This is a genomic window from Leucobacter sp. PH1c (assembly GCF_000633415.1).
Lineage (GTDB): Bacteria > Actinomycetota > Actinomycetes > Actinomycetales > Microbacteriaceae > Leucobacter.
Genome location: NZ_AYMV01000012.1, coordinates 1 through 55,287 on the forward strand (window position 1 = coordinate 1; position 55,287 = coordinate 55,287).

Here is a 55,287-nt window from a genome sequence, read left to right on the forward strand (position 1 = left end):
GCGCGCTCGGCGCCGCCCTCGTGATCCTCGTGCTCACCGCGGTTGCGGGACTTCTCGTGGTCCCGCGCTTGCTCGGCGGCGACTCGCTCACCGTCCTCTCCGGCTCGATGGAGCCCACGTTCTCTCCCGGCGACGTGGTCGTCGTGCGTGGGATCGACGAGGCGGATGTGTGCGAGGACGTGGGCGTCGGCACCATCATCAGCTTCTTCCCCGAACCGAACGATCCGACGCTCATCACGCACCGCGTGGTCGGCAAGACGGTCGGCACCTTCGAGGACGGCACCCGCTGCCGCCTCATCACCCAGGGCGACGCGAACTCCTCGGTCGACGAGCCCGTCTCCCCCGCGCAGGTGCGGGGCGTCTTCCTCTACGGCGTGCCCGGGCTCGGCTGGGTGCGCCAGTGGGCCGGTGAGCACCCCGGGATCCTCATCGGCGGCGTCGCGGCCGTGCTCATCGGCGCGGGCATCTGGAGCAGCCTCCGGGCGCCGCGTCGCACGGTCGTCACGATTCCGCGCACGGACACAGGCCCGGGAAGCACCGCGGCCACGGGGAGTATCGCGGCCCCGGGAGCGGAGCCGGATCCCGGCGTCGCCCCGCCGTCCGCGTCGCAGCCCGCCGCCATGTCGCCGTCCGCGCTGCCCGCGGCCACGGATCCCGCGTCCGCGCTCGAACGGGCACAGGATCGCGAACTGCGCGAGCGCGAACTCGCGCTGCGCGAGCGGGAACTCGAACTCCGGGAGCGCGAGTTCGCGCTTGCGCAGGAGCGCCGCGAGAGCGCCCCGGACGCCACAACAACTCAGCGAAGTGAGGCCTGACCATGGGATCCACCACGCACGTCGCCCCCGGGGCTCGGGTGCTCTCCGTCGACACGGACGGCGGCCTCTCGACCCCCGGCCGGATCATCGCGGGCTTCCTCACCGTGCTCCTGCTGCTCGGCCTCGGCGTGGGCCTCGCCCTCGCCGACGCGCTCCCCACGCTCGGTGCGCGGAGCTCCGACGGAAGTGCCCCCGCCTCGGCCGAGGCCGCCCGCACGGGCGCCGGGAGCACCGCCGCGTCGGACACTCACCCCGCGAGCGTCATCGTCGCCGAGTGGGATGGCCCCGCCGTGCACCTCGACTGGCGCGGCGCCGAGTACGCGCGCGCCGAGACCACCTTCATCGGCGACCGCACGGCCGTGCCCGGGGACCGGGTGGAGCGCACCCTGAACATCGTGAACGCCGGCCCGGGCGCGGGCGTGGCCGCGGTGACGCTCGACCTCGCCGAGGTCATCCCCGAGGGCGCCGCGAACCCGCGTCTCGCCGACGACGTGACGCTCTTCTGGGACATCGGCGGCGTGACGGGCAGCGACACCTTCGCGGCCCTCAACACGAGCGACCGCGTGAGCGTGGCCGAGCTCGCCGTGCCAGCGGGGGAAACCGTGGCCGTGTCGGTCGGGTTCGCGATGGACGCGGCGGTCGAGGGATCGCGCGCGGAGGGCGCCGACTCGACGGTGCTGAGCTTCGACGTGGGCGTCAACCTGACGGGCGAGACGAGCCCGCCCGAGCCGCCGACGCTCGCCATCACGGGCGCCACGGGCGTCATCGCCCTCGTCTGCATCGCGGGTGGGCTGATCCTGCTCGGCGTGCTGATCCTGCTCGTGCGCCGCCGGCGGCGCCGCGAGGAAGTCGCCGTGCTCGAGGGGGACGCGGGCGGCGCATGATCCGCGGGTGACGCTCAGTTCCGGGCCGTAGGCTCGGCTCATGACCGACCCGTACGCCGACGACGCGGAGCGCGCGCAGCGCCTCAGCCGCGGTTTCGGCAGGTTCATGCATCGGTGGCGGGAGCGGATCCGTCGCAGGCCGTGGCTGAACATCGTCTATCGCGTGCTCATCACCCTGCTCGGGATCGGCGTCGTCGTGATCGGGCTCATCCTCGTGCCGCTGCCCGGGCCGGGCTGGCTCATCGTGTTCCTCGGTCTCACGCTGCTCGGCACCGAGTACTCGTGGGCGCGGCGGGTGCTCGGCTGGCTGCGGCGCGTGCTCGCGCGCTTCTGGGAGCGCTGGAACGCGTGGCGCGCGCAGCGCCGAGCGCGCCGCGAGGCTCGTCAATCCGGCGGCGCGACGGGCGCCGCGGGCGCCGCGGGCGCCGCGGACCCCTCGACGTCCTGATCGACGTCCCTGAGCCCCGGAAACGACGCAGGGCCCGAGCCGAAGCCCGAGCCCTGCATCACGCGTGCGCGACTACTTGATGAACGGAACGTTCAGGATGAAGCCGGGCTGCTGGCCGCGACGGAAGTTCTCCGGCGCCTTCGCTGCCGCGATGATGTGGAAGATGAACAGCACGAACGAGCCGATCGCGAGGATCACCGCGAGGAGGCCGCCGATCACGGGCAGCGCACCGAGGATCCAGGTTGCGATGCCCACGCCGACGCGGAGCAGCGAGAAGTTGAGGTTCTCGCGGTGGAAGACGAACGACTGTGGGTTGCCCTTCTCCTTCTCGACGAAGAAGAAGATGAGCGCAGGGATCCAGCTGAAGAACACCGAGAGCCAGTAGTTGAGCGTGATGTTGCTCACCGGGTCGACGCCGGGCTGCTGGTAGCCCTGCGGGGCCTGCGGCGTGCCGCCGGGCGGGGGCGCCTGGTACTGACCGCCCGCAGGGGGAGCCGGGTACTGCGGGGCCGCGTACTGGGGCGCCTGGTACTGCGGCGCCGCCGGCTGCTGGGGAGCCGCGGGCTGCTGCGGAGCCTGGTACTGCGGGGCTGCGGGAGCCGCGGGCGCTGCCGGGGCCGCGGGGGTCTCGGGCTGCGGTGCGGCCGCGGGCGTCGCCGGTGCGGCGGGCTCCTGCGGGGCCGCAGGCTGCTGCGGGACCTCGGGCGCCGCGGCCGCGGGCGTCTGCTCGGCGGGGGTGCCGGCGTCCGGCTGGCCGTTCTGTCCCTCGGGGGGCAGCGTGCTCATGTCGATCTCCTCTGGTGCATACGAACTGGGTACGAGAGTACCGCAGGCCGGGAACGCAGGGTAGCTTCTCGGCCGAGATTCCGCGGAATGGGACGCCTCGGGGCGGGCTAGGCGACCCTCGGATCGAGTTAGAAGACGTCCGGGCTGGGGGCCGCCGTGTGCAGGATCGAGACGTCGGCGTGACGGTCGAAGCGGTAGCCGGTGCCGCGCACGGTGCGCACGATGTCCTGGTACTGCGCGAGCTTCACGCGCAGGCGGCGGATGTGCACGTCGATGGTGCGCTCGCTCGGGGTGTCCTCGTCCGACGCGTCCTGCCACAGCGAGGAGATGAGCTCCTCGCGGCTGACCGTGCGCCCCTCGCGGAGCACGAGGTACTGGAGCAGCTCGAACTCGCGGAAGGTGAGCGCGGCGGGCACATTGTCGAGCAGGACGCGCTTGCGCGAGAGGTCGAGCGTCACGCCGCTCGCGGCGCGATCCTGCTCGGCGGCCTCGTGCTGCTTCTGGCGGGCGTGCGCCGCCGGATCGCCGAGGGCGAGGCGCACGACGTCCACGTCGCGACCGCCGGTGTGCTCGGGGGCGAGAGCGACGGCCGCGTAGGTCTCCGCCGCGGGGGCGAGCTGCGCGACGAGGCGCTTGATCTGGGTGACGATCTCGCCAAGGCGGGGATCGCCGTCCGCGATCTTGTCGTCGGCGAGGCCGACGTAGAGCGCGAAGCCGCGCACCTCGGTGCCCTCGGGCACGTTGCGATCGGGGGTGGCCTGTGCGGGGATGACCGCGGTCAGGTCGGGGCGGGCGCTGCGGAGGGTCTGGGTGGTGCTCATGATGATGAAAGTCCTTGTGTGCTGTCGTCCCGGTGCGCGGAACGGGTCGTCGCGCCGATGCGGCGACGGTGAGTGCGGGCGAGCGGGCCGAGTGGCTCAGTGCTCAGAGGTGCGGGTGCCCCGGGACGGGGATCCGCCGGTGAAGACGCGTTTCAGATGCGGTTCACATGCACATTCGACAGCGCATGACACCCCGACCGGCCATCATCATGCCGGTCTGCCCAATGTTCACCTCGAAGGCGGACTGGGGACGAATGGTGTCATACATAACCGACAGTTAAGCAAAGCATTGCGCCGGGTGTCAACCCGTGACGAAAAATGACGCCCCGTGACGTTCCGGCGGGGCCGGTCGTCACGGGGCGTCAGCGCGTGGTGGAGCTACGGTTACGCGGTGCCGTAGAGGCGGTCGCCCGCGTCGCCGAGCCCGGGCACGATGTAGGCGTGCTCGTCGAGGCCCTCGTCGAGCGCGCCCAGGACGAGCGTCACCTTCCGGTCGCCCGCGGCCTCGCGGATCGCCTCGACGCCTTCGGGGGTGCCGAGCACGCAGATCGCGGTGACGTCGTCCGCGCCGCGGTCGAACAGGAACTTGATCGCGCCGGCGAGCGAGCCGCCCGTCGCGAGCATCGGATCCAGCACGAAGCACTGCCGGCCGGCGAGCGACTCGGGGAGGCGCTCCGCGTACGTGGTGGGCAGCAGCGTCTCCTCGTCGCGCACCATGCCGAGGAAGCCGACCTCGGCGGTGGGAACGAGCTTCACCATGCCCTCGAGCATGCCGAGGCCCGCGCGCAGGATCGGCACGATGAGCGGCAGCGGCTCGCTCAGGCGCACGCCCGTCGTGGGCGACACGGGGGTCTGGATCTCGTGGGGCTCGACGCGCACCTCGCGCGTCGCCTCGTAGGCGAGGAGCGTCATGAGCTCCTCGATGAGGAGGCGGAAGGTGGGCTGCGGCGTTTTCGCGTCGCGGAGCACCGTCAGCTTGTGGGTGATCAGGGGATGGTCCGCAACGAAAACTCGCATGCGCCTATTCTATTGCCGTGGCCACCATCCCTCCATCACCCGCGGAGCTCCGCGCGATGGATCGTGCCCTCGAAGAGGCCCGGGCGGCCGCCGCGGCGGGGGAGATCCCCGTCGGCGCGCTCGTGCTCGGGCCGGACGGCGCCGTGCTCGGCACGGGCCGCAACACGCGCGAGGCGGATCCGGATCCGACGGGCCACGCCGAGATCGTGGCGATCCGCGCCGCCGCGCGCGCCCTCGGCGACCGCGTGCTCGACGGCTGCACGCTCGTCGTGACGCTCGAGCCGTGCGCCATGTGCGCGGGCGTCATCCTCGCCGCGCGCCTGCCGCGCGTCGTGTTCGGCGCGTGGGACGAGAAGGCCGGCGCGGCGGGGAGCCAGTACGACCTCCTGCGCGACGGCCGGCTCCCGCACCCCGTGCCCGAGGTGGTCGCCGGGGTCCGGGAGGACGCGGCAGCCGAACTGCTCCGCGACTTCTTCGCCGCGCGCCGCTGAGCTCGTCGCGCGGGGTTACGCGCGCCGCTGAGCTCGCCGCACGCGCCGCTGGGCTCGCCGCGCGCCGCGCTAGGCGCGCGGGGCGACCGTCACCGGCTCCGGGGCGAACGCAACCTCCACCGGATCGCCCGCACGGAAGTCCGCATCGGCGCTGTGCTGCGAGGCGGCCGTCGTCCCGTCGGCGAACTGCACCACTGTGCGGCGGATCGCCCCGAGGAAGCCGCTCGAAACGACGGTCGCCGCGCGCGCCGGCACCTCCGCGGAACCGAGCGCGCCGGGCGCGGGCGTGAGCCGCACGTGCTCGGGCCGCACGTAGGCCGTCACGCGGGCGCCAGCGACGCCCGTCGAGCCCGCGGGCTCCGCGACGAGCGGCAGCGCGGCGCCGCGCACGTGCACGCGATCGCCCACGAGTTCGCCGTCGAGGCGGTTCGACAGCCCGACGAAGTCGGCGACGAAGGCCGAGGCCGGCCGGCGGTACAGTTCCTCGGGGCTGCCGAGCTGCGCGATCCGGCCCGCCTCCATCACGGCCACGCGGTCGGAGATGGCGAGCGCCTCCTCCTGGTCGTGGGTGACGAACACGGTCGTCATGCCGAGCTCGGTCTGGATCGCCCGGATCTCGTCGCGCAGGCGCACGCGCACCTTCGCGTCGAGCGCCGAGAGCGGCTCGTCGAGCAGCAGGGCCCGCGGGCGCGTCACGAGGGCGCGGGCGAGGGCCACCCGCTGCTGCTGGCCGCCCGACAGCTCGTGTGGGAACCGCTCCGCGAGTGCGGCGAGCCCCACCACCTCGAGCATCTCGCCCACGCGCGTGCGGCGCTCCGGCCGCGCCACGCGGCGCATGTCGAGGCCGAACTGCACATTCTGCGCGACCGTGAGGTGGGGGAAGAGCGAGTACTGCTGGAACACCATGCCGATGTCGCGGCGGTTCACCGGCACATCCGTGACCTCCTCCGCGCCGATCGAGACGCGGCCCGACGTGACCGTCTCGAGCCCCGCGATGCAGCGCAGCGCCGTCGTCTTGCCGCAGCCCGAGGGGCCGAGGAGGCACACGAGCTCGCCCGCCTCGAGCGCGAGGTCCACGCCGTGCAGCACGGTCGTGCTGCCGTAGGTCTTCGTGACGCCGTCGAGCCGCACGGCCTCGCCGGTGGTGCGGGTGCGGGGCTTAGTGGGCATGCGAGCTCTCCTCGGCGGATCGGGGGATGGACTGGGCTGGTGGGGTGGGCGCCGATCCGGCTGCCCGGCCACCGCGGGGCCGGGCGCCGCGGCCACGACGGGCGCGTGGCGGGCCGCCCGTGGTGCTCACCGCGAGGAGTACGAGGAAGACGAGCACGAGTGAGAGCAGCGAGACGGCGACCGCGACGAACGGATCCGACTTTGACACCTGCAGCAGCGCCGTCTGCAGCGTGATGCGGTTGAGGAGCGAGGACACCGTGAACTCGCCGAGCACGATCGCGGTCGTGAGCAGCGACGCCGCGAGGAGACCCCGCCTGGTCCCCGGCGCGATCACCCGCAGCAGCACCGTGCCCCACCCGGCGCCCAGGGAACGGGCGGCCTCGGCGCGCACCCGCGCGTCCATACTCGTGAGGTCGGCCGCGATCGCCCGGTACGCGAATGGCAGCACGAGCACGCCGTAGGCGAGGCTCAGCGTCCACACACCGGATCCGAATGCCTGCCCGAGCACCCGGTAGATCGGCGCGAAGCCGACGACGAGCACGATCGCGGGGATCGCGATGGGCAGGATCGTGAGCAGGTCGAGCGCCCGCTGCAGCCGCGGGAAGCGCAGGTGCACGAGCACGATCGTGGGGAAGAACAGCAGCAGCACGAGCGCGAGGGTGAGCCCGGCGAGCAGCAGGGAGTTGCCGAGACCCTCGAAGAGCACCCGGTAGACCCGCGCCTTCGCGGGATCGAACAGCGAGACCCAGTGCTCGGGCCCGTAGCCGCCCGTGGTGCGGCGGAGCGTGAACTCGAGCATCGCGACGAGCGGCACCAGGAAGAGCGCGCCGATCAGCGCGATCACGGTGCGGGCGAGCGCGCGGCCGGGGCGGCCCGGGATCCGCGCCGTCATCGCTGCCACCGCGCGGCGCGGGCCATCAGGCGGCCGTAGCCGAGCATCACGACGACCATGACGAGGATCATGCCAAGCGCGAGCACACCGGCCGTGGCCTGCTGGCTGGCGCCCGTCTCCCCGATCAGCGCGGCGCGAATCTGCAGCGGCACGATCTGCGAGCCCTGGCTGATGAGCGCCGCCGCGGTCGCGTACGACGAGAACGCGTTCGCGAACAGGAGGAGCAGCGAGCCGAGGAACGCGGGCGCGAGCACCGGGATCCCGACACGGCGCCAGTAGGCCGTGCTGCCGCCGCCGAGCGTCGCGACGGCCTCAGACCAGTCGAGGCGCAGCGCGAGCACGGCCGGAAGGAAGGTGATCACCATGAGCGGCACCTGGAAGTACAGGTAGGGGAGGAACAGGCCGGGCAGTTCGTAGAGCCACACGCCGGAGGCGAAGATGTCGATCCCGAACTGCTCGCGCAGGGTGACGGTGACGAGCCCCTGGATCCCGACCGTCGCGATGAACGCGAACGCGAGCATGACGCCGCCGAACTGGGCGAGCACGGAGCTCGCCGCGTCGACCACGCGGCGGAGCGGGCCGCGCTCGGGGAGCGCGGCGAGCGCCCAGCACAGGATCGCGCCGACGAGACCGCCGACGACCGCGGTGATCGCGCTCACCCACAGGCTCGCGCCGAACGCGGAGAGGGTCGCGGCCTCGCCGAGCACGGAGAGGCCCGCGAGCGAGAAGCCGTCGGGGCCGAAGAAGCCGCTGCCGATGGCGAGCAGCGCGGGCACCGCGAGGAACAGGAGGACGTAGGCGACGAACGGCGTGAGGCCGAGCGTCGGGAGTGTGCGTCGCATGAGGATCACGGAGGCCCGGGGCGCCGCGTCGCAGCGCCCCGGGCCGAGTCCGATTAGCTGACCGTCTTCGCCCAGCGCTCGGTGAGGAGCGCGTTCGCGGCGTCCGTCTGCTTCTGCGTCGGGGAGACCCAGTTCGCGGAATCCGTGTCGAAGGTCGCGGCGTCGATCTGCTTCTGGTCGGCGGTGCCGGCCTCGCTGAGCGCGTCGACGCGGACCGGAACGGCGTTCCCGCCGAGGAACAGCGCCTGGCCCTCATCCGAGAAGATCCACTCCTGCCAGAGGCGCGCGGCGGCCGGGTTCGGGGCGTCCTTGTTGATCGCCTCGTTGTAGAACGACACGTAGGTGGGGCCGTCGAGCACGGTGGTCTTCCAGCTCGGCTTGTCGGCCGCGGCCGCCACGTTGTTGAACGACCAGTCGAAGACGACGGGGGTCTCGCCCGAGGCGATCGTCGCGGGCGTGGGATCGAGCGTGAGGAAGTTGCCCGCCTGGCGCAGCTCGCCCATGAAGTCGATGCCGGGGCCGAAGTCGTCGACGCCGCCGCCGTTGAGCGCGGAGATCGAGCCGACGGCCGCGAACGCGGCGCCCGCCTGCGTGGGATCGCCGTTCAGCGCGACCGCGCCCGAGTACTCGGAGCCGAGCAGATCGGACAGCGCCTTCGGCTCGGAGAACTTGTCCGAGTCGTAGCCGACCGACATGACGCCCGAGTAGTTGTTCACCCAGAGGCCCTCGGGGTCCTTGTTGTCCTCGGGGATCGAGTCCCACGTCTCGACCTTGTAGGGCGCGAAGTGCTGCGTGCTCGTCTGCGCGACGGCCGCGCCGAGGTCGAACACGTCGGGCGCGGTGTCCTGACCCTTGAGGTTCTGCGCGGCCTGGATCTCCTCGGCGCTCGACGCGTCGGGCGAGGCCGAATTCACGGTAATGCCGTACTTGTCCTCGAAGCCGGCGATGATCTCGCCGTAGTTCGCCCAGGTCTCGGGCAGCGCGATGACGTTGAGCTGGCCCTCCTCCTGTGCCGCGGCGATGAGCCCGTCGAGGCCGCCGAAGTCTGCGGCGCTGGTTGCGGTTGCGGCGTCGACGGTCGTGCCGCCCGTGTCGCCGCCGGCCTCGGGGGCGCCGGCAGAGGAGCAGGCGGCGAGGCTGCCGACGAGGAGGGTCGCGGTGACGAGCGTCGCCGAGCGCAGGAGTGCGCGAGAGGTCACGAGGGTTCCTTCCGGAGGTGGGAGCGGATCGCCAGGTGAGGCGTGCGGGCGCCGCAGGGGTGCCCGTCGATCCGATCCCACGCTAAGGAAGCACGGTTTCCCGGGTGCAGCGCGCGGGTAGCCGGTGAGTGAACGGTGGGAGGCTCGGCGGTGGCGAGCTTCTCCCCGCCGTCCTCGGTTCCGGCCGGTTGCCCTCCCCTTTCTTCTCGGAGAAATCCAATATCTCGGAGTTATTGCGGGGAGAGCGTCCGAGATTCCGGATTTCTCCGAGGAAACGTGCGTGGTTCTCGGGGACACGGTGCTTCGTGGACCCGCGCAGCTCCCGCAGTTTCCGCAGCTTCCGCAGTTTCCGCAGCTCCCGCAGTTTCCGCAGCTCCCGCAGTTTCCGCAGTTTCCGCAGCTCCCGCAGTTTCCGCAGGAGAAATCTGCTTTCTCGGAGGGAGTCCCCTCGAATGCTCCGAGATATCGGATTTCTCCTGCGGAAACTGAGGAAACAGGGGGGCGAGGAAACTTGGCGAGCCGCGGGGTGCAGCAGCGCGCAGCAGGCGGTCGCAGAAGCACGCGGGTGCCGCGGGGTGCAGCAGCCCGCAGCCCGCAGCCCGCAGCGCCGCAGCGGCGCGCTAGTCGCTCGAGAGCATCACGATCGAGCTGGTCGTGGGCTGGGCCACCGACGGGTCCAGGTACACATCCGGCTCGAGGTAGATGATCCGCGCAGCGGGGACGGCCTCGCGCACCCGCCGCTCGGCGAGGTTGATGATCATCGACACCTCGTTCATGGTGCGGCTCGCGTCGAGGCTGATCTTCGCGCCCACCATGAACTCGTCCGGGCCGAGGTAGAGCGTCTTCATGTGGATGATGCGGTCGATGTCCTTCGACTTGAGGAGCGCCGCCTCGATCTTCTCGATGTCGTCGTCGTTCGCGCCCTCGCCCACGAGGAGGCTCTTCACCTCGACGCCGATGATCACGGCGACCGCGATGAGCAGCACGCCGATGGCGATCGTCGCGATGCCGTCGAAGAGCCCGTTGCCCGTGATCACGGTGAGGCCGACGCCGAAGAACGCGAGCACGAGGCCCGTGAGCGCGGCGATGTCCTCGAGGAGCACGACGGGGAGCTCGGGAGCCTTCGAGCGGCGGATGAACTGGATCCAGCTCGAGTCGCCCTTGAGCGGGCGGCTTTCGCCGATCGCGGTGCGCAGGGAGAAGCTCTCGAGCACGATCGCGATGGCGAGCACGAGGAGCGGCAGCCACCACATCTCGAGCGGGTGGGGCTCGCGGATCTTCGAGATGCCCTCGTAGACCGAGAAGACGCCGCCGATGGAGAACAGCACGATCGCCACGACGAACGCGTACACGTAGCGCACCCGGCCGTAGCCGAAGGGGTGCTCCTTGTCGGCGCGCTGCTTCGCGCGCTTGCCGCCGAGCAGCAGGAGGAGCTGGTTGCCGGAGTCGGCGAGCGAGTGTACGCCCTCCGCGAGCATGGAGGACGAACCGGAGAACGCCCACGCGATGAACTTCGTGATGGCGATGCCCATGTTGGCGAGGAATGCCGCGATGATCGCCTTACTGCCGCCCGACGCGCTCATGTCAGATGCCCTCCAGCCGAGTGTTCGAACTCTTCTTCTGCGTCATTCTACGGGGCGGGCCTCGTCGCGCCGCTATATGCCCTCCCGGCGCGTGCGCGCACTCCTTAGACTGTTGGCGTGAGCGAAGCGACGACGACCCAGACGACCCAGCAGCAGCCCCTTCCCGCGACCGCCATGATCGGCGTGGGCTCGATGGGCGGCGCGATCCTCGCGGGCCTGCGGAACCCCGCGGTGGAGATCGCGCGGCCGATCGCGGTGACCACGAACTCCGCGGCCAGCGCCGCGCAGTTCGACGGCGCCGACGACGTCTCGGCGCGCGCGGTCGAGCAGGATCCCGGTGCGAACGCCGCCGCCGTGGCCGGCGCGGGCCTCGTGATCCTCGCCGTGAAGCCGTGGCTCGTGGTCGACGCTGCCCGCGGTATCGCCGACGCGCTCGAGCCGGGCGCTGTGGTCGTGAGCGTCGCGGCGGGCGTGCCGAGCGCGGCGATCGAGGCCGTGCTCCCCGCGGGCACCGCCGTGGTGCGGGCGATGCCGAACACGCCCTCGCACATCGGCCGCGGGGTGACGGGGATCGCGGGCGGCGCGAACGCGAGCGACGCCGATGTCGCGCTCGTCGGCGCGCTGTTCGAGACGGTCGGCTCCGTGCTCGTGGTGCGCGAGGACCAGATCAACGACGTCGCCGCGGTATCCGGATCCGGCCCCGCGTACCTCTTCCTGTACGTCGAGGAGATGATCGCCGCGGCCGAGCGGCGGGGCTTCGACGCCGCGCAGGCCCGCGCGCTCGTGCAGGGGACCGTGGTGGGCGCGGCCGCGCTGCTCGAGTCGAGCGGCGAGGACCCGGCGCAGCTGCGCCGCAATGTGACGAGCCCGAAGGGGACGACCGAGCAGGCCGTGCTCGTGCTGCAGAGCGCTGGCTGGCCGGAGCTGTTCGACCGCGCGCTCGCGGCGAACGTGCGCCGCTCGGAGGAACTCGAAGCGCAGTAGCCGGCGCCGGCGCCGGCGCCGGACCGGAGCGGGGCCGGACCGGACGAGACTCCGGAGCGGGGCCGGATCCGGCCACCGAGCAGCGCCGGATCCCGCCCGCTCCCGAGCGACTAGCCGATCGTGGCGAAGCGCTCCACGTCGGACGCCGTGCCGCTCACGATGATGAGGTCGTGCGGCGAGATCAGCGTGTCCTGCGTGGCGTGCGTGAAGGGCTGCCCCGGCGTCTTCACACCGACGACGGTCACGCGGTAGCGGGTGCGCACCCCGCTCTCCATGAGCGTGCGCCCGCGGATCGAGCGGGGCGGGTACATCTTCGCGATCACGTAGTTGTTGTCGAACTGGATGAAGTCGAGCATCGCGCCGCTCAGCAGGTGCGCGACGCGCTCGCCGGCCTCGCGCTCGGGGTAGATGACGTGGTTCACGCCGATCCGCTCGAGGATCTTGCCGTGCGAGGCGGAGATCGCCTTCGCCCAGATCTGCGGGATCTCGAGGTCGACGAGGTTCGCGGCGATGAGCACGCTCGCCTCGATCGAGGAGCCGGTCGCGACGACGGCGATCTGGAACTCGTCTGCGCCGATCTGGCGGAGGGCCTCCATCGAGCGGGCGTCGGCCTGCACCGCGTGCGTTACGCGGTCGGCCCACTTCTGCACGAGGGTGGGGTCCGTGTCGACGACGAGCACCTCGCGGTCCTGCCGATCGAGCTGCCCGGCGGTCGCGGCGCCGAAGCGGCCGAGGCCGATCACGAGCACGGGGGCGTCACTGCGAATATCAACCAACGATCGGCCTTTCTTCGGGGAACCTGAACAGGCGGGAGCGGCTCGTCGCGGCGACGGCCGCGGCGAGGGTCACGGTGCCGACGCGACCGGCCCACATGGTGGCGATGAGCACGTACTTGCCGCCGTCGGGGAGTTCGGCGGAGAGGTTCGACGAGAGGCCGCAGGTGCCGAACGCCGAGATCACCTCGAACAGCACGATGTCGAGCGATTCGCCGGTCATGTGCATGATGGCGACGGTGGCGGCGAGCACGATCGTCGCGCCCCAGATGAGGATCGAGACCGAGATGCGCAGCACCTCGTTCGGGATCGAGCGGCCGAAGGCCTGCACGTCCTTGTAGCCGCGCGCCTCGGCCCAGGCGGCGAGGAAGAGCACGGCGATCGTGGTCACCTTGATACCGCCCGCGGTCGACGCGGATCCGCCGCCCACGAACATGAGCATGTCCATGACGAGGAGCGTCGAGCCGTTCATGTCGAGCGGGTCGATGATCCCGAGCCCGCCCGAGCGGGTCATGATCGACATGTAGACGGAGCTGAACATCGTCTGCCAGAAGTTCTGCTCGCCGAGCGTGGCCTGGTTGTTCCACTCGAGGGCTGCGATCGCGAGCCAGCCGAAGATGACGAAGACGATCGTGGTCGTGAGGGTGAGCTTGGCGTGCAGGCCGAGGCGCTTGTGCGCGCGCCAGCCGCCGCCCACCACGTAGCGGTAGAGCGCGAAGATCACGGGGAAGCCGATCGCGCCGAGGAACACGCCGATCGCCAGCATGCTGAGCAGGTACACGTCGGTGGCGAACGGCTCGAGCCCGCCCTGGAGCGGCACGAAGCCCGTGTTCGTGAACGCGGAGGCCGCGAGGTAGAAGCCGTTCCAGAGCGCGTGCGCGAAGTCGTAGCCGGCGGCCATGAGGCGGGGCGCGATGAGGATCGTGAGCGCGCCCTCGATCACCACGACGCTGAGCGCGACCGAGCCGAGCAGGCCGCCGATCTCGCCGAGGCCGACGGCCTGGCTCTCCGAGACGTCGCGGCCCATGCGCATGGGGTTCGTGTCGCCCGCCGCGAGGAGGCGCTGGCGCAGGCCGAGCCGGCGGGTCACCGTGAGGCCCAGGATACTCGCGAGCGTGAGCACGCCGATGCCGCCGATCTGCAGGCCGGCGAGCACCACGAGTTCGCCGAAGAGCGACCAGTGGGTCGACATGTCGACCGTGGAGAGGCCCGTGACGCAGATCGCGGAGACGGCGGTGAAGAGCGCGTCGGCCAGCGGGGTGACCTTGCCGCTCGCGCTCGCGAAGGGCAGCGAGAGGAGCGCCGTCCAGAGCAGGATCAGCGCGGTGAAGACCATCAGCGCGAAGCGCGCGGGCGACGAGTGGATCATCGCTCCGAGCCACGACCGGCGCGAGAGTGTGGCGGCGCGGCGATGGTTCACGGCGGGTGCCCCCACGGTTTCCCTACTTTCCGGTGACGGCGCGAGGCGCGTGGGTCTCACCGCCTCGAACTGGATGAAGACATCGTACACACGCGGCGCTCCCGGGGCGAAGCGCGCCTCGCGGCGGAGGGCGAAGCGCGCGCCGCAGTGCGCATGCGGGACAGATGGCGCCCGTGCGACTACCCTGGGAGGTATGCCAGATATCTTCGGGGTCATTGCCGACGCGACCCGGCGCGACATCCTGCAGGTGCTGCTCGAGCGGTTCCAGCGCGATTCAGAGATCAGCGTGTCGGAAATCGTGGCCCAGCTGGAGATCAGCCAGCCCACCGTCTCGAAGCACCTGAAGGTGCTGCGCGAGGCCGAACTCGTCACGGTCCGCGAAGAGGGGCAGCACCGCTTCTACTCGCTGAACCCCGAGCCACTCGAGATGATCGAGGACTTCGTGATCCCGTTCCTCTCCGCGGGCTTCGACACGGAGGTGACGGTCGAGTACCTCTCCGAGAACGGCGAGCGCGTGCCCGGCCCGGCCGCGGATGACGCCTTCGTGGAGGCCGGCGAAGAAGTGCTGCCCGAGGAAGCCGCCGCCGCCGCCGAGCGGATGGGACGCGCCGCGGCGCGCGCCGAGAACCGTGTGAAAGAGCTTGTCGCGCGGTTCCGGCTGCGCGACTGACGGCCTTTTCTCATTCTCAGTTCGCGCTCCGGCCTTTCGCCGAGTAGAATAACTGTTTTGTGGGCCACGAATCCGGCGGCCCGAGAGACGTTGTGAGGTGACCGTGGGTTCAGTTATTAAGAAGCGCCGTAAGCGCATGTCCAAGAAGAAGCACCGCAAGCTGCTTCGGAAGACGCGTCACCAGCGTCGTAACAAGAAGTAGTCGGCGCGCCCCGAGCGCGATCGATGCTGGCGTCGGGCCTCTGGTCCGGCGCCTTTTGTTTCCCCTGCGCCCCGGACGGTGCGCGGGATCGCCCGACCGTGGTCGGCGAGGAAGGATGGCCATGCGCACGGTGCAGCTCACGCTGATCGGGAAGCCCGGGTGCCACCTCTGCGACGACGCACGCGAGGTGATCGCCGGGGTGCGCTCCGAACTCTCGGCGCGCGGCATCGAAACGCGCCTCGACGAGCTCGACATCCTGCAGGATCCCGCGCTCGCCCGCACGCACTCCGAGCACATCCCGGTCGTTCAGGTGAACGGCAAGCGGCACGCCATCTGGCGCGTCGACCCCGCGCGGCTCACCGCCGCCGTGGAGAAGGCTGCGCGCGGCCCGCTCGGCGGCCTGCTGCGCTGACGCGCCTGCGCGTCCCCCTCCCCAGCCGGGCCCGGCCCGAGAAAGCAGTAGCTCACATGACGCTTCGTCACATCGTCTCCTGGAAGCTGAGCGGCGAGACCCGCGCCGACCGCGACGCGCAGGCGGCCGAGATCGCCGCGGCGCTCACGCCCCTCACGGAGCTCGTGCCCACGGTCCGCGCGCTCGCGGTGCACCGCAACGAGCTCTTCGACGGGGACAACTACGATGTCACCCTCGTCGCCGACTTCGACGACGCCGACGGCCTTGCCGTCTACGCGACGCACCCCGATCACGTTGCCGCCGCGGGCGTCGTGAAGCAGCACGCCGTCGCCCGGGTCGCCACCGACTTCACGGTCTGAGGCGAGAGTCCTCCGGGCCGCGGAACTGCGCCCGGTAGGCGCTCGGGGTGAGCCCGAGCACGGCCTTGAACTCGGTCGAGAAGTGCGCGTGATCGGTGTATCCGAGCTCGTGCGCGAGCGCCGCGAGCCCCGGCGGCGACTGCGGGGCGCCCGCGGCCCCGTCGGCGCCCCGCAGCCGGGCCGCGGCCTCCTGCAGCCGCCTGCGCCGGATCATGCTGCCGATCGAGAGGCCGAAGTGCTTCGTGGCCACGCGCTGCAGAGTGCGCGTGGAGGCGTGCAGGGGCACCGCGAGCTGATCCACGCGCGTGATCCCGGGGTCGAAGAGCAGCTCGGCGAGCCGGTTCGCGAGCCGCCCCTCGGCGTCGGGCTCGGGCACGTGCTCGGTCAGCCACGCGGCGAGCGCCGCCGCGGCGCGGGTCCGGTGCGCGCCGCCCGGGGCAGCCGAGTCGTCGCGCGTGCTCATCGCCGCGGCGACCCGCGCGTGCAGCGCCTCCGCGGCGACGGGCACGCTCAGATCCTGCAGGGCCGCGGGCTCGGCGCACAGCGCGGGCACTGCGGCGGGGCGGAGCAGCGCGCCGACGGCCCAGCCGTGACCTCGCAGGTCTCGCTCGGAGCGCCGCGTGGGCGGCCCCACGAGCGAGACGCCCTCGGGCTCGACGACGAGGTTGCACGCGGGGAAGGGCAGCACCTCCTGGCGGGAGACGGCGCCGGGCGCAAGCGACCACTCGGGGATCCAAAACCATCGCACGAGCTGCGCGAGCCGCGCGGGCGGATCGAGGCGGTGGAACTCGGGCAGGCGGCTCGGGTAGAGCACGCCGCGGTCGGCGTCCGCGGACGCGGAGCCTCGGGTCGCTGCATCTCCCGCCATGCCGCCCTCCGCCCCGGTTCGCGTGTGGCGCGCATCTCCAAGCGCGCGCCGCGGCCTCGATCCTACGCTGGGCCCATGACTTCAGCGAAGACCCGCCCCGCGCACGGGGCGCACACCACGAATGGCCGACCGAACGGCGCCGCGAGCCTCACCCCGTTCCTCGTGATCCCGAACGCGCGCGAGGCGATCGCCTTTTACGCCGACGTCTTCGGGGCGCGGGTGATCGACGTGACCGAGATGGGCGGGCGCGTGGTCCACGCCGAGCTCGGCTTCCCGGTGGGCCGTCTCCAACTCGGCGAGCCCCTGCCCGAGTACCACCTCGTCGCGCCGCCCGAGGGGGACGACGACTGCGTTTCGATGGGTCTCTACGTGCCCGACGTCGACACCGTCGTCGCGCGCGCACTCGCTGCGGGCGCGCGCCTGCGCGAGCCGGTGAGCGACTTCGTCTCGGGCGATCGCTTCGCGAGCATCCGCGATCCGTTCGGCGTGCGATGGTCGGTGATGACCCGGATCGAGGACCTCTCGGAGGAGGAGAGCGCCGCGCGCGTGCGGGCCTGGAGCGTGGCCGCGGAGGCGGCCGGCGCGCCGGACGCGAATCCCGCGGGGGCGGCCGGCGCCGGGGCCGTCGGCGCCGAGGCCGCCGGCTCCTAGGCCGCGGCGGCGCGCGCTCCGGCCTCCGCCCGAGCTCCCGCGTCCGCGGCGCCGGCCGCGTCTGCCGGGCGCGCGTTCCCCGCGTACGCGAGGTAGCTCCGCTGGATCGCGATCTGCTCGGCGATGTACTTCGCGTCGTGCCACACGCCCCAGATGAAGCTGGAGCCGCGGCGAGACTGCCAGGGGAGGCCGAGGAAGTAGACGCCGGGCTCGGCGGAGACCCCGCGCTCCTGCCTGGGGCGCCCGGCTTCGTCGGTCGCGCCCGCGGGGAGCCACCGGAAGTCGACGCGGAAGCCCGTCGCCCAGACGATCGAGGTGATTCCCGACGCCGCGAGGTTCAGTGAGCGGATGGGGTGCACGACCGAGTCGGGCAGCGGTCCGAGGATCCGCGCCTCCGGCTCTTCCGGGAGGTCGATGCCGGTGCGCGCGATGTACGCGTCGGCCTGATCGAGCACCGAGAGGTAGTTCTCGTCGCCCCGGCGCACGTCGCGCTCGAGGTCCGGGCCGAAGGCGAGCTCCCCGTCGGCGTAGCTCTCGGCGCGGCCGAGCAGCGTGATCCCGTCGGCGGCGAGATCCCGGAAGTCGATCGTGCGGCCGCCGTGCGCGCCGCTCACCGCGATGGTCGTGTGCTCGGCGCCCGCCGCGGGCGTCGACTTCTCCCACAGCCCGAGCGTGCCGAGCCACCACACGAAGCTGCGGCCGCGGTAGCGCTGCGGCGGGCGGTCGTGCGCGCCGACGGCGAGGAACACGTCGCGGCCTGAGGCCCGCAGCTCGTCGGCGATCTGCACGCCGGAGGAGCCGGCGCCCACGACGAGCACGGCCCCCGCGGGGAGACGCGCGGGGTTGCGGTAGGCGCTCGAGTGGAGCTGCACGACGCCGGCCGAGGCGGGCACCACGTCGGGGAGGGCGGGAACCTGGAAGGCGCCCGTCGCCGCGATCACGTACGTCGCGTGGATCGGGCCCGCGCTCGTCTCGGCGAGGAAGCCCCCGCGCTCCGCGTCGCGGCGCACCCCGAGCACCTCGACGCCCGTGCGGATGGGGAGCGCGAACCGCTCGACGTACTGCTCGAAGTAGCGGGCGACCCGCTCCTTCGGGGCGAACGCGTCCGGATCGAGCTCCTCGAATTCGAGGCCGGGGAAGCGGTCGTGCCAGGCGGGGCCGTTGGCGACGAGCGAGTCCCAGCGCTCGCTGCGCCAGCGCTCCGCGATGCGGTTCCGCTCGAGCACGATGTGCGGGATTCCCGCGGCGCTCAGGTGCTCACTGGCGGCGATGCCCGCCTGCCCGGCACCGACGACGAGGACCTCGGTGGCCTCCACCTCCTGGCTCGACATCTTCGTTCTCCACTCTGCTGGGTGCGATTTGGGATCCGGCCGGTCGCAGCGGTGCGCCGGGCTCGGATTCCCCCAGCAAACCCCAGGGCGGGAGACGAAAGCCAATAGTCATTCGCGGTCATTTGCATCGAGTGAAGTGATGCAGATGCAGTCATCGATCGCCCAAACGCATCGGGCGGGCGGGTGGCGCGGCTCAGCGCACCGTCTCGGCGAGCACCTCCCGCGCGGTCTCCTCGACGGCTCGTGCGCGGCTCGAGCGCTGCACCTGGTTGAGCGACGAGACGGCGACGCTCAGCCCCGGGAGCGGATCCGAGATCTCGAGCACGACGGTGCGCGCGCCGGAGTAAGTCTCGCTCGTGCGGGGGCGCTGGTTCAGGATCGAGTAGCCGAGCCCGGTCGCCACCATCGAGCGCACCGTCTCGTAGCTCGCCGTGCGGTACTTCAGCACGGGGGTGATCCCGGCCTGGCGCAGCAGCCCGAGGAAGTAGTCCCGGCTGCTCGGCAGATCGAGGAGGACGAAGGGATCGGTCGCGAGCTCGGCGAGCGCAATCCGCTTCCGGCCCGCGAGCGGGTGCGCCGTGTGGACGAGCACGTGGGGCGGGAACTCCCCGATGACGGTGCGATCGATGCCCTCGAGATCCGAGAACTGGTAGGCGATCGCAAGCTCGGCGCGGCCGCCCCGAAGCGCCGCGAGCATCTCGTCGTCGTCGCCCTCGATGACCTGCACGTCGAGCCCCGGGTGCCGCTCCTGCAAGCGCCCGAGCAGATGGGGGAGGAGGAATGGCGCGAAGGTGTTGAAGCAGGCGATCGTGATGCTGCCGCGCACCTCGTGCTGATCCGCGCGGATCGAGTCGATCGTGTCGGTGAGGAGGCCGAAGAGCTGGTGCGAGTCGCGCAGCAGGGTCTCGCCCGCGGGGGTGAGGATGAGGCCCTTCGAGTGCTGCCGGATGAAGAGCGCCGTGCCGAGCGAGCGCTCGAGGTGCGAGATCGCGGTCGACACGGCCGATTGGGCGACGTGCAGCTCCTGGCTCGCGGCCGTCATGTTGAGCGTCTTCGCGCACTCGACGAAGTAGCTCAGCTGGGTGAGTGTGATGGAGAAGCGCTGCGTCATCGGGGCCCCTTCGAGTCGATCTGCTTGGGCGATCGAGGCTCTATCTTTTGGCTATTTTACAGATGGAGTGTGGGGTCTCAACAATAGTGCTGCGGCGTGAATGGCGCGCGCACGGCTCGACGAGGAGGCACTGTGACCGAGACGCACCTGCGACTGCGGAAGTTCAACACCAGGGAGACGTACCCGGAGCAGAACCTCGACAACGACCTCTGCCAGGCCGTCGTCGCGAACGGCGTCGTCTACCTGCGCGGCCAGATCGGACAGGACCTCGAGACCCGCGAGTCGGTCGGGATCGGCGACGTCGTCGCCCAGACCGAGCGCGCCATGCAGAACATCGAGCTGCTGCTCGGCGAGGCCGGCAGCAGCCTCGCCGACATCGTGAAGGTGACCGTCTACATCATCGATCCCCGCTACCGCGAGGACGTGTACCGCACCATGGGGAAGTACCTGACGGGCGTGTACCCGGTCTCGACCGGCATCGTCGTGCAGGCCCTCGCGCGGCCCGAGTGGCTCGTGGAGATCGATGCCACCGCCGTGATCAGCGGATCGAGCGACGCATGACCTTCTCGCTCATCCTCAGAGATCCGGAGACGGGTGAGTTCGGCTCCGCGATCTCGTCGTCGTCGCCCGCGGTCGCCGCGCGCTGCGTGAACCTCGCGGACGGCCTGGGCGGCGCCCACTCGCAGAACGTCACCGATCCCCGGCTCGGGCCGGCGCTCCTCGAGCGGCTCCGCGATGGCGACTCCGCGCAGCAGGCGATCGACGCCGTCGTGGCGGCGGCGGATCCCGCGACCATCGACTTCCGCCAGCTCCTCGTGCTCGACGCATCGGGCACCCCGGCCGTCTTCTCGGGCACCCGGGCGCTCGGCATCTTCGGTTCGGCCGGCCGCGAGAACGCGGTCGCCGGCGGCAACATGCTCGCGAGCCTCGACGTGCTCGACGCGCTCGTCGAGACGGCGCTCACCGCGCCCGGCCGGATCGAGGAGCGCCTGCTCGCCGCACTGCGCGCCGCGGTCGCCGCGGGCGGCGAGGCCGGGCCCGTCCACTCCGCGGGCATCGCGGTCGTGGGGAACGCCGGTTGGCGCGTCACCGACCTCCGCGTCGACTGGGCCGAGGACGACCCGATTGGGCAGCTCGGCCGCGCGCTCGACGAGTGGCTGCCGCAGCGCGACGACTACGTGCGCCGGGGGCTCGACCCCACGGCGGCGCCCTCCTACGGCGTTCCCGGAGACGAGTAGGCGATGCGCGAGGAGACCCCCGAGCTGAAGCGGCGGATCGCCGCGCGCCGCGCCGCACTCGACGCCGAACTGGTCGCACTGTCGAACGGGCTGCACGCCGATCCCGAGCTGGGCTGGCAGGAGCACCGCTCCTCCGCGGCCGTCGCGGGCCTCCTCGCGGCGCACGGCTTCGCGATCGAGCAGCCCTACCTCGGGCTCGACACCGCGTTCCGGGCGACCATCGGATCCGGGCCGTTCACCGTGGGGTTCCTCGCCGAGTACGACGCGCTGCCCGGCCTCGGCCACGCCTGCGGCCACAACCTCATCTCGGCCATGTCGGCGGGCGGGGCGCTCGCGCTCGCCGCCGTCGCGGAGGACGCGGGGCTCACCGTCGAGGTGATCGGCACCCCCGCCGAGGAGGGCGGGGGCGGCAAGATCGTGCTGCTCGAACGGGGCGCGTTCCGCGAGCTCGACTTCGCGCTCATGGCGCACCCCGCGCCCGTCGACGTCGCCGAGGCGCGGCCCTTCGCCGTTGCGCACTGGCACGTCCGCTACGACGGCCGCGCCGCGCACGCTGCCGCCTACCCGGAACGGGGCATCAACGCGAACGACGCGTTCATCGTCGCGCAGACCGCCATCGCCCTGCTGCGGCAGCAGCTGCCCGCTGGCGTGCGGGTGCACGGCGTGCAGACCCGCGGGGGAGAGGCACCGAACGCGATCCCCGAGCGCACCGAGGGACGCTGGTACGTGCGCGCCGAGACGACGGAGCAACTGCTCGCGACCGAGGCCCGGGTGCTGCGCTGCTTCGAGGCGGGGGCGCTCGCGACCGGGACCGAGCTGACCATCACCCCCGAGAGCGAGCGCTACGCCGAGATGCGCACCGACGTCGAAGCCCAGGAGCTCTACCGGGCGAACGCGCTCCGGCTCGGCCGTGATTTCGACGTCGACCCCGACGCGGCGACCATGAACCGCGCCTCGACCGACATGGGCAATGTGTCGCAGATCGTGCACGCGATCCACCCGTACATCGGTGTCGGCGGCACGGCCAGCAACCACCAGCCCGCGTTCGCTGAGGCCTGCGTGGGCCCGCTCGCCGAGCAGGCGCTGCGGGACGGCGCCACCGCGCTCGCCTGGACCGCCCTCGACGTCGCGCTCGCGCGCGGGCGGGGCTGAGTTCCCGCACCGACCCCGCCCCCACCGACCCCGCCCGCACCGACCCCGCCCTCCGTCTTCCGCACGATCCGCACCGACTCCGCAGAAAGGACCCGTCAATGCCGACCTCCTCCTCCGCACCCGTCCGTGAAGCCGCCGAGCTCGTCGACCGCAAGAGCCTGCGCACGAGCGTCGCGGCCGGCGCCATCGGCGTGCTCGTGCACTGGTTCGACTGGGCCGTCTACGCCTACCTCGCGGGCACGCTCGCCACGGTCTTCTTCCCCGCGGAGAACGCTACCGCCGGGCTGCTCGCCGCGTTCGCGGTGTTCGCGGTCTCGTTCCTCGTGCGCCCCCTCGGCGCGGTCATCTTCGGCCGCCTGGGCGACCGGCTCGGCCGCAAGCAGACGCTGTCGGTGGTGATCCTCACGATGGCCATCGCCACCCTCGTGCTCGGGCTCCTGCCCGGGTACGCGAGCATCGGCATCGCTGCGCCGATCCTGCTCATCGCGACGCGCATCGTGCAGGGGCTCGCCGCGGGCGGCGAGTTCGGCAGCGCCGCCGCGTTCCTTGGGGAGTTCTCGCCCGCGAAGCGGCGGGGCTTCGGGGTCAGCTGGCTCGAGTTCGGCAGTCTGCTCGGCTTCCTGCTCGCCTCGCTCGCCGTGTTCCTCCTCCACCAAGCCTTCGACGCCCAGCAGATCGTCGACTGGGCCTGGCGCATCCCCTTCCTCATCACCGTGCCGCTCGGCTTCATCGGCCTCTTCATCCGACGCCGGATCGAGGACACCCCCGAGTTCCAGCAGCTGCAGGAGCTCGAGACCGTGTCGCACGCGCCCGTCACGGAGGTGTTCCAGCGCAATCGGCGCGAGTTCCTCCAGACCTGCGGGATCGAGATCTTCATGAACGTCACGTTCTACGTCGTGCTCGTCTACCTCCTGACCTACCAGGAGGCCGTCCTCGGCATCGACGCCGGGCGCGCGGCCCTGCTGTCGACGCTCGCCTCGGCGCTCGGGCTCATCGTCGTCCCGTTCGCGGGGATCCTGTCCGACCGCGTCGGCAGGAAGCCCGTGCTGCTCGGCGCGGCGATCGCCCTCACCGTGCTCGCGGTTCCGCTGTTCGCGCTGATGAGCATCCCGGCGCCCTGGGCGACGTTCGCCTCGACGCTCGGCCTCGCGCTGATCCTCGCGATCGTGCTCGGCACCCACGCGGTCACCGTCGTCGAGCTTTTCCCGACCCGCACGCGCCAGACCGGGTTGTCGATCGCCTACGCGGTGACGGCCGCGCTCTTCGCGGGCACCGCCCCGTACGCGCTCACCTGGCTCATCGGCACGACCGGCAACCCGCTCGTTCCCGGCTTCTTTCTCGTCGGCGTCGGCCTCGTCGGCCTCGTCACCGTGCTGACGCTTCCCGAGACCCGCGGCATCCCGCTGCTGAAAGCGCAGGACCTCGAGACCGCGACGGTCACGATCCCCAGCGCCCGTCTGCCCCGCACCACCCCCGAAGGAGACCCGTCATGACCCGCACCCACGCCGAATGGAAGGCCGCTGCCGCGGCCCTCGACTTCGACGGACGCCCCGTGATCGGCGGTGCCCGCCGCGCCGCCGCCTCGGGCCGGACCATCGAGAAGACCAACCCGGCGACGGGCGAGGTCCTCTCGCAGATCCACGACTGCGGCCCGGAGGAGGTCGACGCCGCGGTCGCCGCCGCGCGCTCCGCCTACGAATCGGGTGCCTGGTCGCGCGCGGGAGCCGGGTTCCGCCGCGAGCGCTTGCTCGAACTCGCGCGACTCATCGAGGCGCGAGCCGACGAGTTCGCCCTCTACGACTCGCTCGACATGGGCAAGCCCGTGCGCGAGGCGTCGACCATCGACGCCCCCGGATCGGCGGCGCTCTACCGCTTCTACGGCGAGGCGATCGAGAAGACCGAGGACCTGATCCCCGTCACGCCACCCGGATCCACGGCGCTCGTCACCCGGGAGGCGCTCGGCGTCGTCGCGGTCATCGTCGCGTGGAACTACCCGCTCGAGATCGCCACCTGGAAGCTCGCCCCCGCGCTCGCCGCGGGCAACGCCGTCGTGGTGAAGCCGCCGGTCGAGGCGTCGCACTCGGTGCTGCTGCTCGCCGAGCTCGCGCTCGAGGCGGGGATCCCCGCTGGCATCGTCAACGTCGTACCGGGCCGCGGCTCGGTGGTCGGCCGGGCGCTCGCGCTGCACGAGGACGTCGACATGCTCGCGTTCACCGGCTCGACCGAGGTCGCGAAGCAGCTGCAGCAGTACGCCGGGCAGTCGAACATGAAGCGCCTCGCGCTCGAGGCGGGCGGCAAGAGCTCGAACCTGATCTTCGCCGACTGCGACGATCTGCAGCTCGCGGCCGAGAAGGCCGCGTTCGGCAGCTTCACCAACCAGGGCGAGGTCTGTTCGGCGAACTCCCGGATCTTCGTCGAGCGGCCGGTGTACGAGGAATTCCTGCGGCTGTACACGGAGGCGGCTCGCGCCTACGCGCCGGGGGATCCGCTCGACCCGGCCTCGGGCATCGGCTCGCTCGTCTCCGAGGCGCACGCCGATTCCGTGTGGGCGACCATCGAGCACGCGCGCCGCGACGGCCGGATCGTCGCGGGCGGCACCCGGCCCGAGATCAACGGATCCCGGGCGTTCATCGAGCCGACCATCGTGACCGACGTGCCGGCGGACCACGAGGTGCACACGCGCGAGATCTTCGGCCCGGTCGCCGTCGTGACCCCGTTCGACACCGAGGAGGAGGCGATCGCGCACGCGAACGGCACCCCCTACGGCCTCGCGGCATCGCTCTGGACGGGATCGCTCGCGCGGGCGCACCGGGTCTCGTCGCAGCTCGTGGCGGGCACGGTCTCGGTGAACACCGTCGACGCGCTCGGCTTCACCACCCCGTTCGGTGGCTTCAAGCAGTCCGGCTTCGGGCGCGACCTCTCGGTGCACGCGCTCGAGAACTACACGGACTTCAAGACCACCTGGATGCAGTGGGGCTAGCCCCGCGCTGATCCGTGATCGGGCGGGCGTGCCCCGCCCGATCGGGCTGCCGGTGATCATCTGATCCCGTGATGCAGCCGAGCCGATTTCGCTATTTTACCGATGACCGCCGCGATGCGACGATTGCAGCAGCGGCGGCTTTCCCGCCCAGTCAGAGTCGACTGAGAGGACTTTCGAGAATCATGACCCTGCAGCAGGAGACGGTGGCGTTCGAGGACACCGTGACGGAACCGCCCAGCGGCCTCGCCGAGATCGCGAAGCGCCACCTCGTGATGAACTTCACCCCCGCATCGAAGTACCGGGACGACGAGCTTCCCGTCTTCGTGCGGGGCGAGCACTGCTCGGTGTTCGACGAGAGCGGCCGGCGCTTCTTCGACGGCCTCGCCGGCCTGTTCTGCGTGCAGCTCGGCTACACCCACGGCGCCGAGGTCGGCGACGCGGTGCGCGAGCAGCTCGCCGCGCTGCCGTACCAGACCACCTGGAGCGTCACCCACCCGCCGGCCGCCCTGCTCGCGCAGAAGATCGCGCAGCTCGCCCCCGGCGATCTGAACCGCGTGTTCTTCGCCTCGGGCGGCGGCGAGTCGAACGAGGCCGCGATCAAGCTCGCCCGCCAGTACCAGCAGACCATCGGCCAGGGCACCCGAACCAAGTTCATCGCCCGTCGCGTCGCGTACCACGGCACCAGCTTCGGCGCGATGTCGCTGAACGGGATGACGAACGTGCGGGCCATGTTCGAGCCGCTGATGTCGGGCGTGCGCCACACCCACAACACCAAGACGTACCGCCGGCCCGAGGGCGAGACCCCCGAGCAGACCACCGCGTTCCTGCTCGGCGAGATCGAATCGCTCATCGTGCAGGAGGGCCCCGAGACGATCGCCGCGATCATCATGGAGCCGCTGCAGAACGCGGGCGGCAGCCTGAAGCCGCCGACGCCCGAGTACTTCGCCGGGGTGCGCGCCCTGTGCGACAAGTACGGGATCCTCATGATCGCCGACGAGGTCATCACCGGCTTCGGGCGCCTCGGCTCGTGGTTCGGTTCGCAGCACTACGACTTCCAGCCCGACATGATCGTCTTCGCGAAGGGCATCGCGTCGGCGTACGTGCCGCTCGGCGGCGTCATCGCGAGCGACCGCATTATCGAGACCGTGCTCGACGGCCCCGTGGGCATGTTCAACCACGCGCTCACCTACGGCGGCCACCCGGTCGCCTGCGCCGCGGCGCTCAAGAACCTCGAGATCATGGAGCGGGAGGGCGTCGTCGAGAACGTCGCCGCGCTGAGCCCCTACCTCGAAGAGCGGCTCTCCGCGGTCGCCGAGACGCACACCGCGATCGTCGGCGACTTCCGCGGCGACGGCTTCCACCGCAGCTTCGAGCTCGTCACGAACGCGCGCACGAAGACGTGGGAGAACGACGTCATCAGCGCGGGTGACTTCGTCGGTGTCCACCTGAACCCGGCGCTCGCCGAGGTGGGGCTCATCTGCCGCGTCGCGATCGACGCCGAGGGCAACCCGCTCGTGCAGGTCTCGCCCCCGCTCGTCATGACCCGCGCCGATATCGACGAGCTCGCCGAGCTGCTGGATCGCGCCTTCGCGCTCGCGACTGAGCGGGCCGGGCTCTGAGCCGCCCCGCTCCGCTCGGCTCTGATCGACCCCGCCCCGGCACCGTCGCCGGGAGGCGGGCCCTGCTTCACCGACCCCGGAAGGGCTGCATCTCATGGCATCTGAACCGCCCGTCGTGACACAGACGTTCGCGACCTTCGAGCAAGAGCACATCATGCCGATCCCCGAAGACAAACGGACCGGCACCAACTGGTCGATCTTCGCGATCTGGGTCAGCCTGAACATGATGCCGCTCGCCGTCGTCACGGGCGCCGTGGCGAGCGGCGGCTTCGGCCTGCCGATCGGCTGGAGCTTCGTGGCGATCATCACCGGCAACGTGATCGGCGCCTTCGGAGCGGCGCTGCACGCCTCGCAGGGCCCCACCCTCGGGATCCCGCAGATGCTGCAGGCTCGCGCCCAGTTCGGGTACCTCGGCGCGAGCGTGTTCGCGCTCATCGCCTTCATCATGTTCATGGGCTTCTTCGCCAGCATCCTCCTCGTGGCGAAGGACGCGCTCGCCGAGGTGATCCCGGGCTTCAACGGCACCGTCGCGATCATCGGCTTCGCGGCGATCGGCATCGTGCTGTGCGTCTTCGGCTACGACCTCCTGCGCCGCACGATGGTCTGGCTGTCGATCATCATCGGGATCGCGGTCGCCGTGTCGATGGTGCTCATCGCCGTGCGTCCCGACATCGTCGCCTCTCGCGACGACGCGGTCATGACGCCGGAGGGCTTCTTCGCGATGCTCGCGGTCGGGATCGTCTGGCAGCTCGCCTACGCGCCCTACGTTTCCGACTACTCGCGCTACCTGCCGAAGGCCACGGGCCCGAAGACCGCGTTCTGGAGCACGTACTTCGGGCTGGTGCTGAGCTCGGTGTTCGTGATGGGGCTCGGCGTGCTCCTCGGCGCGCTCGCCCCCGAGAACCCGCTCGGGGCGCTCGCCTCGGCGCTCGGGCCGATCGGGCTCATCGTGCTGGTCATCTTCGCGGTGAGCTCGGCGCTCATCAACGGCGTCGAGCTCTACTCGGCGGTGATGAACGCCCTCACCGTGCTCCAGTCGAACTTCCGCATGGTCATCACCACGCGGGTGCGGGTGTGGACCACGGTCATCTCGGGCGGGATCGCGACCCTCATCGCCGTGCTCGGGCAGGGCGACTTCATGACGATGTTCATCGGCTTCCTCGACCTCCTGCTGTACGTGCTCATCCCGTGGTCCGCGATCAACCTCGTCGACTTCTTCATCATCCAGAAGGGGCACTACAACGTGCCCGCGCTGTTCGATCGCACGGGCGGCGAGTATGGCAGGTGGAACGCCGTGGGCCTCGTGAGCTACGGGGTCGGGCTGCTCGCGCAGCTCCCGTTCATGAGCATCGCGATCTTCCAGGGGCCGCTCGCCGGCTCGATCAACATCGCCTGGCTCGTCGGCTTCGTGGTGACGGCGCTCGTCTTCCTCGTGCTCGTGCGGCTGCGCCGCCGCGAGGCGCCGCGGGTCGAGGAGCGGGTCACCGTCGCCGGGTGATCCGCGGGGCGGCCGCGCGGCTCAGAGCCGCGCGACCTCCCTGCGGGGCCGGATCGCGAGGTCGGTGATCTGCACGTCGGCGGGAGCGTCCACGACGTAGCGCACCGCCGCGGCCACCGACTCGGGGCGGATGTACCGCTCCGGGTCGTAGGCCTCGCCCGGGATCAGCCCGCGCAGCATGGGCGTATCGGTCTGCCCCGGCGCGAGCGTCGTCACGCGCACGCGGTGCGGTTCCTCGTCGATGCGCAGCACGTCGGCGAGCCCGCGCAGCGCGTGCTTGCTCGCCGTGTAGACGGCGCTGCCGGGGGCCGGGCGGGTGCTGGCGCCCGAGCCGAGGAAGACGATGGTGCCGTGCGCCTCGCGGATCCGGGGGAGCGCGAGCCGCGTGAGCTCGGCGGGCGCGGTCACGTTGATCGCGAAGTGCGCCTCCCAATCGGCGGGCGCGGCGGTGTCGACCCGCAGCGACTGCGCGATCGCGGCCGCGTGCACGAGCACGTCGAGGCGGGGGAGCGCGGCCACCCGCTCGGCCACGGCGGCGTGGTCGGTGAGGTCCAGGGGCCAGACCTCGGCCCCCGTTTCGGCCGCGATCCCCGCGAGCCGCTCGGCGTCCCGGCCGCAGGCGATCACCCGGTGGCTGCGCGACAGCTCGCGCACGATCTCGCGGCCCATGCCGCCGGTGGCGCCCGTGACGAGGGCGATCGGGGAGTGCTCGGACATGGGGGCTCCTTACTCGGGGGTGCCGGTGACGCCGGCGTCGTCGTTCGGGGTGAGCAGGTGCAGGCGCTCGCCCACCGTGTTGAAGATGCTGATCACCTCGGCGGGCCGCCCGCCCGCCGCCCGCATCCGGTGCGGGGTCATGGTGTCGAATTCGGCGGCCTCGCCGGGGCCGAGTTCGAGGCGCTCGCCGCCGAGCTCGAGCGTGAGCCGGCCCGAGAGGACGTAGAGCCACTCGGAGCCCTCGTGGACCTGCGGCGGGCGCTCGGCGGCGCCGGGGCGGTAGGTGATCTTGAACGCGCGGACGGCCGATGCCTCCCGGGTGAGGGGCGCGATGATGAGCCCGCCGCGGGAGACCGCGTCCCGCCGGATGCGCGGGTCGGCATCGCGCGGCGCGAGGAGGTCGTCGACGCGGATGCCGAGCTCGCGCGTGAGGGGGACGAGTAGCTCGAGGTTCGCCTGACGCTTCCCGGATTCGAGGCGCGAGAGCGTGCTCGTCGAGAGCCCGGCGCGTTCGGCGAGCTCGGCGAGCGTCCACCCGCGGTGCTGCCGTGCGGCGCGCAGGCGCGGCCCGAGCTGTGAGAGTTCGTCCACGATCACGTCCCGTCATTGCCGATAGTGCAAACAGTATTGCCAAGAATGGGCGTCGCCGCAACCATGGGAGCCATGAACAGCAGCAGATATGACGCAGTGATCATCGGTGGCGGCGCGGCCGGCCTCAGCGCGGCGCAGACGCTCGGGCGCTCAGTGCGGCGCACCCTGGTCATCGACGGCGGCCTCCCGCGCAACCGCTTCGCGGCGCACATGCACAACGTGCTCGGGCACGACGGGCTGCCGCCGGCCGAGCTCCTCGCCCGCGGGCGGAGCGAGGCCGCCGCCTACGGGGTCGAGTTCGTCACGGGTGAGGTGCTCGGTGTCCACGATGCGGACGGCGGCCTCGCGATCGAGCTGTCCGAGGGGCCGGGCGCCGCGGGCACCGTGGTCGCGCGTGCCCTCGTGCTCGCGACGGGGGCGGAGGACGTGCTTCCCGAGCTCCCCGGGCTCGCCGAGCGCTGGGGCAGCACGGTGCTGCACTGCCCCTACTGCCACGGCTGGGAGGTGCGCGGGCGCCGGATCGGGGTGCTCGCGACCTCGCCGGCCTCCGCGCACCAGGTGCAGCTCGCGCGGCAGTGGAGCGAGCAGGTGACCGTGTTCTCGGCGGGGCTCGGCGCGCTCGACCCGGGGCTCGAGCGCGGCCTCCGGGCGCGCGGCATGGGGATCGTGCCCGAGCCGGTCGTCGAGGTGCTCGGCGATGGCGACCGGGTGACCGGGGTGCGCACGGCCGACGGGCGGGTCCACGCCCTCGACGCGATCCTCACGATGGGCGCCGTGCGCCCGCGCGACGGGGCCGTGGCCGGGCTCGGGCTCGCGCGCGCCGAGACGCCGCTCGGCAGCCTGATCGCGGTCGACGCGACCGGGCGCACGAGCCACCCGCGCGTCTGGGCCGCGGGCAATGCGGTCGCTCCGATGGCGACCGTGCCGATGGTGATGGGCGCCGCGGCCCAGGCGGCCGGAGCGCTCAACTGGGCGCTCATCGAGGAGGATTTCGCCCGCGCCGTGGCCGAAACCGACGGCTGAGCTCGCGAGCGGCAAGACCCTGTTGAAAGTCGATGAGTTGTCGTAGCATGAGCCCATAGCTTCACCAAGGTGGGCTTGGTGAGTCGGTACAAAGGGGTATGTCTGATGAGCGAACAACAGGATCGAACGCGGGCCGGAGCGACGGCGGAGCGCCGGGGCTGGACGAAAGCGCGGGCGCTGCTCGCGGGCGGACTCGTGCTGGGCGTCGGCGCGGCGGTGACGCTCGCCGCGTGGACGGACACCGAGTGGGTGCGCGGGGTCTTCGGCAGCGGCAGCTTCGGGATCGAGGGATCGACGAACGGCACGACCTTCGCGAGCCACCCCGTCACGGGAGCCCCCGCGGCGCTCACCTTCCAGATGAACGCGAGCGCGCTCGCCCCCGGTGACTCGGTATACGCCGGCTACGCGGTGCAGCTCACCGCGGGCTCGACGAACGCGGCCAACGTGACCCTCTCCACCGACACGGCGAGCGCGCTCGCGGGGACTACCTCGAACTTCGTCACCACGACGTCGGCCACCTGCAACGCGGCCGCCTTCACCGCCGGTACCGACGCCAACGTGACCACCTTCGCGCTCACCGCGCCCGAGACGCCGAAGTTCATCTGCTTCAAGGTCACCGCCGACGGCGCGCTCCCGCAGGGCGCGACCGGGGAGCTGACCTGGACATTCACGGCGGGATCCGGCGCGGCCCTGTAGGTGAGCGGTGAAGCACGGGGAGCGCGCGGCCGGAACGAGCCGGGCTGAGTCGCGCCGCCGCGGCGCGCGCGGGGCGGCCCGGCCGCGTGTGTGGTTCACGCGGGTGCGCGCGCTGCTCGCCGGTGCGCTCGTGCTCGGGGTCGGAGGCACGCTGACGCTCGCGGCCTGGACCGACACCGAGACCGCGCAGGCGAACTTCGCGGCGAGCGTGTTCGGCATCCAGGGCTCCGTGGACGGCACCACCTTCGCGGACCATCCGGCGGGCGGTCCCGCGGTGCTGAGCTTCACGGTCGCGCCGACCGCGATGTCGCCCGACACCACGAGCTACGCCCGCTTCACGGTGCGCACCACTGCGGCGAGCACCGTCGGGGGCGCCCTGTCGCTGAGCGGCGCGACGGTCGGCGGTACGGGCCTCGGCCCCTCGCTCCGGTACGCGGTCGTCGCGATCGCGGGGAACGTCACCTGCAACGCTGGGGCATTCGCTCCGGGTGTCGGCACGGCGATCGTCCCCTCGGGCAGCACGCTCGCCACGGCGGGCACGGTGACGCAGCCGCTCGCGGCGGCCGGTGCATCGCCCGTGAACCTCTGCTTCGCGGTGACGCTGCCGGCGGGCACGTCGAACGCGGCGCAGGGCCTCAACGCCACGGCGACCTGGACGCTCACGGCGACGTCGAGTTCGTAGACACGGCACGAAGGGAGGAGCGTGAAGCGGAAGGGCGGCGGCCGCGCGGCCGCGACGGCGGGCAACGCGCTGCTCAACATCGCCGCGGTGGGCGGGCTCCTCTGCATCGTGCTCGTCGTGCTCTCCGGGGTGTTCGGGATCTCGCTCATCATGTTCAAGACCGGGTCCATGTCGCCCGGAATCCCCGCGGGCTCCCTCGCCGTGGTGCGCGAGATCCCGGCGAGCGCGGTGCGCGTGGGCGACGTCGTCACGGTGGACCGCGCGGGGATGCTCCCCGTGACCCACCGCGTCACCTCGGTGGCCGGCTCGGGCGAGACGCGCACGATCACGATGCGGGGCGACGCGAACGACTCCGAGGATCCCTCGCCGTACGAGGTGGCCGAGGTGCGGCGCGTGCTCGTCTCAGTGCCGGGCCTCGCGCACGCGGTGGTCTGGTTCTCGAACCCCACCGTGCTCGGCGGGCTGACGCTCGGCGCGGCGGCCCTCGTCACCTGGGCGTTCTGGCCGAAGGCGCCGCGCTCGCGGCGCGCAGTGGAGGAGGGCGAGCTGCCGGAGGATGGCGAGATCCCGGAGGCGGGTGGCCTCCCAGCGGGCGAGTCGCCGCCCGCGCGCCGCGGGCGGCACGTGGCCGGCGCGCTCACGATCGCAGCGCTCGGAGTTGGCGCCGGGCTCGGCTCGACCGCGCTGCCCGCGCCCGGGGTCTCGCCGGCCGCCGCGGCCGCGCCGGGCGAGGAGCGAAGCGTCGTGCGCGGCACGTTCCTCCGCCTCACCTCGATCGGCGATCCCGCGGCGATGCGCGCGATGCGCCCCGGCGTCCCGGTGGACTGGCAGATCGGCGTGCGGCTCGCGGAATCGAGCGCGGGCGAGGTCGATGTCGCGCTCCTCGCGTCGGGGGATCCCGAGCTGGGGCTGTCGGTGCGGGTGCGCTCCTGCTCGCTCCGCTGGGAGGGCGGGGTCTGCGCGGGAACGGAGCGAGCCGTGCTCGGGCCCGGGGTCATCGATGTGACGGGCGGGGCGATCCCGCTCGGCACCCTCCGCGGGCAGGGCGAGCGCTGGTTCCTCGTCACCGGCGAGATCCCCGAGCGGGGCACGGGCCGGGTGGAGCTCGCGCTCCGCGCCGCCGGATCGGGCGAGACCGCGGAGATCGGGGCCGACCCTGGTGGCGCGTGGGGCGTCGCCACGGTCCCCGCGCTGCTGCCCGTCACGGGCGCGACCGGCGCGTGGGTCCTCGCGCTGGGCGCCGTGGCCGGGGGCCTCGGCGTCTCGGGCCTCGTGGCGCTCGGGCGTGCCCGGCTCGGGCGAGGGCGGTGAGCGCCGTGGCGCGCGCGGGGCGAGGCGGCCGGAATCCCGGTGGGCGCGGGGCCCGTGACCGGCGGCGGCGCTTCTCCGCCGGGGTCGCGGGCGCGGCGATCCTCGCGATGCTCGCCGTGCCGACCTCGCTCACGGAGGCGAGCTGGAGCGATCCGGAGGTCGCGGTCGCGTCGTTCTCCGCGATGACCGTCGCGACGCCGCAGGCGCTCACCCCGAAGTGTCAGTTCAACCCGGGGCTCCTCGGGGCGACGCCGAAGATCACGGTCGAGTGGCGGGTGCCTGCCGGGGCGACGGGCTACACGATGGCGAGCGCCGAGTACGGCTACCTGGCGCAGGGCGGGCTGACCCCGCTCACTTCGGCGCTGCTCGGCAGTGTGACCGTCTCGGGCACCACGTCGGCGGCGAAGACCGAGTTCAACCTCGGCCTGCTGGGCGGCCTGCTCGGCGGCGGCGCGTCGGTCGCCGTGCGGCTCACCTGGCCGGGCGGGTGGGTCTCGCCCTGGCTCGTCGCCACGGGCACGAGCGGCCTGCTCGGGGCGAACGCCGACTGCACCTGGAGCACGGTGCCCTCGAGCTGAATGCGAAACGCCCCGCCGTCCCGGGTGGGGCGGCGGAGCGTTTCGCGTGCGGTGCTGCTTAGGGCAGCAGGCGGTTCGGGCCGCGGAAGAGGTAGGTGACCTCGCGGATCGACGACTGCTCGAGCATCAGCATGAGCACGCGGTTCAGGCCCATGCCGAAACCGCCGTGCGGGGGCACGCCGTAGCGGAAGAAGTCGAGGTAGAACTCGAGCTCCTTCGGGTCCATGCCCTTCTCGACGGCCTGCGCCTCGAGGACCTCGATGCGGTGCTCGCGCTGCGCGCCCGTGGAGATCTCGGTGCCGCGGTAGATGAGGTCGTAGCTCTTCGTGAGGTTCGCGTCGTCCTCGTGGCGCATGTGGTAGAACGGGCGGATCGACGCGTCGTAGTCCGTGAGGAAGACGAAGTCGCTGCCGTGCTCCTCCTTGGCCCACGCGGCGATCTGGCGCTCGCCCTCCGGGTCCATGTCGGCGTCGGCGCGGGGCACCTCGTAGCCGCGCGCCTTCACGATCTCCTTCGCCTCGGCGAGCGGGACGCGCGGGAACGGGCGGGACGGGACCGTGAGCTCGATGCCGAAGAGCTTCTGGATCTCCTCGCCGTGCTTCTCCTGCACCGCGGTGAGGCCGGCCACGATGAGCTCCTCGTGCAGCTCCATGACGTCGACGTGCGAGTCGATCCAGCTCAGCTCGGTGTCGATCGAGGTGAACTCGGTCGCGTGGCGCGAGGTGAACGAGGGGTCGGCGCGGAACGCGGGGCCCACCTCGAAGATGCCGCCGAAGCCTGCGGCCTGGGCCATCTGCTTGAAGAACTGCGGGCTCTGGGCGAGGAACGCCTTGCCCTCGAAGTACTCGACCTCGAACAGCTCGGCGCGCGACTCGGACGCGGAGGCCATGAGCTTCGGGGTCTGGATCTCGATGAAGCCGCGGTCGACCCAGACGTTCCGCAGCGCGTGCAGGAAGGTGGTCTGGATGCGGAACACGAGGTTCTGCTCGGGGCGGCGCAGGTCGAGGAAGCGCCAGTCGAGGCGGACGTCGATGCCGGAATCGCCGGCGACGGGGTTGTCGGGGAGCGCCTTCGTGATGACCTCGATCGTCTCGATCTGGATCTCGACGCCGCCGAGCTTCACGCGCTCGTTGTGCTGCAGCTCGCCCTCCACGGTCACGAAGGTGCCGTGGGTGAGCTCGGAGATGGTGGTCGTGCGGGGCACGAGGATGTCCGAGCGGGGGTTCTCGGGATCCGGCTCGCGCAGCACGCCGCCGTTCACGAGCTGCACGGCGCCCGACTCGTCGCGCAGCACCACGAACTGGACGTAGCGCTGATCGCGCACCTTCTCCACCCAGCCGGATACGCGTACGGTGCCGCCCTCGAGGGCGGGCAGGTCCTTGATCAATACACGCTCAGTCACCCCCACAGTCTACTCGCGGCGCAGCGCCCCGGAACGCGCGATCCCGGGCCCGCGAAATCAATAAGTTGAAACAATGTGTCACATCACTTTGTGTGATGTGTCGTGGCTTCGTACGCTGGCCCCTGTTCCCCGGACGATCGCCCGGGCCCCGTGAAAGGACGCAGTCATGACCCGCTTTGCCCGCACCACCCTCCTCGTCGGCGCGCTCGCCGCCGTCGCGCTCGGCGCGAGCGGTTGCGCCCCCTCCGCCGGCGCGGATGCAGCGGGGTCCGACGCGACCGGCGAGGCCGGGGTGCAGAAGCTGCTCGTCGCGACGGGCGCCTCCCCGCGTCCCTTCACCTTCCTCGACGAGAACGACGAGCTCACGGGCTACGACATCGAGCTGCTCCGGCTGATCGACGAGCGCGTGCCGGATCTCGAGTTCGAGTACCAGGTGGCCGAGTTCCCCGCGCTCTTCGCCGGCCTCGACTCGGGACGGTTCAATATCGTGGCGAACAACCTGTCGGCCACCGAGGAGCGACGCGAGAAGTACGACTTCTCCGATCCCTACATCGAGGCCCAGTTTGGCGTCGCGGTCGCCGCGGGCTCGCCCCTCGCTGGGGCGACCACGCTCGACGAGCTCGCGGGCAAGCGCACCTTCGGCGAGCCCGGGCTGAACTTCACGAAGATCCTCGAGGCGTACAACGAGGCGCACCCCGATCGGCCGATCGAGATCGAGTACACGGAGCTCGACCTCCAGTCGCAGTACAAGAAGGTGGCGACGGGCGGCGCGGACTTCGTGTTCAGCGACAAGGTGGTCTACGACGGCTACGCCGCGGGCGTCGACGTCGCATTCTCGCAGCTCGACGGCGCGAAGCTCGTCGAGGAGTACGGCACCAACCTGTTCTCGGCGTACGCGATCTCGAAGCAGACGCCCAACGTCGACCACGTGGTCGAGGAACTGAACCGAGCCCTCCGCGAGCTGGCGGACGAGGGCGAGCTGACGAAGCTGAGCGAGGAGTTCTTCGACGGCCTCGACGTCTCGCCCCGCACCGCCCCGAGCGACGCCGAGTAGGCCGGGGACGCAGCGGACGTGGACACCATCATCGATTTCCCCGCGATCGGGAGGTACGTGCTCGATCTCGTGCCGTACATCCCGGTCACGCTCGCGCTCAGCGTGGTTGCGACGGTGGTCGGCACGCTGCTCGGGCTCGGGCTCGCGCTCATCAAGCTGGCGCGGGTGCCCGTGCTCAGCCAGATCAGCGCCGTGCTCGTCTCGTACCTGCGCGGCACCCCGCCGCTCGTGCAGCTGCTGCTCAACGTCAACGCCGTGCCGATCGCGATCCTCTACATCAATCACGCGTTCGGCACCGACTGGGACGCGATGGCGCTCTCGCCGTTCCTCGTCGCCGCGTTCACCTTCGCGCTCACGGAGGCGGCGTACAGCTCGGAGACCATCCGCGCCGCGCTGCTCTCCGTCGATCGGCGCGAGATCGAGGCCGCGCACGCGCTCGGGATGACCTCGTGGCAGACGCTCACCCGCGTGACCGTGCCGAACGCCGCCGTCGTGGCCTTCCCCACGCTCGTGAACCACTTCATCGGGATGCTGAAGCAGTCCTCGCTCGCCTTCGTCGTGTCGATCGTCGAGATCACTGCCTACGCGAAGATCCTCGGCGGCCGCGACTACCGCTTCTTCGAGGCCTACCTGGCGACCGCGATCATCTACTGGGCCCTCACGGTGCTGATCGAGCAGGGCGCGCGCTGGATCGAGCGCTCCATGGCCCGCCCGCGGCCCACCCGCCTCCCCGGCCGACCCCGTGCTCGCGCCGCAGCGCAGCTCCCCGCGGGGGCGAGCGCATGATCGGCGTGCACGGGATCCGGAAGTCCTACGGCGACCGGGTGATCCTCGACGGGATCGACCTCGAGCTCGACGCGGGCGGCGTCACGGCGATCGTCGGCCCCTCCGGGGCAGGCAAGTCCACGCTGCTCCGCTGCTTCGACCTGCTCGAGCGCCCCGACGCCGGTCGGGTGACGGTCGATGAGCTCACGGTCGATGCCGCGCGGGCCGGCCGCGCAGAGGTGCTGGCGCTCCGCCGGCGCACCGCCATGGTGTTCCAGCAGTTCCAGCTCTTCGCGCGGAAGACCGCGCTCGAGAACGTCGCGGAGGGGCTGCGCGTCGTGCGCGGTCTCGGCCGGCGCGAGGCCGAGACCGCGGCGCGCACCCAGCTCGACCGCGTCGGCCTCGCCGGCCACGCCGGGCACTACCCGGCGCAGCTCTCCGGCGGGCAGCAGCAGCGGGTGGGCATCGCCCGGGCCCTCGCGATGGAGCCGCGCGTGCTCCTGCTCGACGAGCCGACGAGCGCGCTCGATCCCGAGCTCGTGGGGGAGGTGCTGCAGACGATCCGCGAGATCGCGGCGGCCGGGCAGACGATGGCGCTCGTCTCCCACGAGATGCACTTCGTGCGCCAGACCGCCGACCGGGTCGTCTTCCTCGAGGACGGCCGGATCGTCGACGATGCGCCCCCGACCGCCTTCTTCGGCCCCGACGCGAGCCGCCGCGCCCGCGCCTTCCTCCGCGAGTACCACCTCGCCCGCGGCGGCCCCGAGTACCAGATCTGAATCACAGGAGTCCCCATGTCCCTCACCCCCGCGCCGCGGCCGCTCACGAGCCTCGGCTTCATCCACCTCGTCCCCTTCGACCGCGACGATCCGGGCCGCGGCCTCCGCGAGGGGGTCGAGCTCTTCCGCTACGCCGAGGAGCTCGGCCTCGACAGTGGCTGGGTGCGCACCCGGCACCTGCAGTACGGACTCCCCTCGCCGGCCGTCTTCTTCGGCGCGGTCGCCGAGCGTACCGAGCGCATCCGGCTCGGCACCGCGGTGATCCCCGTGGGGCACGAGAACCCGTTCCGGCTCGCCGAGGATCTCGGCACGGCGGACGCCCTCTCGGGCGGGCGCGTGCTCGCCGGGCTGAGCGTCCACCCGCCGGGGGCCGAGGACGACGTGAACGACCTCGTGCACGACAGCGGCTGGCGCGAAGAGGACTACTCCTACGGACGGATCGAGCGGCTCCGCGGCTTCCTCGCGGGAGACCGGGTGCGCGAGGTTCCGCCGTACCGCGGGATCGGCGGCGACATCGATTCCGAGCGGGTGGAGCCCCACAGCCCCGGCCTCGCCGAGCGGCTCTGGTACGGCGGAGGCTCGCTCCGCTCGGCCGAGTGGGCGGGCCGAGCCGGGCTCAACTGGCTCGTCAGCAACATCAGCACGACCGACACGGGCGACACCGACTTCGGCCGGGTGCAGCGGGCGCAGATCGACGCGTTCCGGGCCGCGCACCCCGCGGGGGAGGGCGCGCGGGCGAGCGTCGCCCGCGTCATCGTGCCGACCGACGGCACGACGCCCGAGCAGCTCGCGAAGTATCGGGCCTACGCGGAGGCGCGCACCCCGCGCACCGAGCAGGTGCACGGCGGCAAGACGATCATCGCGCGCGACGTGCTCGGCTCGCGCGACGAGATCGTCGAGTTCATCCGCACCGACCCCGCCTTCCGCGCGGCGGACGACTACCTCTTCGAGCTCCCCTTCGAGTTCGAGCTCGCGGACTGGAAGCACATCCTGCACGAGCTGGCCACGAGCATCGGGCCGGCGCTCGGATGGCGCCCGGCCGGGTCGCGAGGCGCGGCGTGAGTGGGGAGAGCGGCCCGACCCCCGTCGCGGTGCGCCCCGCGCGGCCGGACGAATTCGCGGCGATCGACGCGCTCCTCGGCGCAGCCTACGCGCACGACTACGGCCCGGACGACTCCGCGGGCGATCCGTTCCGCGCCGCGGCGGTCCGGGCGGGCGCGTACGACGTCTGGGTGGCGGAGGGTCGCGACGGCTCGCTCCTCGGAAGCGTGACTACCCGGCGGCCCGGCGGCCCGCCGCTGCACGAGGACGTGGCGCCCGACGAGCTCGATCTCCGCCTGCTCGGCGTCGCGCCTGCCGCGCGCCGCCGCGGCGTGGGGGCCGCGCTGATGCGCGACATCGCGGCGCGCGCGGCCGGAACGGGCTTCCATGCGGTCGTGCTGAAGACCGGGCCGGAGATGCGCGGCGCCCATCGGCTGTACGACGCGCTCGGCTACGAGCGGCGGCCCGAGCGGGACGGCCTGTGGATCGCGGGCGAGCAGCGGCTCGACCTCTTCACCTACGCGCTGCCACTCGCCTCGCTTGCCGAGGCGCCGCTCACCGATGCGGCGGCCGCGCGCGGCGTGCTCGGCAGCTTCCCCACTGGGGTCGTCGCGCTCGCCGCAGCTGACGGGGACGGCGCGCCGCCCGCCGCCCTCACGATCCAGTCCTTCGTCTCGCTGTCCGTGAGCCCGCCCCGCGTGCTCCTCACCGTGGGCACGGGCTCGACGAGCTGGCCCCGGATCGCGGCGACGGGCTCCTTCGCGGCGACCGTGCTCGGCGAGGGGCAGGGCCCGCTCGCCCGGCGGCTCGCCCGCCCCGGTGCGCCGAACAAGCTGGGCGGGATCCCCACGGTGCGCAGCCCGCGCCGCGGGCACCCCGTGATCGCCGGCGGCTCCTCCTGGTTCGAGTGCGCGATCCGTGAGGAGTTCGACGGGGGCGACCACCGGATCGTCGTCGCCGACGTCGAGGCGTCCGGGTTGCTGGGCGGCGCCGATCGGCCGCTGCTCTTCGCGCGCTCCCGGTTCGGCGGCTTTGCACCGGCTTCGTAGCGCATCCGGAGCCCGCGCCCGCTCGCCACGGCACGGCGCTCCCGAGCCGTGATCCCGGGGCGATACCCCCTGGGGGTGGACCCCCGGGATTCCCAGGTGAGCCGAACGTAGAATGGTGGGCGTGAGCGACAAACTGCTGCATCTGGTGCGCCATGGCGAGGTCCACAACCCCGATCTGGTGCTGTACGGCCGCATCCCCGGCTTCCGGCTGTCCGAGCGCGGGCACCGCATGGCGGAGGCCGCCGCGCTCGAACTCGCGGGAAGCGACCGGGCGATCGCGAAGCTCTTCGCTTCGCCCCTCGAACGCGCGCAGCAGTCCGCGCGCCCCATCGCGAGCGCGTTCGGCCTCGAGATCGTCACCGAGGAGGGGATCATCGAGCCGACGAACTTCTTCGAGGGCAAGGTGAACTCCGGCCCGGACGCAGCGTTCAAGCAGCCGCGCTACTGGCACAAGTTCTGGAACCCGTTCCGGCCGAGCTGGGGTGAGCCCTACCGCGAGGTGGCCGCCCGCGTGCGTCAGGCGATGGACGACGCCTGGGATCGCACCCGCGGCGGTGACATCGTGATGGTGTCGCACCAGTCGCCGATCTGGATGGCGCACCTCGACATCGCGGGGAAGCCGCTGTTCCACAACCCGGCCTCGCGGCGCTGCGAGCTGTCGAGCATCACGAGTTTCGAGAAGCGCGGCGAGCGCTGGTTCGAGGTCGACTACCGCACCCCGGCCGCGGGGCTGCTCGACGATGCCGTGGATGTGGGGGCCGTATGAACCGCCGGAAGATCGGGGCGGCTGCCGCCCTCGTGCTGAGCGCCGCGCTCGTGCTCACGGGCTGCAGCGGCGGCGGCGGCAGCGACCTCGCCAAGCAGTGGCAGGAGAACAGCGACAAGGGCTACGTGTCGGGCGATGGCACCTCCGCGAGCTTCGCGCCGAGCGAGCGCACCGATCCGGTCGAGTTTTCCGGCGAGGTCGAGAACGGTGACACCTTCAGCTCTGAGGACATCCGCGGCCAGGTCACCGTCGTGAACTTCTGGTACGCGGGCTGCCCGCCGTGCCGCGCCGAGGCGCCCGATCTCGTCGCCGCCTACGACGAGTTCGCGCCGAAGGGCGTCGCGTTCATCGGCGTGAACACCCGCGACCAGTCCGCGCAGGCGCAGCAGTTCGCCGAGGAGTTCGGCGTCGAGTACCCCTCGATCATGGACATGCCGGGCGGCCGCTCGGTGCAGCGCGCGTTCGCGGGGCAGGTGCCCCTGAACGCCGTGCCGACGACCCTCGTGCTCGACGCCGAGGGGCGCGTGGCGCATCGCGTGCTCGGGCAGCTCGCGGGGGAGTCGCAGCTGCGCACCCTCATCGAGGAGACCCTCGCCGAGACGGGCGACGGCGCCGGCGCCTCCGCGGACAAGCAGTAATCGCTCGTGGGCATCTTCGAGATCGTGGCCGACGGGCAGTTGCTCGTCGCCTCGCTGATCGCGATCGCCGCGGGCCTCGTGTCGTTCCTCTCGCCCTGCATCCTCCCGCTCGTGCCCGGCTACCTCGCGTACGCCAGCGCGAGCGCGGGGGCCGCGCCGGGTGAGACCCCGAGCCGGCGCCGCCTCGTGCTGGGCGCCGCGCTCTTCGTCGCGGGCTTCACCGCGGTGCTCGTGACCTTCCTCGCGGCCGCGGGGAGCGTGGGCATCTGGCTCATCGAGTGGGAGCCGATCATCACGCGGGTGATGGGCGTCTTCGTGATCCTCATGGGGCTCGTCTTCATGGGCGTGTTCTCGCGCGCGCAGAACACGCGGAAGCTGAAGCTCAAGCCGAAGCTCGGCCTCGCGGGCGCCCCCGTGCTGGGCGCCGTCTTCGCGGTCGGCTGGACGCCGTGCATGGGCCCCACCCTCACCGTGATCATGGGGCTCAGCCTGCAGCAGGGCTCGATCGGGCGGTCTGTGGTCCTCGCGCTCATGTACTGCCTGGGTCTTGGCCTGCCGTTCGTGCTCGCCGCGTTCGGCTTCGGCTGGATGACCCAGACGATGACGTTTTTCAAGCGGCACATCCGTGCCGTGAATCTGATCGGCGGCGGATTGCTGATCCTCATCGGTCTCCTGATGGTGACCGGGCTCTGGAGCAAGATGATGTTTGCACTGCAGGCGGTGATTGACGGGTATGTCACGCCCCTCTGATTACGACGACGGCACCGGCGCGGGCGGATCGCTCCGCGCAGAATCCCCCGAGCTCGGGATCACGGGCTGGGGCCGCTGGTTCTGGCGCCAGCTCACGAGCATGCGCGTGGCCCTGATCCTCCTCCTTCTGCTCGCGGTGGGGGCGATCCCCGGCTCGCTCGTGCCGCAGCGCTCGGCCGACCCGAACGGCGTGCTCCAGTACGAGCAGGACCACCCCACGCTCTTCAAGATCCTCGACGCCTTCCCGATCCAGGCGTTCGACGTGTACAGCTCCGTGTGGTTCTCCGCGATCTACCTGCTGCTGTTCATCTCCCTGATCGGCTGCGTGCTGCCCCGCATCGCGCACCACTGGAAGGCCTGGCGCGGCACGCCGCCGAAGACCCCGGCGCGCCTGCAGCGCATGGCGGGCTTCTCCGAGGTGCGCGTCTCGAACCCCGCCGCGACGAGCGAGGAGCGCGCCGACTTCGGCGCGCGCGCCGTCGAGGCCGCGGCCGGTCTCCTGAAGAAGCAGGGCTACCGGGTCGAGACGCAGGAGGCGACGCGACGCGGCGTCACCGAGGTCTCCGTCTCCGCGGAGCGCGGCTACCTGCGCGAGACGGGCAACCTGCTCTTCCACGTCGCGATGCTCGGCGTGCTCATCAGCGTCGGCATCGGCGCGGCGCTCACCTTCAACGGGCAGAAGGTGCTCATCGAGGGCGAGACGATGGTCAACCAGCTCATCGACTACGACACCGTCAACTCGGGCCGCGCGTTCGACACCGCGAGCCTCGAGCCCTTCAGCCTGCGCCTGAACTCGCTCGACGTGAGCTACATGTCGCCCGAGGACGGGAACATCGACGCGCTCGGCCAGGTGAAGGACTACCTCGCCGACATGACGCTCATCAGTCCGGACGGCTCGACCGAGGAATCGCACACGATCCGGGTGAACCACCCGCTCCGCGTGCACGGTTCGCCGATCTACCTGATCGCGAACGGCTACGCGCCGCTCATCACGATCAAGAACGCCGAGGGCGAGGTCGTGTACCGCGAGTCGATGCCCTTCATCCCGCAGGACACGAACATGACCTCGCTCGGCGTCGTCAAGGTGCCCTTCGGCATCACCACCGATGACGGCGAGCAGACGCAGCTCGGCCTCCGCGGCTTCTTCTACCCGACGCAGGCGGAGCTCGACACGGGCGCCTTCACCTCGAACTACCCTGACCTGGAGAACCCCGTGCTCACGCTCGATGTGTTCACGGGCGACCTGGGGATCGACAGCGGAATCCCGCAGTCGGTCTACGTGCTCGACACCGAGAAGATGACGCAGCTCACGGGCCGCGCCGTCGACGCCGACTCGCTCACCCTCACGCCGGGCGACACGGTCGACCTGCCCAACGGTCTCGGCACGATCACCTTCGAGTCGGCGCCGCGCTACGCCGCGTTCGACGTGATGCAGAACCCGGCCCAGGTCTGGATCCTCGTCTTCGCGCTCGCCGGCCTGGGCGGCCTCATGTGGTCGCTCTTCGTGCCGCGCCGCCGCATGTGGGTGAAGGCGGTGCAGGAGCCGGACGGCGTCGTGCTGCAGTACGCGGGCCTCGCCCGCGGCGATGATCCCGCGCTGGATCGCGCCGTCGAGGAGCTCCGCGAGCGGCACCGCGAGCTGCTCTAGCTCGCGCCGCACACAGCACTGCCCCGGGACGTCTCGTCCCGGGGCAGTGCTGTTTCCTGGGGCCCCGCGGCCCCAGCCGAGCCGCGGGCCGCGGCCTGCGGCCTAGCGGAAAATGATCGTGCGGTCGCCGTCGGCGAGGATGCGGTTCTCCGCGAACCAGCCCACGGCGCGGCGCAGCACGCGCGCCTCCTCGTCCTGGCCGAGCTGCACGAGCTCGCGCGGCGAGTACGAGTGGTCGACGCGCACGACGTCCTGCTCGATGATCGGGCCCTCGTCGAGGTCGGTCGTCACGAAGTGCGCGGTGGCCCCGATCAGCTTCACGCCGCGCTGGTGCGCCTGCTTGTAGGGGTTCGCGCCCTTGAAGCCGGGGAGGAACGAGTGGTGGATGTTGATCGCGCGCCCCGCGAGCGCCTCGCAGAGCCCGGGGGAGAGGATCTGCATGTAGCGCGCCAGGACGACGAGCTCGATGTTGTGCTCCTCGACGGCCTCCAGCACGCGGGCCTCGAACGCGTCGCGGTCCGCGGGCGAGGCGATCGCGCGGTGCTCGAAGGGCACGTCGTAGAACTCGGCGATGTCGCGCACGGTCTCGTGGTTCGAGAGGATGAGCGGCACCTCGATCGGCAGCTGGCCGCCGCGGCGGCGGTACAGCAGATCGTTCACGCAGTGCGTGGCGGTGGACGCCAGGATCAGCGTGCGCACCGGGCGGCCGACCCGATCCAGGCGCCAGGTCATGTGGTAGCGCTCGGTGACGGGTGCGAGCGCGCTCGCGAAGCGATCCTCGAAGGTGTCGGGCTGTGCGACCGCCTCGACCTGGAGCCGCATGAAGAAGCGCCCCGTGTCCGCCGACGCGAACTGCTGGCTCTCCGCGATGTTGCCGCCGGCCGCCACGATCGCGCCGCTGATCGCGTGCACGATTCCCGGTCCGTCAATGCAGGAGAGGGTGAGCACCCACTGGGTGTCGAGCGTGTCAGCAGCGATCGTGTTCATCCGGCCAATTCTAGCCAGTCTTCCTGCGCCGCCCGCGCCCCGTGGCCGGAGGCTGGCCGTTCCGTAACCAACGGGAACTTCGCGGCTCGGCGATGGGCGCGCTGATATGCTGAGTGCGTCGTGACTGGCGTACAGATGGTCCACCATCGGGGAACGACACCTCTTCACGGAATGGCCGCTCGCCTGGGTCTTGATTCCGACACCGATTCCGCGTGCGCGGAGCGAATACCCTGAGGAGCGCACTATGTCCACCCAGTCAGCCTTCTTCAACGAGCCGCTCGAGGTCGTCGACCCCGAGATCGCCGAGGTCCTGAAGAACGAGCTCGGCCGCCAGCGCGGCACCCTTGAGATGATCGCCAGCGAGAACTTCGTTCCGCGCGCGGTGCTCGAGGCGCAGGGCTCTGTCCTCACCAACAAGTACGCCGAGGGCTACCCCGGCCGCCGCTACTACGGCGGCTGCGAGTTCGTCGACGTCGCAGAGGACCTCGCCCGCGACCGCGCGAAGAGCCTGTTCGGCGCGCAGTACGCGAACGTGCAGCCCCACTCGGGCGCCTCCGCGAACGCGGCCGTGCTCTCCGCCATCGCCGAGCCGGGCGACACGATCCTCGGCCTCGAGCTCGCGCACGGCGGCCACCTCACCCACGGCATGAAGCTCAACTTCTCGGGCAAGCTGTACAACGTCGCCTCGTACGGCGTCGACCCCGAGACCTTCCTCATCGACATGGACGTGGTGCGCGCCAAGGCCCTCGAGGTGAAGCCCAAGGTCATCATCGCGGGCTGGTCGGCGTACCCCCGCACGCTCGACTTCGCCGCGTTCCGCGCGATCGCCGACGAGGTGGGCGCGACCCTCTGGGTCGACATGGCGCACTTCGCCGGCCTCGTCGCCGCGGGCCTGTACCCGAACCCGGTGCCGCACGCGCACGTCGTCTCCTCGACCGTGCACAAGACCATCGGCGGCCCCCGCTCGGGCTTCATCCTCACGAACGACCTGGATCTCTACAAGAAGATCAACTCGAACGTGTTCCCCGGCCACCAGGGCGGCCCCCTCATGCACGTGATCGCGGCGAAGGCGACGGCCTTCAAGCTCGCGGCCACCGAGGAGTTCGCCGACCGCCAGGTGCGCACCCTCTCCGGCGCGAAGCTCCTCGCCTCGGCCCTCACCACCGAGGCGTCGAAGGCCGCGGGCGTCGACGTACTCACGGGCGGCACCGACGTGCACCTCGTGCTCGCGGATCTGCGCAACTCGAAGCTCGACGGCCAGCAGGCCGAGGACGCCCTCCACGAGGTCGGGATCACGGTCAACCGCAACTCGGTGCCGTTCGACCCCCGCCCGCCGATGGTCACGAGCGGCCTCCGCATCGGCACCCCCGCGCTCGCGACCCGCGGCTTCGGCGACGCTGAGTTCGCCGAGGTCTCCGACATCATCGCCCTCACGCTGCAGCAGGCGGGCGATCTCGAGGCGCTGAAGGCCCGCGTCACCGCGCTGGCTGAGGCCTTCCCGCTGTACCCCGGCCTCGAGGAGTGGTGAGCCCGGTGGCTGAGTCCACCGGCGCTCAGCGCCTCGACGGCACCGCCGCGGCCGCCGCGATCAAGCTCGAGCTCACCGAGCGGGTCGCGGCGCTCGCCGCGCGCGGCGTGGTGCCCGGTCTCGCGACCGTGCTCGTCGGCTCGGATCCCGGATCCCAGTGGTACGTCGCGGGTAAGCACCGCGACTGCGCAGAGGTCGGCATCGCGTCGATCAAGCGTGAGCTGCCCGAATCCGTCACGCAGGACGAGCTCGAGGCGGTGCTCGCCGAGCTGAACGCAGACCCCGCGTGCACGGGCTACATCGTGCAGCTGCCGCTGCCGAAGCACATCGACACGGATCGCATTCTCGAGTGCATCGATCCGGCGAAGGACGCGGACGGGCTCCACCCGACGAACCTCGGTCGGCTCGTGCTGAACGCCAACACCGAGATCACCTCCCCGCTGCCGTGCACCCCGCGCGGCGTCATCGAGCTCGTCGAGCGGAACGGCCTCTCGTGGGCCGGGAAGCACGTCGTGGTCGTGGGCCGCGGCGTGACCGTCGGCCGCCCGATCGGCCCGCTCCTCACGCGGCGCGAGTTCAACGCGACCGTGACGCTCACCCACACCGGCACCGCCGACCTGGGGGCCGAGCTGCGCCGCGCCGACGTGATCGTCGCGGCCGCGGGCGTCGAGGGCATCGTGCGTCCCGAGGACGTGAAGCCGGGTGCGATCGTGCTCGACGTGGGCGTCTCGCGGAAGACGGATCCGGAGACCGGCAAGAGCCGCGTCGTGGGCGATGTGGACCCCGCGGTGGCCGAGGTCGCCGGCTGGGTGTCGCCGAACCCCGGCGGTGTGGGTCCGATGACCCGCGCGCTGCTGCTGAAGAACGTGGTCGAGATGGCGGAGCGCGCGGCGGATCTCGCGTAGACCCCGCCCCTGCGGTTCCCGGAGCGCCCGGGCCGAGCTCCTGAGGAGCCGGCCCGGGCGCTTCGCGTTGTGGGAGTGATCCCTATTGTGTGGATTGCGCCTCAAGATGCGGGTTGAGGGACAGCAACGTGCTTACTGCTGACTCCGCATAGTCAGACTTCCCGGTCTCGATGATGGTGATCCAGACGTCGCCCAAGAAGAGCTGTTGGATCGTTGTCCGTCCAGCCATTCGATAGTTCTCCGGGTCTTCGAGACTCAGCTCAAACTTGAGTGCCGGTCCGGCGGTCGACTCGACGTAGTCGGAGTCCCTGAGGCCAACGATCAGCGGTGTTTGGCTGTCGTTTGGAAGAAGTGCGGTGTACTGAGTGAGCTGATTGCCCGCGAGGTACAGCGGCCACTGGCACCCCTGAACGGCATCGACATCCCGCATTGCAGCCTGGGCAAGTGGGCCGGACAACCGGTTGAACGTTGTGAGGTCTGTTGGGCCCGTGTGTTCTGAGATATCGATGTCGATCGAGCTGTAGAAGTCGACGCTTTCCTGTGCTGCCAATGGATTTGCATCTGCACAGGAGGGGATTTGAGATGCCGGCGGCTCGTCTGGGGTCGCTGATTCCGGCGTTGCTTCCGCCTGCCACTCCTTCGTGTCCACGGATTCCTGAGGAGGCTCCTCGGGGGCTGGAGGGGAGCCGCAAGCGGTGAGGGCCAGAAGTGTCAGCGCAGACGTCACAAGGGGGACAACAAAAGAACGGGTCACCCATTCAGTATGGCTATGTGCTGGCTTTGTTTCCATGTGGTGGTTCATAGGTCAGTATCGCTGTGAGGTCTTGCGAGCTCTCTGCGCCCCACCGCCAGCCGCTCCCCAGCGGGGGCGGGCATAATGTTCTCGGTTGCGCGTCGCGCACCGGCGCACACCCGCACCCGAAACGAGAGCAGAGCCGACACCCGTGACCTCGACCCTAGCCGCACTGACCGCGACGACCGTTCCGGCACTCCTCGGGATCGATTGGCTCGACCCCGAGACCCTCCTGAAGGCGGGCGGCTGGGCGGCGCTGATCCTCGCGTGCGCCTTCGTGTTCCTCGAGACCGGCGTGCTCGTGCTCGCCTTCCTCCCGGGCGACTCGCTGCTCTTCACGGTGGGCCTGTTCTCCGCGACCGGCATCATCGACGTGCCGATCTGGATCACCTGCATCTTCCTGTTCCTCTTCGCCTTCGCGGGGGACCAGATGGGCTTCATGATCGGCAGGAAGCTCGGGCCCGCGATCTTCAGCCGGGAGAAGAGCCGCCTCTTCAACCCCGAGAACGTCGCGCGCACCCACGAGTTCTTCGAGAAGCACGGGCCGAAGGCGATCATCATCGCCCGCTTCCTCCCCATCTTCCGCGCGTTCGTCCCCGCCGCCGCCGGCGTGGGCAACATGCGCTACCGCCAGTTCGTCGTCTACAACGCGGTCGGCGCGCTCCTCTGGGGCGTCGGGGTCACGCTGCTCGGTTACTTCCTCGGCCAGATCCCCTTCGTGCGCGAGTACAGCGAGGTGTTCATCATCGTGCTCGTACTGATCCCGGGGATCCCGATCCTGATCGAGGCGTACAAGGCGTTTGCCTCCTGGCGCGCGAAGCGCCGCGCAGCCCAGGACTGAATCCCCTGCGCGGTCAGTTGATCGTCACGACGCGAGTGAGCGCGTCGACCAGCACGTCTGAGATCCCGCTCTCCTGCTGCATCTCGTCCCGCGCCGCGAGCACCTCGTCGGGGTGATCGGTGATGATGCCGTCGGTGCTGCGGCGCAGGTGCTCGCGCATGCCCGGGGTGTCGTTCACGGTCCACACCATGAAGCCGAGCCCCGCGTCGTGCGCGGCGCGCTGCATGCCCTCGGTCGCGCTCCACTCCTCGACGACGATGAAGTCCGCAACCGTGTCGGGGAGGCCGCCGCCCGCGAACGCCATCGTGTATCCGACGGTGAGGTCGGGGCGCAGCCGCTTCAGCCGGTCGACGCTCGCGGCGTCGAGCGAGTGGTAGATGTTCGCGTCGAGCGCGTCGAGCCCCTCGAGCTCGGTGATGAGCCGGTCGACGTGGTCCGGGGTGTCCGCGCCACCCAGCTTGATCTCGATGAGGAGCGGCATGTCCAGCTCCTGCGCCCGGGTCACGTAGTCGGCGAGGCTCGGGATCCGATCCGCGTGCCCCAGCCGGTCGCGCACCGTGCGCGAGGTGAGCTCGGCGAGCGTGAGGTCGCGCACCGCGACGTCCTCGCCCGCGAGGCGCCCGAGCTGCGCGTCGTGCATCACAACGAACTCGCCGTCCGCCGTCTGCATCACGTCCATCTCGACGAGATCGGCGCCGGCCGCCGCTGCGGCCTCCAGCCCGCCGATCGTGTTCTCGACGCCGCCGTCGGAGAATCCGCGGTGGGCGAGCACGAGCGTCTCGGGGGCGGCGGCGAGCCGGTGCAGGGTGTCCCAGCCCGCCCAGCTGAGGCCCCCGGCGACGAGCACGGCCGCCGCCGCGACCGCGCCTGCGGTGCGCCGGCGGTTCCGAAGCTCGGATGCGCCGGGGAGCGGCGCTGTGCCGGGCAGCGGCGCCGTGCCTGGCGCGGGCAGCAGGCGCAGCCGCGCGGGCTGGGCCGCTGCGATCCGGCGCACGCGGGTGAGGAGCACCGCAGCGACGGCGGCCGTGACGAAGCCGGTGAGCAGCATGCCGAGCAGCTGCGCCGTACCGAGGGAGACCGCTGCGACGCCGGGCGCCGCGTCGGGGGCGAGCGCGTCGGCGAGCGCGGTCGGCACGACCGCGGTGATGAGCAGCCCGATGCCGAGCGCGCCCGCGAGCGCCATGATCGCGGCGATCGCGATCGCGAAGGGGAGCCAGGCCCGCGGCCCCCGGGTGAGCCGCCAGCTGGTGCGCAGCGGGCGGCGCTCATCGGTCAGCACGAAGAGCGGGATCGTGAGTGCGAGCCGCACGTTCACCCACGCGAGCAGCAGGAGCACGACGGTGAAGACCGCCTCGCTCGTCGCCGACTTCGCGAGCTCGCCGGAGATGAACGAGGGGATCGCGATCCCGCGCGTGAGCGCCGAGGTGAAGCCGAACCCGGTGAGGGGGACGAGCAGGAACAGGTACGCCACGAGCGGGATCGCGGACGGCCGTACGAGTCGTCGCGCCACGCGCCCGAGCGCGCCGAGGAACTGACGCGCGCCCAGCTCGGGCCAGCGGAGCAGGACGACGAGCGCCGTGAACTGCAGCGCGAGCGCCCAGAACGCGAGCGCGATGATTGCGGCGAGCAGGGTCATCGTGATCGGGAGCCCCGGCCCGCTCGGGAGCCGGCCGAGGTCGAGCCCGGTCATGCCGTTCGCGCGCAGGGCCTCGCGGAACACCCAACCGATCAGCGGGAGCGCGATGAGGAGCAGCACGAGCTGGGTGGCGAGGATGAGCCCGACGAGGCGTGCGCCGCCCCGCCGGAGACTCCGCGCGGCGTGGGCGAGCAGCACGCCGGACTCCGCCCAGATCCCCGGTGCTCTGCGTGACATGTCGCCTCCCGAACTCGCGGGGCCGCGGCATCTCCGCCCGTGGTTCGGGAGCCCCGGATCCAGCGTAGGCCCGCCGCGTCATTTGCCTCTGGCGGCGCACGGGACGCGCTCATAGACTGAGCACATCTGAGACGCGGGCGTCCGGGATGACCGTGACGGGGGGAGCGGGTATGAAGCGGTGGGCAGCTCGGTTCGGAGCCGCGCTGGCGGCGGGGATGCTCCTCATGGCGCCCGCGGCCGCGGGGGCGACCGAGCCGCCCGCATTCTCCGGCGCCTACGTGCTCGATGAGACCGAGGCGGGGGTGCTCGGCTCGGAGCGCGCTGCACTCGAGGCCGAGGTGCGCGACTTCGCCGCCGAGCACGGCGTGCAGCTCTTCGTGGTCTACGTGGATCGCTTCACCTCCCCGGAGGATCCGCTCGATTGGGGCGCCGCCACCGCCGAGAAGAACTTCCTCGGCGACGACGGGGTGCTCCTCAGCGTCGCCGTTCAGGATCGCCTCTTCGATCTGAACGCGCCGCAGGCGCTCATCTCGGATGCGCAGTACACCGCGCTTACCGACGACTACGTGCGCCCGGCGCTGAAGCGCGGCGACTGGGCCGGGGTGGTGGGCGAGACCCTGCGCGGGATCGAGCGCACCGTTCTTGACCCCGGGACGAACGGAACCGGGATCGCGGTGGCCGTCGTGGGCGGCGTCGTCGTGCTCGGCGGAGGGGCCGCCGCGATCGTGCTGGCGCGGAAGCGGCGGCGCGCGGGGGCTGAGGGGGCCTCGCCCGAGGAGCTCCCGCTCAGCGAGCTGGAGGCCCGCGCGAGCGCGCTGCTCGTGCGGGTGGACGACGACGTGCGGAGCAGCGAGCAGGAGCTTGGCTTCGCGCAGGCGCAGTTCGGTGAGGACGCCGCCGCGCCCTTCGCCGCCGCGATCGCCGAGGCGCGCGCGCAGCTCCACGCCGCGTTCCTGCTGCGGCAGCAGCTCGACGACGCGGAGCCGGACACGCCTGAGCAGCAGCGGGCCTGGCTCACCGAGATCATCGCGCGCTGCGAGGGCGCGAAGGCGTCCCTCGAAGCGCACACCGAGTCGTTCTCGCGGCTGCGCGAGGTCGAGCAGCGGGCGCCGGAGGCGCTCGCGCAGCTCCGGCTCGCGCTGCCCGGGGTGGAGCAACGTCTCCTCGCCGGGCGAGGGGTCGCCGCGGAGCTCGACGGCGTGTACGCCGCGTCCATCACGGCACCGATCGCGGCGAACCTCGCGGAGGCGGAGCAGCGCCTCGGCCTCGTCGCCGAGTGCCTCGTCGCGGCGGACGCAGAGCTCGCCGCGGGCCAGACGGGCGCCGCAGCGGTAAGCATCCGCGCCGGCGAGGCCGCGCTCGAGCAGGCCGGCGCCCTCGCGGACTCCCCGAGCACGGTGCGGGCGGAGCTCGCGGAGAGCGCGCAGCAGCTCGGGGCGGCGCACGATGATCTGCGCGCGGATCTGCAGCTCGCCGCCGCACTCGCTGCCGGTGCCGGGGCCGAGGACCGCGCGGCGCTCGAAGCGGCCGTCGCCGAGGTGAGCGCGGTACTGGCCGCCGACACCGCGGGCGATCCCGTTCGCGCGCTCTCGGCCGCCGCCGCAGCGAACGTGCGCATCGACGCGGCGATCGGCACCGCGCGCGAATCGGCCGAGCGGCTGCGCCGCGCGGAGGCCGCGCGCGACGAGGCGCTCATTCCCGCTCGCGCGGAGGTGCTCGCAGCCGAGCAGTTCATCGAGACCCGGCGCGGTGCGATCGGCCCCGAGGCCCGCACACGCCTGTCCGAGGCGAAGCGGCAGCTGCAGATCGCCGAGGAGCTCGCGCAGACGGACCCGCTGCGTTCGGCCCAGAGCGCGCAGCAGGCCAGCCAGTACGCACGGGCCGCCTCCCGTCTCGCGAGCGCCGATGTCTCGGGGTGGGGCGATGGCCCCGGATCGCCCGGAACGGGGGGCGGCAGCTTCGGCGGGGCCGTGCTGGGCGGCATCCTCGGCGGGCTGCTGAGCGGCTCCGGCGGCTCCAGCGGATCGCGCAGCTCCGGGGGCTGGAGCGGCTCGAACGGCGGTTTCACCGGGGGGTGGAACGGCGGCGGCTCGATCGGGGGATCCGGGGGCGGCTTCGGCGGTTCCCGAGGATCCGGCGGCGGCGGCCGGCGCGGTGGCGGCGGGCGGTTCTGACGGCGCCCCGGGCGCGCGTCTCGACACGGGCCGGAACGCACCGGCTCACGAGCAGACTTCCCCGAGCTGGTTCGGTGGAACAACAGGAAAGGAAGCCGACATGGCAAAGCAGTCCATCCTTGGCCGTATCGCACAGCTCGCCAAGGCCAACATCAACGCGCTCCTCGACGCCGCGGAGGATCCCGAGAAGATGCTCAACCAGATGGAGCGCGACTACAAGAACAGCATCGCCGATGCCGAGAGCTCGGTCGCGCAGACCATCGGCAACCTGCGTCTGATGGAGGCGGACCTCGAGGAGGATCGCCAGGCGATCACCGAGTGGGGGAGCAAGGCCGCGGCTGCCTCGGCGCAGGCGGAGACCCTCCGCGCGGGCGGCGACGCCGCGGGCGCGGACCGCTTCGACACGCTCGCGCGAGTGGCGCTCTCCAAGCAGATCTCCTTCGAGAAGGAGGTCGCCGCGGCCGAGCCGAGCGTCGCCGCGCAGCAGCAGGTGGTCGAGCAACTCAAGACGGGCCTGCAGACGATGCGCGAGAAGCTCGTGCAGCTCCAGGCGAAGCGCGACGAGCTCGTCTCCCGTGGCAAGGTGGCGCAGGCACAGGCGCAGGTGCAGGACGCCGTCAAGAACCTCGACGTGCTCGATCCCACGAGCGAGCTCGGCCGCTTCGAGGAGAAGGTGAAGCGCCAGGAGGCCATGGTGCGCGGGCAGGCCGAGCTCGCCGCCTCGACGCTCGATGCCCAGTTCAACGAGCTTGACGACCTGGGCGCGCAGAGCGAGGTCGATCAGCGGCTCCAGGCGCTCAAGCAGCGCGGGCAGTAGCGCCGTGACGCGGCGGGCGGTTAGCGCCGCCCGCCGCGCGCCTTGCGGTACGGGTGCGTCTGCACGCGCGCGACGACCTCGGAGATGAGATCCTCCGAGCTGCGGCCCGCCCGCGCCGAGGCGATGAGGCGGCGGGTCACTCGAGCTGCGGCCCGGAGATTCATCGGTCGCCCCTCGATGCCGAAGAGCAGCAGCGCCCAGTCGGGGAGGAGCGACAGGATCCCGTCCTGGATGTTCACGGCCGCCCATACCTTGACCGGGTTGCCGCTGAGCGTGGGCTTGCGCATCGCTCGCGTGTTCTCCGCAGCCGGCAGGGTGAGCGCCATCCAATCCTTGTTGTCATCGATGTAGCGATCGAGCTCCTCGCGGCTCCCCGGGAGGAGCTCTTCGCCCTCGATCCCGACGATGCGCGCCGCCTCGTGCTGCTCGACGACGAAGCGATCCTGCTCGGCCACCGTGAGCGTCGGGCCGAACGCATCGGCCGCGCGCAGCACCCCGTAGACGATGCAGTTGTGGGTCCACGCGAGCCACTCCTGCGTGTCGGCCCGCAGCTCCTGCCCCGTGTGCGGGTCGGTCCAGACGCTCGCCGCGTGCAGGCGCTGCACGGCGGCCCCCGCGGCGTCGGCGTGGTCGCGATCGCCGAACACGGTCGTGTCGATGTACCGGCCCGTGCGCTCGCCGCGCCCCTCGATGTCGGTGGAGTACCCGCTCGTGCCCTCGAAGAGCCGCATCATCTGCGGGTTCAGCGACTGGAGCAGGATCGCGGCCACGCCGCCGAGCTGGGAAGAGGGGTCCGAGAAGAGGCGCCAGCTGATGCTGTCCGGCCCGAAGTACCCGGCGTCGCCGCCCGTTTCGGTGCTCGTTGCCGCTCCCGGCTGCCCCGTGCCGCCGACGTGCACGGGGCAGCCGGGGGCGGGGTGATCGGTGCGCTGCTCGGACGTGCTCATGTAGATTCCCCCGATCCGCTCCCGGTGCCTCGATGCGCCCGGGAAAAAGTGTGGATGATGTCCAAGAATAGCGCAGCGGTGCTCGCGGGAGGCCGGTCGCCCCGGGGCGGTCCGCGCGGCCGAGACCCTAGCGCTCGTCGAGGATCGCGGGCCGAGGCTCCTGGGTCGGGGCGCGCCGCCCCACCAGGGCGAGCATGGGGAAGAGGAGCACGGTGAGCATCGCGGCGCCCACCATCGCGGCGGCGAGCGGTGCGCCGATCACGCCGTGCTCCACGCCGATCCCGCTCACCGCGATGACGAGCGGCAGCGTCGTCGCGGTGCAGAGCGCGGCGGTGCGCCGGTCGCTCGCGGAGGTGCCGCGTCCTGCCGCGAACCAGCCGGGCACTCCGCGGACGACGAGCATGGTGAGCGCGAACACGGGCACGAGAGCGAGCGCTGCGGGATCGCTGAGGAGCGCTGCGAGCGGGAACGTGACGCCCGTGGAGATGAAGAAGACGGGTACGAGGAATCCGAAGGCGACGGAGTCGAGCTTCGCCTCGATCACCCGGAGCTCCTCGGGATCGCCGCCCTGCAGTACGGCGCGGGCGAGCATGCCCGCGGTGAACGCGCCGAGCAGGAAGTCGACGCCGAGCGCGAGGGCGAGCGTGACGAGCGCTGCCAGGATCAAGAGAACGAAGCGCACCGCGAACTGGCCGCTCGTGTGCAGGGTGAGTGTC

Annotated in this window: 57 protein-coding genes and 1 riboswitch (1 of these 58 only partly in view); of the genes, 36 read left to right on the top strand and 21 right to left on the bottom strand. The window is 71.6% G+C overall.

From position 1 onward, the window contains the following. From U874_RS14665 to U874_RS14135, 3 genes are all read left to right on the top strand, one after another. The coding region (locus tag U874_RS14665) for a signal peptidase I (protein WP_025133301.1) at positions 1-815 on the top strand (815 nt) is incomplete at its 5' end. A gap of 2 nt (positions 816-817) precedes the next feature. Next, on the top strand, positions 818-1,699 hold the full coding sequence (locus U874_RS14130) for a hypothetical protein (protein ID WP_025133302.1): 882 nt from the start codon (positions 818-820) through the stop codon (positions 1,697-1,699). A 40-nt stretch (positions 1,700-1,739) separates the two neighbouring features. Continuing rightward, complete coding sequence (locus tag U874_RS14135; RefSeq protein WP_025133303.1) at positions 1,740-2,147, top strand: TIGR02611 family protein; 408 nt, start codon at positions 1,740-1,742, stop codon at positions 2,145-2,147. A 72-nt stretch (positions 2,148-2,219) separates the two neighbouring features. On the opposite strand, the gene U874_RS0104240 is transcribed toward U874_RS14135, so the two are convergent. From U874_RS0104240 to upp, 3 genes are all read right to left on the bottom strand, one after another. Continuing rightward, complete coding sequence (locus tag U874_RS0104240) at positions 2,220-2,933, bottom strand: DUF4870 domain-containing protein (protein ID WP_025133304.1); 714 nt, start codon at positions 2,931-2,933, stop codon at positions 2,220-2,222. A gap of 128 nt (positions 2,934-3,061) precedes the next feature. Then, a complete protein-coding gene (locus tag U874_RS0104245) occupies positions 3,062-3,754 on the bottom strand; it encodes a winged helix-turn-helix domain-containing protein (protein ID WP_029987633.1) in 693 nt (230 codons plus the stop codon). A gap of 384 nt (positions 3,755-4,138) precedes the next feature. Next, entirely contained in the window at positions 4,139-4,771 is a 633-nt protein-coding gene (gene upp / locus U874_RS0104250; RefSeq protein WP_025133306.1) for a uracil phosphoribosyltransferase, read from the bottom strand. A gap of 56 nt (positions 4,772-4,827) precedes the next feature. On the opposite strand from upp, the gene U874_RS0104255 reads away from it, so the two are divergent. Then, positions 4,828-5,262, top strand: coding sequence for a nucleoside deaminase (locus U874_RS0104255; RefSeq protein WP_025133307.1), 435 nt, complete (start codon positions 4,828-4,830; stop codon positions 5,260-5,262). A 69-nt stretch (positions 5,263-5,331) separates the two neighbouring features. Here the strand turns inward: U874_RS0104255 and U874_RS0104260 are convergent, their stop codons facing one another. The 5 genes from U874_RS0104260 to U874_RS0104280 all read right to left on the bottom strand — a co-directional run bounded on the left by U874_RS0104260 (position 5,332) and on the right by U874_RS0104280 (position 10,948). Next, on the bottom strand, positions 5,332-6,432 hold the full coding sequence (locus U874_RS0104260; protein ID WP_025133308.1) for an ABC transporter ATP-binding protein: 1,101 nt from the start codon (positions 6,430-6,432) through the stop codon (positions 5,332-5,334). Beyond that, the gene (locus U874_RS0104265) at positions 6,422-7,324 is read right to left on the bottom strand and encodes an ABC transporter permease (RefSeq protein ID WP_081809895.1); all 903 of its coding nucleotides are present in this window, start codon (positions 7,322-7,324) and stop codon (positions 6,422-6,424) included. Before U874_RS0104265 ends, U874_RS0104260 begins: the two co-directional genes overlap by 11 nt. Beyond that, positions 7,321-8,166: an ABC transporter permease subunit gene (locus U874_RS0104270; protein ID WP_025133310.1), complete on the bottom strand. Its 846-nt coding sequence runs from the start codon at positions 8,164-8,166 to the stop codon at positions 7,321-7,323. The genes U874_RS0104265 and U874_RS0104270 overlap by 4 nt, the downstream gene beginning before the upstream one ends. A gap of 53 nt (positions 8,167-8,219) precedes the next feature. Beyond that, a complete protein-coding gene (locus U874_RS0104275; protein WP_025133311.1) occupies positions 8,220-9,365 on the bottom strand; it encodes an ABC transporter substrate-binding protein in 1,146 nt (381 codons plus the stop codon). 620 nt (positions 9,366-9,985) lie between these two features. After that, positions 9,986-10,948 (bottom strand): cation diffusion facilitator family transporter, encoded by a 963-nt coding sequence (locus U874_RS0104280; RefSeq protein WP_025133312.1) that lies wholly within the window; start codon positions 10,946-10,948, stop codon positions 9,986-9,988. A gap of 174 nt (positions 10,949-11,122) precedes the next feature. On the opposite strand from U874_RS0104280, the gene proC reads away from it, so the two are divergent. Then, positions 11,123-11,932, top strand: a complete 810-nt coding sequence (proC, locus tag U874_RS0104285; protein WP_025133313.1) for a pyrroline-5-carboxylate reductase — start codon at positions 11,123-11,125, stop codon at positions 11,930-11,932. 110 nt (positions 11,933-12,042) lie between these two features. Here the strand turns inward: proC and U874_RS0104290 are convergent, their stop codons facing one another. After that, positions 12,043-12,708, bottom strand: coding sequence for a TrkA family potassium uptake protein (locus U874_RS0104290; RefSeq protein ID WP_025133314.1), 666 nt, complete (start codon positions 12,706-12,708; stop codon positions 12,043-12,045). Then, on the bottom strand, positions 12,701-14,074 hold the full coding sequence (locus U874_RS0104295; protein WP_025133315.1) for a TrkH family potassium uptake protein: 1,374 nt from the start codon (positions 14,072-14,074) through the stop codon (positions 12,701-12,703). Before U874_RS0104295 ends, U874_RS0104290 begins: the two co-directional genes overlap by 8 nt. A 244-nt stretch (positions 14,075-14,318) precedes the next feature. On the opposite strand from U874_RS0104295, the gene U874_RS0104300 reads away from it, so the two are divergent. The 4 genes from U874_RS0104300 to U874_RS0104310 all read left to right on the top strand — a co-directional run bounded on the left by U874_RS0104300 (position 14,319) and on the right by U874_RS0104310 (position 15,768). After that, positions 14,319-14,795 (top strand): helix-turn-helix transcriptional regulator, encoded by a 477-nt coding sequence (locus U874_RS0104300; RefSeq protein ID WP_025133316.1) that lies wholly within the window; start codon positions 14,319-14,321, stop codon positions 14,793-14,795. Positions 14,796-14,898: 103 nt separating this feature from the next. After that, positions 14,899-14,997: a 30S ribosomal protein bS22 gene (locus tag U874_RS15020; RefSeq protein WP_005504750.1), complete on the top strand. Its 99-nt coding sequence runs from the start codon at positions 14,899-14,901 to the stop codon at positions 14,995-14,997. Positions 14,998-15,118: 121 nt separating this feature from the next. Beyond that, entirely contained in the window at positions 15,119-15,409 is a 291-nt protein-coding gene (locus U874_RS0104305; protein WP_025133317.1) for a glutaredoxin family protein, read from the top strand. 56 nt (positions 15,410-15,465) lie between these two features. Further along, on the top strand, positions 15,466-15,768 hold the full coding sequence (locus U874_RS0104310; RefSeq protein WP_025133318.1) for a Dabb family protein: 303 nt from the start codon (positions 15,466-15,468) through the stop codon (positions 15,766-15,768). Here U874_RS0104310 and U874_RS0104315 read toward each other — a convergent pair. Continuing rightward, the gene (locus tag U874_RS0104315; protein WP_025133319.1) at positions 15,758-16,636 is read right to left on the bottom strand and encodes an AraC family transcriptional regulator; all 879 of its coding nucleotides are present in this window, start codon (positions 16,634-16,636) and stop codon (positions 15,758-15,760) included. The genes U874_RS0104310 and U874_RS0104315 overlap by 11 nt on opposite strands. Before the next feature lie 75 nt (positions 16,637-16,711). Here U874_RS0104315 and U874_RS0104320 point away from each other — a divergent pair, with 75 nt between their 5' ends. Beyond that, a complete protein-coding gene (locus tag U874_RS0104320) occupies positions 16,712-17,287 on the top strand; it encodes a glyoxalase/bleomycin resistance/extradiol dioxygenase family protein (protein WP_025133320.1) in 576 nt (191 codons plus the stop codon). On the opposite strand, the gene U874_RS0104325 is transcribed toward U874_RS0104320, so the two are convergent. Further along, entirely contained in the window at positions 17,284-18,618 is a 1,335-nt protein-coding gene (locus U874_RS0104325; protein ID WP_025133321.1) for an NAD(P)/FAD-dependent oxidoreductase, read from the bottom strand. The genes U874_RS0104320 and U874_RS0104325 overlap by 4 nt on opposite strands. A gap of 193 nt (positions 18,619-18,811) precedes the next feature. After that, entirely contained in the window at positions 18,812-19,729 is a 918-nt protein-coding gene (locus U874_RS0104330; RefSeq protein WP_025133322.1) for a LysR family transcriptional regulator, read from the bottom strand. Between the two features lie 132 nt (positions 19,730-19,861). Here U874_RS0104330 and U874_RS0104335 point away from each other — a divergent pair, with 132 nt between their 5' ends. From U874_RS0104335 to U874_RS0104365, 7 genes are all read left to right on the top strand, one after another. Further along, positions 19,862-20,290 (top strand): RidA family protein, encoded by a 429-nt coding sequence (locus U874_RS0104335; RefSeq protein WP_025133323.1) that lies wholly within the window; start codon positions 19,862-19,864, stop codon positions 20,288-20,290. Beyond that, positions 20,287-20,967 (top strand): DUF1028 domain-containing protein, encoded by a 681-nt coding sequence (locus U874_RS0104340; RefSeq protein ID WP_025133324.1) that lies wholly within the window; start codon positions 20,287-20,289, stop codon positions 20,965-20,967. Before U874_RS0104335 ends, U874_RS0104340 begins: the two co-directional genes overlap by 4 nt. A gap of 3 nt (positions 20,968-20,970) precedes the next feature. Beyond that, positions 20,971-22,119, top strand: a complete 1,149-nt coding sequence (locus U874_RS0104345; protein WP_025133325.1) for a M20 family metallopeptidase — start codon at positions 20,971-20,973, stop codon at positions 22,117-22,119. Between the two features lie 98 nt (positions 22,120-22,217). After that, positions 22,218-23,612 carry an MFS transporter gene (locus tag U874_RS0104350; RefSeq protein ID WP_025133326.1) on the top strand — a complete coding sequence of 465 codons (1,395 nt, stop codon included), beginning with the start codon at positions 22,218-22,220 and terminating at the stop codon, positions 23,610-23,612. After that, on the top strand, positions 23,609-25,099 hold the full coding sequence (locus tag U874_RS0104355) for an aldehyde dehydrogenase family protein (RefSeq protein ID WP_025133327.1): 1,491 nt from the start codon (positions 23,609-23,611) through the stop codon (positions 25,097-25,099). Before U874_RS0104350 ends, U874_RS0104355 begins: the two co-directional genes overlap by 4 nt. A gap of 182 nt (positions 25,100-25,281) precedes the next feature. Then, positions 25,282-26,718: an aspartate aminotransferase family protein gene (locus U874_RS0104360; RefSeq protein WP_025133328.1), complete on the top strand. Its 1,437-nt coding sequence runs from the start codon at positions 25,282-25,284 to the stop codon at positions 26,716-26,718. Positions 26,719-26,812: 94 nt separating this feature from the next. Next, positions 26,813-28,216: a cytosine permease gene (locus U874_RS0104365; protein ID WP_025133329.1), complete on the top strand. Its 1,404-nt coding sequence runs from the start codon at positions 26,813-26,815 to the stop codon at positions 28,214-28,216. 21 nt (positions 28,217-28,237) lie between these two features. On the opposite strand, the gene U874_RS0104370 is transcribed toward U874_RS0104365, so the two are convergent. Then, complete coding sequence (locus U874_RS0104370; protein ID WP_025133330.1) at positions 28,238-28,933, bottom strand: SDR family oxidoreductase; 696 nt, start codon at positions 28,931-28,933, stop codon at positions 28,238-28,240. 9 nt (positions 28,934-28,942) lie between these two features. Next, complete coding sequence (locus tag U874_RS0104375) at positions 28,943-29,524, bottom strand: helix-turn-helix domain-containing protein (RefSeq protein WP_025133331.1); 582 nt, start codon at positions 29,522-29,524, stop codon at positions 28,943-28,945. A gap of 72 nt (positions 29,525-29,596) precedes the next feature. On the opposite strand from U874_RS0104375, the gene U874_RS0104380 reads away from it, so the two are divergent. From U874_RS0104380 to U874_RS0104400, 5 genes are all read left to right on the top strand, one after another. Next, positions 29,597-30,547, top strand: a complete 951-nt coding sequence (locus tag U874_RS0104380) for an NAD(P)/FAD-dependent oxidoreductase (RefSeq protein WP_025133332.1) — start codon at positions 29,597-29,599, stop codon at positions 30,545-30,547. Positions 30,548-30,652: 105 nt separating this feature from the next. Beyond that, entirely contained in the window at positions 30,653-31,243 is a 591-nt protein-coding gene (locus tag U874_RS0104385) for a SipW-dependent-type signal peptide-containing protein (protein WP_029987644.1), read from the top strand. 7 nt (positions 31,244-31,250) lie between these two features. Beyond that, positions 31,251-31,925, top strand: coding sequence for a SipW-dependent-type signal peptide-containing protein (locus U874_RS14670; RefSeq protein ID WP_025133334.1), 675 nt, complete (start codon positions 31,251-31,253; stop codon positions 31,923-31,925). 21 nt (positions 31,926-31,946) lie between these two features. Beyond that, complete coding sequence (locus U874_RS15305; protein WP_025133335.1) at positions 31,947-33,236, top strand: signal peptidase I; 1,290 nt, start codon at positions 31,947-31,949, stop codon at positions 33,234-33,236. Continuing rightward, positions 33,233-33,814, top strand: coding sequence for a hypothetical protein (locus U874_RS0104400; protein WP_025133336.1), 582 nt, complete (start codon positions 33,233-33,235; stop codon positions 33,812-33,814). The genes U874_RS15305 and U874_RS0104400 overlap by 4 nt, the downstream gene beginning before the upstream one ends. A 58-nt stretch (positions 33,815-33,872) precedes the next feature. Here U874_RS0104400 and aspS read toward each other — a convergent pair whose 3' ends face one another. Then, entirely contained in the window at positions 33,873-35,201 is a 1,329-nt protein-coding gene (gene aspS / locus U874_RS0104405; protein WP_025133337.1) for an aspartate--tRNA(Asn) ligase, read from the bottom strand. Positions 35,202-35,382: 181 nt separating this feature from the next. Here aspS and U874_RS0104410 point away from each other — a divergent pair, with 181 nt between their 5' ends. From U874_RS0104410 to U874_RS0104450, 9 genes are all read left to right on the top strand, one after another. Beyond that, entirely contained in the window at positions 35,383-36,270 is an 888-nt protein-coding gene (locus tag U874_RS0104410; RefSeq protein WP_025133338.1) for a transporter substrate-binding domain-containing protein, read from the top strand. An 18-nt stretch (positions 36,271-36,288) separates the two neighbouring features. Next, positions 36,289-37,056: an amino acid ABC transporter permease gene (locus tag U874_RS0104415; RefSeq protein ID WP_025133339.1), complete on the top strand. Its 768-nt coding sequence runs from the start codon at positions 36,289-36,291 to the stop codon at positions 37,054-37,056. Next, a complete protein-coding gene (locus tag U874_RS0104420; protein ID WP_025133340.1) occupies positions 37,053-37,814 on the top strand; it encodes an amino acid ABC transporter ATP-binding protein in 762 nt (253 codons plus the stop codon). Before U874_RS0104415 ends, U874_RS0104420 begins: the two co-directional genes overlap by 4 nt. 15 nt (positions 37,815-37,829) lie before the next feature. Then, positions 37,830-38,876, top strand: coding sequence for an LLM class flavin-dependent oxidoreductase (locus U874_RS0104425; RefSeq protein ID WP_025133341.1), 1,047 nt, complete (start codon positions 37,830-37,832; stop codon positions 38,874-38,876). Next, a complete protein-coding gene (locus U874_RS14675) occupies positions 38,873-39,904 on the top strand; it encodes a GNAT family N-acetyltransferase (RefSeq protein ID WP_157834207.1) in 1,032 nt (343 codons plus the stop codon). The genes U874_RS0104425 and U874_RS14675 overlap by 4 nt, the downstream gene beginning before the upstream one ends. Positions 39,905-40,016: 112 nt before the next feature. Then, positions 40,017-40,670, top strand: a complete 654-nt coding sequence (locus tag U874_RS0104435; RefSeq protein ID WP_029987651.1) for a histidine phosphatase family protein — start codon at positions 40,017-40,019, stop codon at positions 40,668-40,670. Then, positions 40,667-41,308 (top strand): TlpA disulfide reductase family protein, encoded by a 642-nt coding sequence (locus U874_RS0104440; RefSeq protein WP_025133344.1) that lies wholly within the window; start codon positions 40,667-40,669, stop codon positions 41,306-41,308. Before U874_RS0104435 ends, U874_RS0104440 begins: the two co-directional genes overlap by 4 nt. Before the next feature lie 6 nt (positions 41,309-41,314). Beyond that, positions 41,315-42,058, top strand: a complete 744-nt coding sequence (locus tag U874_RS0104445) for a cytochrome c biogenesis CcdA family protein (RefSeq protein ID WP_025133345.1) — start codon at positions 41,315-41,317, stop codon at positions 42,056-42,058. Further along, entirely contained in the window at positions 42,042-43,706 is a 1,665-nt protein-coding gene (locus U874_RS0104450) for a cytochrome c biogenesis protein ResB (protein WP_025133346.1), read from the top strand. Before U874_RS0104445 ends, U874_RS0104450 begins: the two co-directional genes overlap by 17 nt. Positions 43,707-43,808: 102 nt before the next feature. Here the strand turns inward: U874_RS0104450 and purU are convergent, their stop codons facing one another. After that, complete coding sequence (gene purU, locus U874_RS0104455) at positions 43,809-44,693, bottom strand: formyltetrahydrofolate deformylase (RefSeq protein ID WP_025133347.1); 885 nt, start codon at positions 44,691-44,693, stop codon at positions 43,809-43,811. A 110-nt stretch (positions 44,694-44,803) separates the two neighbouring features. Further along, positions 44,804-44,889: riboswitch (ZMP/ZTP riboswitch) on the top strand. Positions 44,890-44,937: 48 nt separating this feature from the next. On the opposite strand from purU, the gene glyA reads away from it, so the two are divergent. Next, a complete protein-coding gene (glyA, locus tag U874_RS0104460) occupies positions 44,938-46,221 on the top strand; it encodes a serine hydroxymethyltransferase (RefSeq protein ID WP_025133348.1) in 1,284 nt (427 codons plus the stop codon). A gap of 5 nt (positions 46,222-46,226) precedes the next feature. Next, positions 46,227-47,126, top strand: coding sequence for a bifunctional methylenetetrahydrofolate dehydrogenase/methenyltetrahydrofolate cyclohydrolase (locus tag U874_RS0104465; RefSeq protein ID WP_025133349.1), 900 nt, complete (start codon positions 46,227-46,229; stop codon positions 47,124-47,126). Positions 47,127-47,208: 82 nt separating this feature from the next. On the opposite strand, the gene U874_RS15490 is transcribed toward U874_RS0104465, so the two are convergent. Next, on the bottom strand, positions 47,209-47,775 hold the full coding sequence (locus U874_RS15490; protein ID WP_157834208.1) for a hypothetical protein: 567 nt from the start codon (positions 47,773-47,775) through the stop codon (positions 47,209-47,211). Between the two features lie 295 nt (positions 47,776-48,070). Between U874_RS15490 and U874_RS0104475 the strand changes: the two genes are divergently transcribed. Further along, positions 48,071-48,760, top strand: a complete 690-nt coding sequence (locus tag U874_RS0104475; RefSeq protein WP_025133351.1) for a VTT domain-containing protein — start codon at positions 48,071-48,073, stop codon at positions 48,758-48,760. Positions 48,761-48,773: 13 nt separating this feature from the next. On the opposite strand, the gene U874_RS0104480 is transcribed toward U874_RS0104475, so the two are convergent. After that, entirely contained in the window at positions 48,774-50,633 is a 1,860-nt protein-coding gene (locus tag U874_RS0104480; RefSeq protein WP_025133352.1) for a glycerophosphodiester phosphodiesterase family protein, read from the bottom strand. 170 nt (positions 50,634-50,803) lie between these two features. On the opposite strand from U874_RS0104480, the gene U874_RS15865 reads away from it, so the two are divergent. Both U874_RS15865 and U874_RS0104490 read left to right on the top strand, forming a co-directional pair. Next, positions 50,804-52,807, top strand: coding sequence for a TPM domain-containing protein (locus U874_RS15865; RefSeq protein ID WP_025133353.1), 2,004 nt, complete (start codon positions 50,804-50,806; stop codon positions 52,805-52,807). Between the two features lie 100 nt (positions 52,808-52,907). Continuing rightward, the gene (locus U874_RS0104490; RefSeq protein WP_025133354.1) at positions 52,908-53,624 is read left to right on the top strand and encodes a PspA/IM30 family protein; all 717 of its coding nucleotides are present in this window, start codon (positions 52,908-52,910) and stop codon (positions 53,622-53,624) included. A 20-nt stretch (positions 53,625-53,644) separates the two neighbouring features. On the opposite strand, the gene U874_RS0104495 is transcribed toward U874_RS0104490, so the two are convergent. After that, positions 53,645-54,571: an oxygenase MpaB family protein gene (locus U874_RS0104495; protein WP_025133355.1), complete on the bottom strand. Its 927-nt coding sequence runs from the start codon at positions 54,569-54,571 to the stop codon at positions 53,645-53,647. Between the two features lie 127 nt (positions 54,572-54,698). After that, positions 54,699-55,287: the 3' portion of a cation:proton antiporter gene (locus U874_RS0104500; RefSeq protein WP_025133356.1), read on the bottom strand. Its footprint extends 614 nt past the window's final position; 589 of the gene's 1,203 nt are visible here — the last part of the coding sequence; the start codon falls outside the window, past its right edge; the stop codon is at positions 54,699-54,701.

Excerpts from the sequence above, each read along its gene's own strand:
- U874_RS14130 (WP_025133302.1), top strand. The coding sequence starts at position 818 with ATGGGATCCACCACGCACGTCGCCCCCGGGGCTCGGGTGCTCTCCGTC.
- U874_RS14135 (WP_025133303.1), top strand. The coding sequence starts at position 1,740 with ATGACCGACCCGTACGCCGACGACGCGGAGCGCGCGCAGCGCCTCAGC.
- U874_RS0104240 (WP_025133304.1), bottom strand. The coding sequence starts at position 2,933 with ATGAGCACGCTGCCCCCCGAGGGACAGAACGGCCAGCCGGACGCCGGC.
- U874_RS0104245 (WP_029987633.1), bottom strand. The coding sequence starts at position 3,754 with ATGAGCACCACCCAGACCCTCCGCAGCGCCCGCCCCGACCTGACCGCG.
- upp (WP_025133306.1), bottom strand. The coding sequence starts at position 4,771 with ATGCGAGTTTTCGTTGCGGACCATCCCCTGATCACCCACAAGCTGACG.
- U874_RS0104255 (WP_025133307.1), top strand. The coding sequence starts at position 4,828 with ATGGATCGTGCCCTCGAAGAGGCCCGGGCGGCCGCCGCGGCGGGGGAG.
- U874_RS0104260 (WP_025133308.1), bottom strand. The coding sequence starts at position 6,432 with ATGCCCACTAAGCCCCGCACCCGCACCACCGGCGAGGCCGTGCGGCTC.
- U874_RS0104265 (WP_081809895.1), bottom strand. The coding sequence starts at position 7,324 with ATGACGGCGCGGATCCCGGGCCGCCCCGGCCGCGCGCTCGCCCGCACC.
- U874_RS0104270 (WP_025133310.1), bottom strand. The coding sequence starts at position 8,166 with ATGCGACGCACACTCCCGACGCTCGGCCTCACGCCGTTCGTCGCCTAC.
- U874_RS0104280 (WP_025133312.1), bottom strand. The coding sequence starts at position 10,948 with ATGAGCGCGTCGGGCGGCAGTAAGGCGATCATCGCGGCATTCCTCGCC.
- proC (WP_025133313.1), top strand. The coding sequence starts at position 11,123 with ATGATCGGCGTGGGCTCGATGGGCGGCGCGATCCTCGCGGGCCTGCGG.
- U874_RS0104295 (WP_025133315.1), bottom strand. The coding sequence starts at position 14,074 with ATGATCCACTCGTCGCCCGCGCGCTTCGCGCTGATGGTCTTCACCGCG.
- U874_RS0104300 (WP_025133316.1), top strand. The coding sequence starts at position 14,319 with ATGCCAGATATCTTCGGGGTCATTGCCGACGCGACCCGGCGCGACATC.
- U874_RS0104305 (WP_025133317.1), top strand. The coding sequence starts at position 15,119 with ATGCGCACGGTGCAGCTCACGCTGATCGGGAAGCCCGGGTGCCACCTC.
- U874_RS0104310 (WP_025133318.1), top strand. The coding sequence starts at position 15,466 with ATGACGCTTCGTCACATCGTCTCCTGGAAGCTGAGCGGCGAGACCCGC.
- U874_RS0104315 (WP_025133319.1), bottom strand. The coding sequence starts at position 16,636 with ATGGCGGGAGATGCAGCGACCCGAGGCTCCGCGTCCGCGGACGCCGAC.
- U874_RS0104320 (WP_025133320.1), top strand. The coding sequence starts at position 16,712 with ATGACTTCAGCGAAGACCCGCCCCGCGCACGGGGCGCACACCACGAAT.
- U874_RS0104325 (WP_025133321.1), bottom strand. The coding sequence starts at position 18,618 with ATGTCGAGCCAGGAGGTGGAGGCCACCGAGGTCCTCGTCGTCGGTGCC.
- U874_RS0104330 (WP_025133322.1), bottom strand. The coding sequence starts at position 19,729 with ATGACGCAGCGCTTCTCCATCACACTCACCCAGCTGAGCTACTTCGTC.
- U874_RS0104340 (WP_025133324.1), top strand. The coding sequence starts at position 20,287 with ATGACCTTCTCGCTCATCCTCAGAGATCCGGAGACGGGTGAGTTCGGC.
- U874_RS0104345 (WP_025133325.1), top strand. The coding sequence starts at position 20,971 with ATGCGCGAGGAGACCCCCGAGCTGAAGCGGCGGATCGCCGCGCGCCGC.
- U874_RS0104350 (WP_025133326.1), top strand. The coding sequence starts at position 22,218 with ATGCCGACCTCCTCCTCCGCACCCGTCCGTGAAGCCGCCGAGCTCGTC.
- U874_RS0104355 (WP_025133327.1), top strand. The coding sequence starts at position 23,609 with ATGACCCGCACCCACGCCGAATGGAAGGCCGCTGCCGCGGCCCTCGAC.
- U874_RS0104360 (WP_025133328.1), top strand. The coding sequence starts at position 25,282 with ATGACCCTGCAGCAGGAGACGGTGGCGTTCGAGGACACCGTGACGGAA.
- U874_RS0104365 (WP_025133329.1), top strand. The coding sequence starts at position 26,813 with ATGGCATCTGAACCGCCCGTCGTGACACAGACGTTCGCGACCTTCGAG.
- U874_RS0104370 (WP_025133330.1), bottom strand. The coding sequence starts at position 28,933 with ATGTCCGAGCACTCCCCGATCGCCCTCGTCACGGGCGCCACCGGCGGC.
- U874_RS0104380 (WP_025133332.1), top strand. The coding sequence starts at position 29,597 with ATGAACAGCAGCAGATATGACGCAGTGATCATCGGTGGCGGCGCGGCC.
- U874_RS0104385 (WP_029987644.1), top strand. The coding sequence starts at position 30,653 with ATGAGCGAACAACAGGATCGAACGCGGGCCGGAGCGACGGCGGAGCGC.
- U874_RS0104410 (WP_025133338.1), top strand. The coding sequence starts at position 35,383 with ATGACCCGCTTTGCCCGCACCACCCTCCTCGTCGGCGCGCTCGCCGCC.
- U874_RS0104420 (WP_025133340.1), top strand. The coding sequence starts at position 37,053 with ATGATCGGCGTGCACGGGATCCGGAAGTCCTACGGCGACCGGGTGATC.
- U874_RS0104425 (WP_025133341.1), top strand. The coding sequence starts at position 37,830 with ATGTCCCTCACCCCCGCGCCGCGGCCGCTCACGAGCCTCGGCTTCATC.
- U874_RS0104435 (WP_029987651.1), top strand. The coding sequence starts at position 40,017 with ATGGTGGGCGTGAGCGACAAACTGCTGCATCTGGTGCGCCATGGCGAG.
- U874_RS0104440 (WP_025133344.1), top strand. The coding sequence starts at position 40,667 with ATGAACCGCCGGAAGATCGGGGCGGCTGCCGCCCTCGTGCTGAGCGCC.
- U874_RS0104450 (WP_025133346.1), top strand. The coding sequence starts at position 42,042 with ATGTCACGCCCCTCTGATTACGACGACGGCACCGGCGCGGGCGGATCG.
- purU (WP_025133347.1), bottom strand. The coding sequence starts at position 44,693 with ATGAACACGATCGCTGCTGACACGCTCGACACCCAGTGGGTGCTCACC.
- glyA (WP_025133348.1), top strand. The coding sequence starts at position 44,938 with ATGTCCACCCAGTCAGCCTTCTTCAACGAGCCGCTCGAGGTCGTCGAC.
- U874_RS0104480 (WP_025133352.1), bottom strand. The coding sequence starts at position 50,633 with ATGTCACGCAGAGCACCGGGGATCTGGGCGGAGTCCGGCGTGCTGCTC.
- U874_RS15865 (WP_025133353.1), top strand. The coding sequence starts at position 50,804 with ATGAAGCGGTGGGCAGCTCGGTTCGGAGCCGCGCTGGCGGCGGGGATG.
- U874_RS0104490 (WP_025133354.1), top strand. The coding sequence starts at position 52,908 with ATGGCAAAGCAGTCCATCCTTGGCCGTATCGCACAGCTCGCCAAGGCC.
- U874_RS0104495 (WP_025133355.1), bottom strand. The coding sequence starts at position 54,571 with ATGAGCACGTCCGAGCAGCGCACCGATCACCCCGCCCCCGGCTGCCCC.